This is a genomic window from Polymorphobacter megasporae (genome assembly GCF_018982885.2).
Taxonomy (GTDB): domain Bacteria; phylum Pseudomonadota; class Alphaproteobacteria; order Sphingomonadales; family Sphingomonadaceae; genus Polymorphobacter_B; species Polymorphobacter_B megasporae.
On the sequence record NZ_CP081849.1, the window covers coordinates 804,290 to 861,960 of the forward strand.

The 57,671-nt window shown below is 62.7% G+C and carries 44 protein-coding genes and 5 pseudogenes (1 of these 49 cut by a window edge); 24 read left to right on the forward strand and 25 right to left on the reverse strand.

From position 1 onward, the window contains the following. Nucleotides 1-97: 97 nt before the first annotated feature. Nucleotides 98-703 (forward strand): NAD(P)H:quinone oxidoreductase, encoded by a 606-nt coding sequence (wrbA, locus tag KTC28_RS21925; protein WP_216711241.1) that lies wholly within the window; start codon nt 98-100, stop codon nt 701-703. 112 nt (nt 704-815) lie between these two features. Continuing rightward, the gene (locus tag KTC28_RS21930) at nt 816-1,184 is read left to right on the forward strand and encodes a nuclear transport factor 2 family protein (RefSeq protein WP_223132380.1); all 369 of its coding nucleotides are present in this window, start codon (nt 816-818) and stop codon (nt 1,182-1,184) included. Between the two features lie 149 nt (nt 1,185-1,333). On the opposite strand, the gene KTC28_RS21935 is transcribed toward KTC28_RS21930, so the two are convergent. Then, nucleotides 1,334-4,480, reverse strand: a complete 3,147-nt coding sequence (locus KTC28_RS21935; protein WP_216711243.1) for a TonB-dependent receptor — start codon at nt 4,478-4,480, stop codon at nt 1,334-1,336. Nucleotides 4,481-5,697: 1,217 nt separating this feature from the next. Here KTC28_RS21935 and KTC28_RS21940 point away from each other — a divergent pair. Continuing rightward, the gene (locus KTC28_RS21940; protein WP_255602553.1) at nt 5,698-6,360 is read left to right on the forward strand and encodes a PEPxxWA-CTERM sorting domain-containing protein; all 663 of its coding nucleotides are present in this window, start codon (nt 5,698-5,700) and stop codon (nt 6,358-6,360) included. A gap of 947 nt (nt 6,361-7,307) precedes the next feature. Here KTC28_RS21940 and tnpC read toward each other — a convergent pair. From tnpC to KTC28_RS21960, 4 genes are all read right to left on the reverse strand, one after another. After that, complete coding sequence (gene tnpC, locus KTC28_RS21945; RefSeq protein ID WP_216711668.1) at nt 7,308-8,948, reverse strand: IS66 family transposase; 1,641 nt, start codon at nt 8,946-8,948, stop codon at nt 7,308-7,310. Between the two features lie 71 nt (nt 8,949-9,019). Then, nucleotides 9,020-9,367 carry an IS66 family insertion sequence element accessory protein TnpB gene (gene tnpB / locus KTC28_RS21950; RefSeq protein ID WP_216711667.1) on the reverse strand — a complete coding sequence of 116 codons (348 nt, stop codon included), beginning with the start codon at nt 9,365-9,367 and terminating at the stop codon, nt 9,020-9,022. Then, nucleotides 9,364-9,717 (reverse strand): IS66-like element accessory protein TnpA, encoded by a 354-nt coding sequence (gene tnpA / locus KTC28_RS21955; RefSeq protein ID WP_216711666.1) that lies wholly within the window; start codon nt 9,715-9,717, stop codon nt 9,364-9,366. The genes tnpB and tnpA overlap by 4 nt, the downstream gene beginning before the upstream one ends. 513 nt (nt 9,718-10,230) lie before the next feature. After that, nucleotides 10,231-10,839: an Npun_F0296 family exosortase-dependent surface protein gene (locus tag KTC28_RS21960; protein WP_223132338.1), complete on the reverse strand. Its 609-nt coding sequence runs from the start codon at nt 10,837-10,839 to the stop codon at nt 10,231-10,233. A gap of 322 nt (nt 10,840-11,161) precedes the next feature. Between KTC28_RS21960 and KTC28_RS21965 the strand changes: the two genes are divergently transcribed. From KTC28_RS21965 to KTC28_RS21985, 5 genes are all read left to right on the forward strand, one after another. After that, nucleotides 11,162-11,758 carry a PEPxxWA-CTERM sorting domain-containing protein gene (locus KTC28_RS21965; RefSeq protein WP_216711175.1) on the forward strand — a complete coding sequence of 199 codons (597 nt, stop codon included), beginning with the start codon at nt 11,162-11,164 and terminating at the stop codon, nt 11,756-11,758. 328 nt (nt 11,759-12,086) lie between these two features. Then, entirely contained in the window at nt 12,087-13,235 is a 1,149-nt protein-coding gene (locus tag KTC28_RS21970; protein ID WP_216711176.1) for a hypothetical protein, read from the forward strand. A 3-nt stretch (nt 13,236-13,238) separates the two neighbouring features. Beyond that, nucleotides 13,239-15,446, forward strand: a complete 2,208-nt coding sequence (locus KTC28_RS21975; protein ID WP_216711177.1) for a hypothetical protein — start codon at nt 13,239-13,241, stop codon at nt 15,444-15,446. An 81-nt stretch (nt 15,447-15,527) separates the two neighbouring features. Beyond that, a complete protein-coding gene (locus KTC28_RS21980; RefSeq protein ID WP_216711178.1) occupies nt 15,528-16,196 on the forward strand; it encodes a hypothetical protein in 669 nt (222 codons plus the stop codon). Between the two features lie 64 nt (nt 16,197-16,260). Beyond that, nucleotides 16,261-16,860, forward strand: a complete 600-nt coding sequence (locus KTC28_RS21985; protein ID WP_216711179.1) for a hypothetical protein — start codon at nt 16,261-16,263, stop codon at nt 16,858-16,860. Between the two features lie 273 nt (nt 16,861-17,133). On the opposite strand, the gene KTC28_RS21990 is transcribed toward KTC28_RS21985, so the two are convergent. The 6 genes from KTC28_RS21990 to KTC28_RS22015 all read right to left on the reverse strand — a co-directional run bounded on the left by KTC28_RS21990 (nt 17,134) and on the right by KTC28_RS22015 (nt 28,932). After that, nucleotides 17,134-19,047 (reverse strand): DUF7380 domain-containing protein, encoded by a 1,914-nt coding sequence (locus tag KTC28_RS21990; protein WP_216711180.1) that lies wholly within the window; start codon nt 19,045-19,047, stop codon nt 17,134-17,136. Between the two features lie 81 nt (nt 19,048-19,128). Beyond that, nucleotides 19,129-19,404 (reverse strand): hypothetical protein, encoded by a 276-nt coding sequence (locus tag KTC28_RS21995; protein ID WP_216711181.1) that lies wholly within the window; start codon nt 19,402-19,404, stop codon nt 19,129-19,131. A gap of 167 nt (nt 19,405-19,571) precedes the next feature. Then, complete coding sequence (locus KTC28_RS22000) at nt 19,572-24,779, reverse strand: NACHT domain-containing protein (protein WP_223132339.1); 5,208 nt, start codon at nt 24,777-24,779, stop codon at nt 19,572-19,574. A 540-nt stretch (nt 24,780-25,319) separates the two neighbouring features. Further along, nucleotides 25,320-26,345: an IS110 family RNA-guided transposase gene (locus tag KTC28_RS22005; protein WP_216711183.1), complete on the reverse strand. Its 1,026-nt coding sequence runs from the start codon at nt 26,343-26,345 to the stop codon at nt 25,320-25,322. A gap of 212 nt (nt 26,346-26,557) precedes the next feature. Then, nucleotides 26,558-27,778 carry a site-specific integrase gene (locus KTC28_RS22010; RefSeq protein WP_216711184.1) on the reverse strand — a complete coding sequence of 407 codons (1,221 nt, stop codon included), beginning with the start codon at nt 27,776-27,778 and terminating at the stop codon, nt 26,558-26,560. After that, nucleotides 27,775-28,932, reverse strand: coding sequence for a site-specific integrase (locus tag KTC28_RS22015; protein ID WP_255602554.1), 1,158 nt, complete (start codon nt 28,930-28,932; stop codon nt 27,775-27,777). The genes KTC28_RS22010 and KTC28_RS22015 overlap by 4 nt, the downstream gene beginning before the upstream one ends. 877 nt (nt 28,933-29,809) lie before the next feature. Between KTC28_RS22015 and KTC28_RS22020 the strand changes: the two genes are divergently transcribed. The 6 genes and pseudogenes from KTC28_RS22020 to KTC28_RS23110 all read left to right on the forward strand — a co-directional run bounded on the left by KTC28_RS22020 (nt 29,810) and on the right by KTC28_RS23110 (nt 35,015). Next, on the forward strand, nt 29,810-30,655 hold the full coding sequence (locus KTC28_RS22020) for a hypothetical protein (RefSeq protein ID WP_216711186.1): 846 nt from the start codon (nt 29,810-29,812) through the stop codon (nt 30,653-30,655). Beyond that, entirely contained in the window at nt 30,655-32,496 is a 1,842-nt protein-coding gene (locus KTC28_RS22025) for a KGGVGR-motif variant AAA ATPase (protein WP_216711206.1), read from the forward strand. The genes KTC28_RS22020 and KTC28_RS22025 overlap by 1 nt, the downstream gene beginning before the upstream one ends. Nucleotides 32,497-33,172: 676 nt before the next feature. After that, nucleotides 33,173-33,400 (forward strand): annotated as a pseudogene (locus KTC28_RS23100) (hypothetical protein); the annotation flags it as partial. A 24-nt stretch (nt 33,401-33,424) separates the two neighbouring features. Beyond that, nucleotides 33,425-33,769 carry a helix-turn-helix domain-containing protein gene (locus tag KTC28_RS22030; protein WP_216711187.1) on the forward strand — a complete coding sequence of 115 codons (345 nt, stop codon included), beginning with the start codon at nt 33,425-33,427 and terminating at the stop codon, nt 33,767-33,769. A gap of 5 nt (nt 33,770-33,774) precedes the next feature. Then, complete coding sequence (locus KTC28_RS23105) at nt 33,775-34,437, forward strand: hypothetical protein (RefSeq protein ID WP_255602659.1); 663 nt, start codon at nt 33,775-33,777, stop codon at nt 34,435-34,437. Next, a complete protein-coding gene (locus KTC28_RS23110) occupies nt 34,335-35,015 on the forward strand; it encodes a type II toxin-antitoxin system HipA family toxin (protein WP_255602655.1) in 681 nt (226 codons plus the stop codon). Before KTC28_RS23105 ends, KTC28_RS23110 begins: the two co-directional genes overlap by 103 nt. Before the next feature lie 143 nt (nt 35,016-35,158). Here the strand turns inward: KTC28_RS23110 and KTC28_RS22040 are convergent, their stop codons facing one another. The 6 genes and pseudogenes from KTC28_RS22040 to KTC28_RS23400 form a co-directional block, all read right to left on the reverse strand. Beyond that, the gene (locus KTC28_RS22040) at nt 35,159-36,373 is read right to left on the reverse strand and encodes a type II toxin-antitoxin system HipA family toxin (protein ID WP_216711188.1); all 1,215 of its coding nucleotides are present in this window, start codon (nt 36,371-36,373) and stop codon (nt 35,159-35,161) included. Further along, nucleotides 36,370-36,660, reverse strand: a complete 291-nt coding sequence (locus tag KTC28_RS22045; protein ID WP_216711189.1) for a helix-turn-helix domain-containing protein — start codon at nt 36,658-36,660, stop codon at nt 36,370-36,372. Before KTC28_RS22045 ends, KTC28_RS22040 begins: the two co-directional genes overlap by 4 nt. Nucleotides 36,661-37,412: 752 nt before the next feature. Beyond that, nucleotides 37,413-37,613: a hypothetical protein gene (locus tag KTC28_RS22050; protein WP_216711190.1), complete on the reverse strand. Its 201-nt coding sequence runs from the start codon at nt 37,611-37,613 to the stop codon at nt 37,413-37,415. 357 nt (nt 37,614-37,970) lie between these two features. After that, nucleotides 37,971-38,324: a single-stranded DNA-binding protein gene (locus tag KTC28_RS22055; protein WP_216711191.1), complete on the reverse strand. Its 354-nt coding sequence runs from the start codon at nt 38,322-38,324 to the stop codon at nt 37,971-37,973. Between the two features lie 918 nt (nt 38,325-39,242). Continuing rightward, the gene (locus tag KTC28_RS22060; RefSeq protein WP_216711192.1) at nt 39,243-39,677 is read right to left on the reverse strand and encodes a single-stranded DNA-binding protein; all 435 of its coding nucleotides are present in this window, start codon (nt 39,675-39,677) and stop codon (nt 39,243-39,245) included. A 703-nt stretch (nt 39,678-40,380) separates the two neighbouring features. Beyond that, a pseudogene (locus KTC28_RS23400) lies at nt 40,381-40,680 on the reverse strand (recombinase family protein); the annotation flags it as partial. 371 nt (nt 40,681-41,051) lie between these two features. Here KTC28_RS23400 and KTC28_RS22070 point away from each other — a divergent pair. After that, nucleotides 41,052-41,966: a bifunctional helix-turn-helix transcriptional regulator/GNAT family N-acetyltransferase gene (locus KTC28_RS22070; RefSeq protein WP_216711194.1), complete on the forward strand. Its 915-nt coding sequence runs from the start codon at nt 41,052-41,054 to the stop codon at nt 41,964-41,966. Nucleotides 41,967-41,999: 33 nt separating this feature from the next. On the opposite strand, the gene KTC28_RS22075 is transcribed toward KTC28_RS22070, so the two are convergent. Then, nucleotides 42,000-43,199, reverse strand: a complete 1,200-nt coding sequence (locus KTC28_RS22075; RefSeq protein WP_216711195.1) for an ATP-binding protein — start codon at nt 43,197-43,199, stop codon at nt 42,000-42,002. Between the two features lie 254 nt (nt 43,200-43,453). On the opposite strand from KTC28_RS22075, the gene KTC28_RS22080 reads away from it, so the two are divergent. From KTC28_RS22080 to KTC28_RS22090, 3 genes are read left to right on the forward strand one after another with little or no spacing between them, the layout of a single operon-like run. Further along, a complete protein-coding gene (locus KTC28_RS22080; protein ID WP_216711196.1) occupies nt 43,454-43,939 on the forward strand; it encodes a DUF2442 domain-containing protein in 486 nt (161 codons plus the stop codon). 54 nt (nt 43,940-43,993) lie between these two features. Further along, nucleotides 43,994-44,782 (forward strand): YdcF family protein, encoded by a 789-nt coding sequence (locus tag KTC28_RS22085; RefSeq protein ID WP_216711197.1) that lies wholly within the window; start codon nt 43,994-43,996, stop codon nt 44,780-44,782. Between the two features lie 55 nt (nt 44,783-44,837). Beyond that, entirely contained in the window at nt 44,838-45,029 is a 192-nt protein-coding gene (locus KTC28_RS22090; protein ID WP_216711198.1) for a hypothetical protein, read from the forward strand. Between the two features lie 64 nt (nt 45,030-45,093). On the opposite strand, the gene KTC28_RS23405 is transcribed toward KTC28_RS22090, so the two are convergent. Both KTC28_RS23405 and KTC28_RS23410 read right to left on the reverse strand, forming a co-directional pair. Beyond that, nucleotides 45,094-45,477: a hypothetical protein gene (locus KTC28_RS23405; RefSeq protein ID WP_219773894.1), complete on the reverse strand. Its 384-nt coding sequence runs from the start codon at nt 45,475-45,477 to the stop codon at nt 45,094-45,096. A gap of 33 nt (nt 45,478-45,510) precedes the next feature. Next, nucleotides 45,511-45,720: a DUF5818 domain-containing protein gene (locus KTC28_RS23410; protein ID WP_369426595.1), complete on the reverse strand. Its 210-nt coding sequence runs from the start codon at nt 45,718-45,720 to the stop codon at nt 45,511-45,513. Between the two features lie 80 nt (nt 45,721-45,800). On the opposite strand from KTC28_RS23410, the gene KTC28_RS23415 reads away from it, so the two are divergent. From KTC28_RS23415 to KTC28_RS23535, 3 genes and pseudogenes are all read left to right on the forward strand, one after another. Then, entirely contained in the window at nt 45,801-46,316 is a 516-nt protein-coding gene (locus tag KTC28_RS23415; protein ID WP_369426596.1) for an SOS response-associated peptidase, read from the forward strand. 753 nt (nt 46,317-47,069) lie between these two features. Further along, a complete protein-coding gene (locus KTC28_RS22110) occupies nt 47,070-49,301 on the forward strand; it encodes a catalase (protein ID WP_216711200.1) in 2,232 nt (743 codons plus the stop codon). A 457-nt stretch (nt 49,302-49,758) separates the two neighbouring features. After that, a pseudogene (locus tag KTC28_RS23535) lies at nt 49,759-49,860 on the forward strand (PEPxxWA-CTERM sorting domain-containing protein); the annotation flags it as partial. 211 nt (nt 49,861-50,071) lie between these two features. Here the strand turns inward: KTC28_RS23535 and KTC28_RS22120 are convergent. Both KTC28_RS22120 and KTC28_RS22125 read right to left on the reverse strand, forming a co-directional pair. Continuing rightward, nucleotides 50,072-51,355, reverse strand: a complete 1,284-nt coding sequence (locus KTC28_RS22120; RefSeq protein WP_216711201.1) for a Gfo/Idh/MocA family protein — start codon at nt 51,353-51,355, stop codon at nt 50,072-50,074. Between the two features lie 145 nt (nt 51,356-51,500). Beyond that, nucleotides 51,501-51,707, reverse strand: coding sequence for a hypothetical protein (locus KTC28_RS22125; protein ID WP_216711202.1), 207 nt, complete (start codon nt 51,705-51,707; stop codon nt 51,501-51,503). 787 nt (nt 51,708-52,494) lie between these two features. Between KTC28_RS22125 and KTC28_RS22130 the strand changes: the two are divergent. Beyond that, nucleotides 52,495-53,643: pseudogene (locus KTC28_RS22130) on the forward strand (AAA family ATPase). Between the two features lie 473 nt (nt 53,644-54,116). On the opposite strand, the gene KTC28_RS22135 reads toward KTC28_RS22130, so the two are convergent. Next, nucleotides 54,117-54,446, reverse strand: a complete 330-nt coding sequence (locus KTC28_RS22135; protein WP_216711203.1) for a hypothetical protein — start codon at nt 54,444-54,446, stop codon at nt 54,117-54,119. On the opposite strand from KTC28_RS22135, the gene KTC28_RS22140 reads away from it, so the two are divergent. Together KTC28_RS22140 and KTC28_RS22145 are read left to right on the forward strand one after the other, a co-directional pair. Next, a complete protein-coding gene (locus KTC28_RS22140) occupies nt 54,423-55,139 on the forward strand; it encodes a glycosyltransferase (RefSeq protein ID WP_216711204.1) in 717 nt (238 codons plus the stop codon). The genes KTC28_RS22135 and KTC28_RS22140 overlap by 24 nt on opposite strands. A gap of 199 nt (nt 55,140-55,338) precedes the next feature. Next, nucleotides 55,339-56,093 (forward strand): IS5 family transposase gene (locus KTC28_RS22145; protein ID WP_219774167.1). Its coding sequence is split into 2 segments (ribosomal slippage): nt 55,339-55,672 and nt 55,672-56,093, totalling 756 coding nucleotides; the frame shifts between segments, so codons are not numbered across the junction. Nucleotides 56,094-56,156: 63 nt separating this feature from the next. Here KTC28_RS22145 and KTC28_RS22150 read toward each other — a convergent pair. Then, nucleotides 56,157-57,343 (reverse strand): annotated as a pseudogene (locus tag KTC28_RS22150) (DUF2252 family protein). A 19-nt stretch (nt 57,344-57,362) separates the two neighbouring features. Then, nucleotides 57,363-57,671: the 3' portion of a nucleoside deaminase gene (locus tag KTC28_RS22155; protein WP_216711617.1), read on the reverse strand. 201 nt of this gene lie beyond the right edge of the window; the window shows 309 of its 510 coding nt (coding positions 202-510); its start codon lies off the right edge, out of view — the gene reads right to left on this strand; it ends in the stop codon at nt 57,363-57,365.

Below are 57,671 nucleotides of genomic sequence, written 5' to 3' on the forward strand. Positions count from 1 at the left end.
CCAGTACCAATAGAAGTTCAATCCTACCATCATCGCCGCAATAAATCGATCGCGCCGCGGCAAGCAAGTTCTGCGACGGTTTTAATGGAGAGAGACAATGGCAAGAATACTGGTGCTCTATTACTCATCCTACGGACACATCGAGACAATGGCGGCCGCAGTTGCAGACGGTGCACGCTCCGCCGGCGGTCAAGTCGACCTCCGCCGGGTGCCCGAAACGGTGCCGGAGACGATTGCCGCAGCTGCACATTTCAAACTCGATCAGGCCGCCCCGCTCGCCAGCATCGATGAACTCGCGAACTATGACGCGATCATCATCGGTGCGCCGACCCGTTTCGGCCGCCTACCGGGACAACTTGCGGCGTTCCTCGATCAGGCTGGCGGCCTGTGGGCGAGCGGCGCGCTGAACGGCAAGGTCGGCGGTGCGTTTACTTCGAGCGCATCGCAGCATGGCGGCAACGAGGTTACGCTTTTCTCCATTCTGACCAATCTGCTGCACTTCGGTATGGTCATCGTCGGACTGCCGTACAGTCACGGCGGGCAGATGACGCTCGAGGAGATCGTCGGCGGTTCACCTTACGGCGCGACAACGATCGCTGGTGGCACGGGCGAGCGTCAACCGAGTGAGATCGAATTGGCTGGCGCCCGTCATCAGGGGGCGCTGATCGCCAAATATGCCGCAAAACTTACAGTGCCGGACTGACGGGCACGGCGACCACTTCGGGCGCAGGGGCTGTGCTGGGCACCTCGGCACTCCACGCAAAAACGACAGTGCCGATCCGATCCGCCAGACCTCTAATCAGGAGTGGAATATGATGTCCAACAATGTCCCGAACCTATTGCGGAGGAATCTCCACGAGGTATTTGGCGAGAACGATTCGAAAAAGCGCTGGGCAGCGATTGAAGAGATTTATTCGGAGGACATCGTCTTCCACGCACCCAATGGGATTTTTCGGGGCCGCAGCGTGATCGAGCGCGTTGCCGGCGAGATACGGGCCAAGCAGCCAGACTTTCGCTACGTGGAATCCGGCCCTGCCGAGGACCTCGCCGACACCGCGGGCCGCGTTTCGTGGGTGTCCGGACGGCCGGACGAAGCGCCATCTTATGCCGGAACGGATTTCATATTGGCTGCTGACGGCAAGATCACTGCAATCTACCTCTTTTTCGATCGTTTGCCTGCTTGAGCGCTAGGCTCAGGGCCTATTAAATCGCTCGCGGGGACGATGATCGGTTGATTCAATGTCGACGCTGAGGGGGCGTTGCCATGAGCGATCTGATCTGGTTGTCGGAGGCGCAGATGCGTCGGATCGAGCCGCATCAATGAGTCCTGAGCCTAGAAGTGCGTAGAAACGGTCAAATTAATCCGACGCCGCCTTGGATCGCCATAGTAACTGTAGCCGGCTGTTGCTGGATTGATGACACTGGGAGGAGAATGATCGAAAATATTCTCTATGCCTAATCTAAACTCGATGGGCTCGGAAATCTCCAAATAACGCGGTGACGCCAATTTCAACGATGCCTCAAGGTCGATATAAACCTGAGCAGGTATCGTCGGGGATCCCTGGTATGTCACGATCGTGACGTTGCTGCGGCTGAGGTTCGGATTTGACGATGCGACATTGTAACGGCCAAGATATTGCGCCGTTGCGCCCAGCGCCCAACTCTTCGTCTCCCAATTCAACCCGGCGTATCCACGCCACTCGAGCGGGCCGTCGCGCGACCCGACGGTATTAATGGTCGACGTGTCCTGCGCCAGTTGTCGTTTCAAGACCGGTTGCCACGTCGTCTTGGCCGTGATGCTAACGGTCCCGACGCGCGCCGGCAGCCTCCAGTCAAACTGAAGATCGACGGCCTCCACCAGCGTTCTGCCGCCATTCAAAGCGGTCGTGTCGATCCGCGTAATGGTGCCACCGCTAAAGCCCTGCGCCGCGTCGGCGGCTGTCAAAAGGGCGCGAACTATTCGCGCCGGGTAGGACGCCTCGTGAGCCACGAAGTAAGCTGGATCGTAGGCGTGAACGAAGCTGATCTCATTCGTCTTGCGAATTTGAGTGAGATCGATCGAAAGGCGGGGTCCGGTGTCAAACGGATCGACGACCAGCCCCAATGAAATTGTCCGCGCACGCTCAGGGGCCAACTGCGCCGAGCCGCCGGACACCTCGTCGAACGCGCCTTCGCTGCCAATCGCCCTCCCGCCGCGCTTCGGATCTCCGAGCCCCAACGCTGCGTAATCGAAGTTGTTAAGCCTCGAGGCGATCTGGTCGACACTTGGTGGCAAGTTACCAATGGCGAAGCTTCCGCGTAACATCACCCTAGAGATCGGGAAGAAGCGCAAGCCGGCCGTATAGAGAAGGGTCTGCGCCCGCGCGGTTATCCTGGCGTCGAGGGGTTGCGTGTCGAAGGTGAAATCTGCCGGGATGGTCGTTCTAAATTTGTCGTAGCGCAGCGCCAATTGCAGTTCGAAGCCGCGGAAAACCGAATTGGTCGTGCTGGCGATGAGCGGCGCGCGTAGTTCGCCATATCCCGACATGACCCGCTGCCTAATGTCGGGGCTGGGATTGGCGACCGTCAGGGCTGCTGAAGTAAAGGTGGTCACACTCTGCGCGACGCTCTCCGTCCTCGTTTCGCCGAGCAAGGTGAGTGTTAATGGGCCCCCCGCCAGATGAAATGCAGGCCCGGCCAAGCGGATGGTCGCATCGGTGGAGCGGTTGGTGCGCGCTGAACGCAGGGTTGTGGCGGTGAGCGAGGCCGGCAGCTCGGCGAAGAAGGCAGGCCAATTTCCGAGCGGATCGAGTGCAGGCTGGCCGTCAGCTCCTGGCTCGCCACTGGCCAGCGCGTCGGCAAAGTTGAAGCTTTGTCCAACCGACCGGACTGTTAAAGCGACATGCGACGAAGCCCAACTGCCTTCAGCCGATGCGCGCCAACTGAACGGTAGTTGCGCGATAAGCCCCGCGGTAATTCGCACGCTCTCGATGGCGTTCGCTGCGACCGCTGGCACAACCGGCAATGGATAGGTGACGATGATGCTTTCCGCAAAGGGGTTATTGGGCGCGTTGGCGGCAATCGGCTCCGACACCGAGCTTACGGGCTCAATCGCCGTACCTTCATCGTGAAGGTACAGCGCGTCGACAAAACCTTCGAAGATTGGACCAAAGCTATGTCGGACACTCAAAATGCCCGATGTTGTCGACGGTCGGGTTAATATGTCGCCGCGCGCACCGCTATTGTCGTTGGCAAGGTTCGTAGCAACCTTGCCGGCGTTCGCGACGAGTGTCGCCGCACGATCGGCCGGGGTCCCCGACGTGTTTAGCGGCAGGAAGGTAACTTGTGCGCCGAGACTCGCCCCACCGAGTCCGGCGTCAAGCGTCAGCTTGGCCTGCTCGCCAGTGCCGTCAGCGCTAAACACGTTGATCGCATTGCCGACGGGGCGAAGCGACAAATACGAAGCGGCATTATTCCGGAATGCCATCGCGCGTGCCGCTGCCTGATAGTTGCGGTCGCCAGTCAGAAGGTCACCGCTTTCGGTGTGGCTGACGAACAGCATGACATCGGTCCGGCCATTATCAGGCGTAAACCCGATACGACCCTCGACGCGCAGCCGCGGGGCATCGCCACGAGCGGTAATCCCGCCGGTCACGTTGAGTTCTGCACCGCGATAATCGTGACGCAGAACGACGTTGACGACTCCTCCAGTTGCGCCGGGGCCATAGATGCCGCCGGCGGTCGACGACAACGTCTCGATCCGTTCGATTGCGCCCACGGGTATGGCGTTGACGTCCGGTTGCGCCAAAGCGTTGGATGCTGATGGCAGGCCAGGCAAGCGTCTGCCGTCGACGAGAACTAGCGTTTGATTGGCACCGAGACCGCGCAGGTTGATCTCTGATCGCGGTGATGCGGCGTTCGTCGTTGGATCCTGCATTGCCGAGAGGTTTTGCGTATTTTGAGGCAGCCTCGCTCGCAAAACATCGTCGACGTTATCCTCGTGCGCGGAAACGATCTCGCGGACGGTGATCACGTCATACGGTTGGATATCGTTTGCGGTCCGCCGAATGTCGGCGTTTCCGGTCCTGCGCCCGACGACCAGAATTTCGGCGATAGCACCATCACTTTGGGCAGCGAGCGTTTCGGCTGCAGGTACGAGGACGTATACGTTGTCCTCGGTCAGGCGAACACCGATCCCCGTCCCTGTCAACATCCGGGCCAAGGCCGAGCCGATCGTGAGGCGACCGTGTACTGCCGAGGCTGTCAATCCGGATAGAGTGGCTTCATCGAACAGAACCTCACATCCAGTCTCCTTTGCCAGCTTCGCCAAAGCAATGGGAAGAGCAATACGACCAATATCGATCCTGGTTTTAAAATCGGACAATTTGCCGAGGGTCGGCGTTCCCGCCAATAGCATGGTAAGAGCCACAACTGTTGTCGTAAATCGATGCACACGCGCCCCGACTCGCTTGTGATATTGAGCATTGCTATCAGGTTGCATAGCGGGCGTCACGCTGGGTTGCAGTTACAAAATAGCCGAAAAGTGCGACCAGCGGGTGCATAGTGATTAGACCACGGCGAGCACGCTGTCGCTTGAGGGGTGTTATTCGCGGCGACTAAACCCGACCCCAATGCCGACACAGCTCATTCCTCGTATCGGTGACGTCATCCGGCCAAGGGTCGACGCACATCGCCAATAACTGACGCGCACTGCTCGCTCAAAAAGTAGATATTCGCGCTAATAGGTGAGTCCTCGCCAACAGTTATAGGTTGCAAGACCAATGTCGGACATCGAGCACTCCACGTCCGCTCCCCGAACTCAGCCGCGGTCAAGTTCCGATTTCGGCATGTTTGGGGCCGGAAGCTGCCCGGCAGGTTTCGGGCATCGAATGCGGCAAAGCGGACTTTCATCCATGCACCGTAGTGCGCCGGCAAGACCCACCTCCGGACATTCCGACGTGCCGTCGCACTTTCAGAAAGCAGACGTTTGTTCAGCGGGCTGCATTGAACATCCAAGCCGCCGCCTAAATTAACGCGCAAGGCCGTAATGAGGAGGTCTGCTCAGGACTAGTGGCGAGGATTTGCAGTCGGTATTGTAGGCGACTCGATATGGCTTCGCCCAGCAGCGCCCCATTGCGATTAAAAACGAACTATTAATACGGTCAGAGGCGCGAGCTTTCGGCGAGGCGAGCAGCCGCGACGTCAAACGCTACCCGATTCTTGACGAGGAAAGCCCAAGTCGCCTGTTATCGGCTATCGTCCACCCCGCGAGTTTATCTCTGCTCAACTCGAGAGAAACTGTCAGGCCTATCGGGGCACCAGCACCGCCTCATCGAGCGGCGCAGCTGCCCCGCCGGGCGGACGAAATCGATTGGGCCGCCCTAAGCTGGTGCCAGCACGCGGCGGAGCGGCGATCCCGGCCATGGCGCGCTCGTGATTGGTACTGCACTCGGACTCCGCGATTACCGAGAAGACGTGGACGATCCACCCCCGACTGGACCTCCCGGAGGGTTTAAACGATCGGGATAGTGTCGGTTTTTCTTACACTTTAGGTTCGTCAAACGCTTAAATCGTTAATCATTGCGTGGTCGGTCAGCTACTTAAGCGCAGTACTGATATTGGCACAAGGTTTGCATAATGGTTAATGCGCGGGTGGTCAGCTGAGCTTCAGTCGACAAGGCCGTGGCGTCTGGCTCACCGAATAAGGGGATATACTCGATGAAAGCTGTCCTACTTGCTGCTGTTTCGCTCATTTCCACGTCGGCCCTTGCAGGTCCTGGCGTTATCACCGCGCCTGTGTCGGCGACGATCGATGTCGGCGGTCCTGGCGAAGGCTCGATCGCCGATACTTACAATGAGAATGGTCTCTTGAGTAGTTATGTACCTGGCGTAACGAATTTCGACGCATATATCGCGACCGATCCGATGCACAGTCTAGCCTTCGCTGGCAACGAGTGGTTCAGCAATTATGGCTCGACGACAGCGCAGGTCACCTATGATCTCGGCTCGGTCAAATCGATCAATGCACTCGCGCTATGGAACGAGGAAACGTCGGGCATAGGCACGCTCGCGCTGACGGGTTCGGCCGACGGCGTCACGTTCAACGCCATTGGTACATATATGCCGATCGACAATCCGTTGGCCAACTATCCGGCGCAGGTCTTCAGCTTCGCCAAGACCAGCGTTGAGTTCGTCCGATTTGGAATGAGCGACTGCCCGCAGCCGAACCCAGGCTCGTACCCCTCGTGCGCGATCGGTGAAGTCGCCTTCCGCACAGCCAGTGGTACGGTTCCCGAACCTGCCGCATGGACGCTGATGATCGCCGGCTTCGGGCTCGTCGGGGCGGCGTTGCGCCGCCGGGCGCCTATCGTCGCCGCCTGACCCTTCCGCTTCACTATACCACAGCCCCGTCAGAGCGATCTGGCGGGGCTTTCGTAATGAGAACAACCGGCTTGCACCCGGCCGTTGCGCTCCTGTGGCTGACACTGCACCGTCCATCTCTCGGATCATTGCAGGCCCTCTGACTTCTTCTCGATTATGCAACCAATCCAAAATGATTACTCAACGCGTTAAGACCGATATGAGCCAAGATGCCGTAAATGATCTAGGCTATGGACCACTTGGATAAGTCGATATGCCGCTCTGGCCCTGCGGGATTATCTCGCCCAAAGAATAGTTAACGGTTCAAGCCCCCCGCACGGACCGCCAGAGCCGCCGCGTAAGCATCCCCGCCCGCGTGGCGGCTCGTCATTAACCTTTAAATAACCTTGTCTGCAAGTACGCCGTATCCTAACCAACCGCTAATTATCAGGGTTGGCAACATGATGCTTGAGAATCGCTTCAACTATCATGTTCAACGTGCAGCGGCACATCTTGGAGATGTCGACACTGCGACGTCATACGAGGCGCGAAATACTCACCGGGAACTATCGAAGTGGCATATGTCTGCGGCGCTCACTGAAGGCGTCGGTTTTGTTCCCACTTGTGCGATTGGATCGCAACAGATCCTCGCAACGAGGAGCCTGATGCCGGCCGGGTGAAAGGAGATGATAATTCGATCAACTCAAGATTGAGTAGTGCGCTGCAACCTTACCGACTGGCCGGCGCACGCGGACGTTCGAGAAAGGTGGAACCTACCCGTACAAGGTGGCTGAGCGATACCCGTATACCGTGCTCGCAAACCACTTCGTCGCCATCGAGCCTCCGGATCGCGATAAATGTTCCCTTCGCGCGCAGGATGCACAACTGCGCTCCTTCCTGCCGATCTTGCACAAGGCACGCTTTAAATGTACGCATCCGGTGAGGGCCGCAGGCTCGCTGCTGCATGCTCAGGCGGCTTGAGCGATCGGAACGTTTGAGGTGTCGGATCGCCAGTTCCACGGGAGCAGTTCGGCGAGGCGCTGCTGTGGGAGTTCGGCGATGCGGCCGAGGACATCGGCGAGCCACGCCTGCGGATCGATATCGTTGAGCTTTGCGGTGACGATGAGCGAGTACATGAACGCAGCGCGCTGTCCGCCGCGGTCGGAGCCGGCGAACAGCCACGACTTCCTGCCGAGGGCGACACCGCGCAGGGCTCGTTCGGCGGCATTGTTGGTCAGGCAGATCCGTCCATCGGCAAGGAACCGGGTGAACGCGGGCCAGTCCTTGAGCATGTAGTTGATCGCCACCGCGACCGGATTATGCCGGGCAAGCGTCGCACGTTGCTGGCGCAGCCAGTGTTCGAGCTCGGTTACGATGGGCGTGACGAGTTCCTGACGCACGGCGAGCCGCTCTTCGGCGGTCTTGCCGCAGATCGCGCGTTCGATGTCGAAGATACGGTCGATCCGCGCCACCGCCTCGAGCGCCAATGGCGAGATCACCGGGGCAATGTCGGGCTTGCGCTTCACCTGGGTGGCGACGTCGGCGAGAACGAAGAACTTGCGCCGTGCGTGTGCCCAGCACAGCGCGCGGGCGACCTGCCCGGCGGAGCGGCCCGGCTTGAACAGCGCGTTGTACCCGGCATAGGCATCGGCCTGCAGGATGCCGTTATAGTGGGCCAGATGATCACGCGGATGCTCACCGCGCCGGTCGCGCGAGTAGTGGAACAGCGCCGCCGGCGGGGCCGGGCCGCCGAACGGCCGGTCGTCGCGGACGTAAGTCCAGATGCGGCCGATATCGGTCTTGACCTTAGCCAGCACGGGCACCGTGGTATCGTCGCCGTGCAGGCGCTCGGCGGCGAGGACGTGGGCCTCGATCAACCGATACAGTGGTTTAAGCGCGGCGGTGCAGGCGCCGACCTGGTCGGCCAGCGTCGACAGGCTGAGATCGACACCTTCATGCGCATAACGGTCGCGTTGCCGGTTTAACGGCTGGTGCTGCCCGAACTTCTCGAACAGGAGCATCGCCAGCATGCTCGCGCCGAACAGGCCTCGCGGGGTGACGTGGAACGGAGCCGGCGGCTGGCTGACGCGCTCGCAGGCCCGGCAGGCGAAGCGCTCGCGCACCGTCTGGATGACCTTCCACTGGCGCGGGATTACCTCGAGGGTCTCGGTGACATCCTCGCCGAGCTTCGACAGGCGGTTCGAACCGCAGCCGGCGCAGCAGGGAGGGCTCGGGATCACGACGCGCTCGCGCGGCAGGTGCGCGGGCAGCGGTTGCCGCGACGGCCGGGCGCGGACGAACGCGGTGACGGTCGTGGTCTTCGCTGCAGCATGAGCGGCGGCGGCTTCGTCGGCAGCGGCGGTTGCCTCGGCCTCCTCGAAGGCCAGCTCCATCTGGTCGATCAATCGCCGACTGCGCTCCGAACGCTGGCCGAACCGGTCGCGCTTGAGCATCGCGATCTGGAGCGCCTGAAGGGCGATGCGGGCCTCAAGGTCGGAGTTGATCGCGCGAGCGTTGGCGGCGTCGGCCCGGGCGACGGCGGCATCGCTTCGTGCCTCGTCAAGCGCCTGTCGGAGCGCAATAATATCGGCGGGAGACAACGCTTCCATCGCCCCCACAACATAGCAAAATCGCGAGGAACCGTGAAGCGTTTTGGCGTCGTCTGGCTTGGGAAAAGACCCTATCCCGCAGCGCTTGGCCGCCATGTATGCTGCGGGTTGCGCCAGTCGATGCCCTCCAACATGCACGCCATCTGCGACGCCGAGATCGCGACGACACCGTCGGTCGCGGAAGGCCAGACGAAGCGACCGCGGTCGAGCCGCTTCGCATAAAGCGACGTGCCGAGGCCGTCGTGCCACAGGATCTTCACTAGGCCACCGGTGCGTCCGCGGAAGATGTACAGGTCGCCCGCGTGCGGGTCGCGGCGCAGCCCCTGCTGCACCTGCAGCGCCAGCCCGTGCATGCCTTTACGCATATCGGTGTGACCGGTTGCGAGCCAGATCCGGACGCCGCCCGGGACCGGGATCACCGCGCCAGCGACCGCAGGACCGCCGTCACCAGCTTTGCCGGCGCGTCCGCTGCGATCCGCACGACAGAGCCACCGACCTCGACCAGCATCGCCGGCGGCGGTGATGATGCTGGCGCGACATCGCGGGCGTCGGCGCTGACAACGACCGGCGCAAAGCCCGCGCCCGCGTGGCCAGTGCCGTACAGGTCGCGACGCCACCGATAGATCTGGCTCGGTCGAACATCCGCGACCCGCGCCACCTCAGCGACAATCGCGTCGGGCGCAAACGCCGCATCGATCAAGGCCCGCTTCTGCTCGTCGCTCCACCGGCGACGACGCTCGACACCCGAATATACCGTGACCTGGCCCATCGCACCGTCGCTAACACTGGTGCAAACACCGTCGCTTGCACCAGTGCTACGTCACCGCAGCCGCCAAATCACTCAAGGCGGCCCTCACCGGAGGCGTACCTTTAAATTCGGCTTCGGTCATTATGTATTGCCCGATTTGGCGGTCCCAGCAGGTCGAGTGGAACAGCCCGCCGACGCGCCGGGTCTCCGCCGGTTGATTATACAGGCTCGCGGCCTCGCACGTTTCTAGCACGTGAACCTCGATGTTCGCCGCCTTAAGCGCAGTAATCTCTTTAAGGTAGTTCGAAGCCTCTAACGCGACTTCAACCCGCAAAATCGGATGGCGCAGTTCGCTAGGGGAAGGAGCGAAATCAGTTGTTGGCGGGGTCGTCTACGACGACGATCATGGCGCCCTCGAGGCGCGCTGCTCAGCGACTTCAACATCTGCTCGACCACCCCGCGCCTATCAACGTCTGCGGGCGTAAGCGCGCAAGCAGTACGGTTGCGACCCAGCTGGATCGCAACCGTATATGTTCAGGCAGCGACGACAAACGCGTGCCGACGGCGCACCGATGCGCCAACCAGCCCAAAGCCGACAGCTAAGAGAGCCCATGTCGCTGGTTCGGGCACCGCAGCAGCGACATTATCGAGTTCGAACGCGTTCTGCGACGAGCTGAACTGGACCGTGTCGACCTTGGCACCGTCGAAGCTGAAGAACACCCGCCGATTGTTCAGGGGATTCCCCTGACTACCATCCGCCGGAGCCGGAGGGACCTGGCTGCCGGTGAACGATCCGACCTCGGTGCCGCCAGAGAAGAATTTCACCGTATTATAGTTGTCGATCGATCCCCAATAGAAGCTCAATGTCTTCACAGCGGGCGAGATCGCCAACGAGGCGACCTGACCAGCGAGGACTGCCAGATACTGCGTCGAATCGCCGAGTGGCGCAGCATATTGACTCGAGACGGAGCCGGTCGCGAGTGTATACGATCCGGTCAATCCAGCAGCAGAGTTAAAATCCGCGATAATATGCTGGTTAGCAGCCGGGCCCATGTCAGGACCATTGGTCGATGAAACCAGGGTCATGGCATTGGCGCTGCCGGCGAAGACGAGCAGTGCGGTGGTGGCGAGATATTTACGCATGACACACCCTTTTTCAAATGGCGGGGATGATACCCCACGTTTGACCGAGCAAGCTTCGTGCCAGATCTTAAGGCGTTGTTAAGGCTGCCAAGGTTTTAATGATCACACAATAAGTGTAAAGAATCCCGACATATTTTACACAGTTTGCGGCCTAGTAGATCTTCGATGGCGACAAGTGTTCAGCTGCTCTTGTGATCTTTTGATAGAGCGGCTTCGGAACATGGCGAGTCTATTATTAATGGATCCTAACCCTTCGGGCGTAGCGGACAGTCGCAAAATGGGCGGATTGTGCGGCGGCGGGGAAACATAAAGGAAGTCGCATATGAGCCGTTTGATCCTCCTCATCGCTATCGCCGCGATGCCTGCTGCCGCCACCGCCGCCACAATCGATTTCAATTCGGCACCGCAAAATATGCTGTTTGGCCCGACCTACTCGGAGAAAGGCTTTACGCTCACCGGCACAGGATTTGAGTTTCCGCAGTCGGACGGCTGGGCATATAGCACCTACGCCAACGACGGTACGCTCACCTTCAATTACAAAGGGCCTACCTACACCTTGACCAAGGATAGCGGCGGCACCTTCAATTTTACTTCGCTCGATCTCGGCAACGTTAACAATGACATTTTCGGCGGCACTCTACGAATTGCCTTTGACGGCGGCACGCCTACCGCGCTCGCAATCCCGATGACAGGCGCTTTGCAGACCTTCACATTCGGCATGGCCGCTGTCACCAGCGTTGCCTTCAGCTTTTTACCCGGTGAGACTGCTAACAATACGCTCAATAGCTATGCACGCATCGACAATTTGGTCGTCGGAGGTGCAGTGCCGGAGCCGGCATCGTGGGCGATGATGATCGCCGGCTTCGGTGGCATCGGCACGGTTATGCGTCGTCGCGCGACGAAGGTCGTTCTCGCCTAATTTGCAATCTGAGGTCTGAATGCTGTGCCGCGGTTTCCCACCGGAACCGCGGCATTCGCGTATTCGCTACAGCGACGGGCACCGACGCGTGAGTTAGCTATAATAGCGATCTAAGACACTAAAGCTTTGTGCCAAGATGCCCTGTAACGTTTCACATGTGGCCCGGCCGTTTGATGGGGCCGTTAGGTGACTGGCCGCTGTCGGGCACGTCGTCGTCGTGAGCTGCCCTTCATTCAAGTTGCTTGGCGCAGTCGATGGCGCGCTATCATCCGACCAGCCCGATCCATTGCTTGTAGGTGAACCTTGCTGGTGCCACGAAGGGTAAGAGATGCAACTTTCAAGCTTCATGACGGTCTCCGCAGCCGAAGACTTTCTCCGCCACATTTATGCAGGCACGGTCGGAAAGCTGCAGATCCCGACGCGCGCGAGGCACCACGCCGCCGGCGGAGAGGCCGCATTCGTGCAGGCCGTCTCGACTTGGGCAAACGAGGCGAATCCGGCGGAGTTAGTGAGCTACGCCGAGGGCCCGGTCGACGAGGTGCAAATCGAACGGTTGGTCAGCAGGCTCCACGGCCTGGTTGGCATCCTGGTCGCGGACACGATCTCGAGCATCCGGGGCCCCGATCTCACCGAGGTTCTCCGGAAGGCCGCGCTCGAACGCCTCTCGCTCCTTCAGTCCGCGACGCCAGAGGACGGCTCCAGGGGGCCGCAGCTGGAAATCGTCTGCTTCGACCACCTCGCGAAAAGCCATCCGAGATCCTTCTACGCGCCGAGCGAACAAGGCGTGCTCCAGGTCCGGAGGCTACCCGCCTTCAACCTTTTCGCGGCGGAGGTGCTGAAAGAATTGGTCCCGACGGCGCTCTCCCGAGGGATACCGGAAGGCTTCACCTCGGCCCTGGGCGGTGCGCTGCACGAGCTGTTCCGCAACACTGAGGAGCATGGCCGCGTGAACGATCGCGGGGACGTACCGACAAAGTCGGTGCGGGGCTTCCATGCCCGTCGCCACTCAATCACGCCGAAGATGCTGCCGGCGCTTGCAGCCGAGGCCAAGCCGTTCTCCGATTACTTCTCGCGGCTGCGCCCCGCGCGGGCGGGCAACCGCGACATCCAGTTGATCGAACTCTCGGTGTTCGACACCGGGCCCGGCATGGCCGCCAGTCTCTCGGCGCGGCCGCTCACGTCGATCGATCGGAACGAGGAGCTCCTGCTAGTCCGGCGGTGCTTCGGCAAGAATGTCTCCCGGAAGTCGATCTCCTCGGCGGGCCTCGGCCTGCCGACCGTGATCGACCTTCTGCGCGAGCGAAACGGCTTCCTGAGGCTCAGGACCGGCAGGCTGTCGCTATTCAGCGACCTCGGTCTCGAGGAGCAGCGCGCGTTCGGTGAGCTTCCCGAGCTCCGCGACTGGGCGGACCCGGGCGGCCGCATCGCGCCCATCGCCGGCACTCTCTTCACGCTGCTCTTTCCCCTGGGAGCCTAGGCCTTGCGCCCGTTCTACTCGCTTCGCCTTGAAAGACCGACGAAGACCCACGCAATCGACACGTTCGTGGTCTTCCTTGCCGCCGACGCGCTTCCCGCAGACACCTTCGTGGCACTGATCGACGACGAGGTCGAACGCAATCTAGTGCCAGACGATGTCGTGGTCGTCGTCCGAGAGCCCAGCCGGGCCTCTACGATCGCGGCTATCAAGAACCATCGCGATCTAAGGCGTCTCCGCCACCGGCTCGCCCCGCACGCGACCGTCACCGTCATCGGCTTTGACCGAAAGGGTGCGGAGGCCGGCCGCGAGGTCGCGATCGGCGACGGAGTGGAGAGCGGGATCACGCTGGAGGAGATCGGAAGGCGATCCGCCACGGCGATCTTCCTCAATCACGGCGGCTTCGTCGAGGCCAACGCCAGCTATCACTTCCGTAATCCTTCGGGGCGGCACACCGATCGTTTCATGCGCCTGTCCAACCTGCTGGTGCGCCACGCGGAGATCTCGATCATCGCGATGGCGCTGCTGCCGCTCATCCCGGACGACGTGGTGCAGGCACACGTCGACACGCCTTCCATGTTCGCGCTCGTCTCGGCCGTGAACGAGCATCTCGGCGTGCTCCAGCCGGGACGCCGGCCTTTGCGGTGCGACAGCTTCCGGTCCTATCTCGGCGTTGCGACCTACGACTTCAGCGGAAGCGAGACCGCCGTTGTCCTCATCTCGGCGACATCGAGCGGCAGTCTTGGATCCATCGTAGAGGGCCGCAAGGTCGATCGATCCCGGATCGCGCATGTCCTCTACCTCGGAGCCTCCTCGCCGCGCTTTCCGTCGGCGGTCGATCTCTCATTCGATAAAATGCTGAACCCGCTCGGCATCGCGGAGGCGCGCGAGACGTACCGCGAGCCTAACTGCGCCCTCTGCGACGCGGGATCGATCGCTGTCGAGTTGCGCGGGGACCAGTTCGATCTCAGCGGCCCCGAATTCGAGCCGATTACGCTCAACAAGAAGGATGCGCCCGACCGCCTCGCGCCTACCATGGATAGACTCGCCGGATCCGGGGCGTTCGGCGTGTCGCTTGCGACGGGCGCGACGGCCCGGCAGTACATCGTCGACGCAGATCGGCTTTGGCGCGCGCCAGAGTTCGCAAAGCGCCTCGACTATTTCGCGAAGACCCACGTACCCTCAAGCACGCGTGAGTGCATCGTCCTGAATGGCGACTCGATGCCGTTCGCTAAGGACTTGCTCGAAAAAGCGGGCGTAGCTCCCGTATTCGTCGAACGCTCCGGCATCGACGACCTCGACCGGAGCGACGCTAAGGACGGCGTGCCGCTGAACGGCTCACCCATCGTGATAGCCGCCGCGGTGATCGAGAGCGGGAGGGCGCTGCTCGATATCAGCCGCGACCTCCGGAAGGTCCGACCGAACTCCCCGCAGATTTACGTGGTCGGCTTGGTTAAGTCGGCCAGCGCGGGCGGGCGACAGCATCTAGAGAGAACGCTCGTTCAAACCCAAGAGCCGAGCCCGCACAGGTTCGCCGCAATCGAGGAGTTGGTTCTGCCGTCGGCCGGAACCCCGAACGCATGGCGGGCCGAGCTCGCCTTCCTCGACGACGCGGTCGTGCGTGGCGCCACACTCTCAACGCCCCTTGCTGCTCGGCAGGCCCTGCTCCGAAGGACCTCAGCGCCCCTAACGGACGACTTGTTCGTCGCCTGCGGATCCACCCCGCTTGTGCTACAACCGGGCTTCGTTTTCTGGTCACCGGAGCTGCCCGAGAGGACCACAGCAAAGCCGACGCAGGCGGACGTCTTCTATACGATCAGCAACGTCCTCCAGAAGCTCCGCACCACGGCACTGAAGCCCGGCGCGCGGGCGCTGCGAGCGAACTGGTTCCAGCAGACCTTGCTCGATCCATCGAATCTCGGCCGGTTCAACGACGGCGTCATACAGGCGAGCCTGCTCCGCGCTGCCCGGCCCACCGAGATCGACTTCTCGGGCGACGCCGGCGCGCGGCTCGACGCAGTGCGGATCGTGGGTCGCATCATCGACGGCGCCCACCGTCCGCGCGGCGAGGCCGCCGTGGAGGCGCTTATCGCCCTTGGCAGCGGGCGCCTCCGCCTTCCGACCGGAAAGCTGTCCGAGATCTTGGCCGTCAACCCGACGCACCCCCCGCTCGTCGCCGAGCTCGTCCAGCTCTGCCGCGCTAGGCTCTTTTGAATTCCGGGCCTAGTCCCGCGCATTTACCTCAGAAATGCACTGCAGCAGGAACGTTATCGTAGGTAGCAGGGAGTAGTTTTGGTGCTGGAGCATGATGAACTCGTACGAAATGTGATCGCTGACATGATCCGATCAGCGGCCGACAACACATTGACCAAGCAGCTTCGCCGGGGTGCGCAGGAGGCAGCGATTTCGGCTCGGATCGCCGAGCGGATCGAGGCGACGATGCAAAATCTCCAAATCAATGGCTATTTGGTCGAAGTGGTGTCGGCTGATATCCCGGACCGCGGTCCCGGCACTCTCGAGAAGCGGACCGGCGTCGACCTATTCCTGGCGATTCGAGTCCGTAGCGAGGACGACGTAATGAACATCTCCAAGGGTATACTGATCCAGGCCAAGTCGGAGGGCGATGGCGGCCGCGCAGCTGAGCGCGACCGATTGCTCGGTCAATGCAGAAAGATGTCCGACCGCTCCACCAAGGGAGCCTATGTGTGGGTGTACGGTAGTGCAGGCGTGCGAAGTGTGCCAGCGACCGAGGTGCTGCGTTTTCCGAATTCCCGCGTCGAGGCGCTGTCTTCGCGCAACGTCGCCGAGCAGTTTAGAGACATATTGGACTGCGTCGCGGGCGACGAGAAGTTGGCGAACGATCAGATATTCGAGAGCGCCGAAGCGCTTGGCGCGTGGATTCAGGACTATGGCGCCAAGGCCGGGGTAGCGATCGACGTCACCGGCCCGCCCATTTTCTTGTGATATCAGACGGCCCAATTTCAAGGTCCGGGGCGGCCGCTGGACGCCCCGACGAGGATTCAATCGCATGCCGATGGAAGACGATGAGCCGACCCAGGAAACATATTTCGACGTTTTCGGGCCGTTCGAACTTGACCGGGGGTGCATCATCAAAGGTTCGGTGCAGGCCGACCTATGGGAAAAGCTGGCAAAGCATCCAAAAGCTCACGCGGGGTCACTGAAGATCAAGCTTCCTCAGGCGATCGGCTGCTATCTGTTCGCGCTCCAGCGTGGTGATCGGACGCCGGTCCCCTGGTATGTCGGCATGACCGTCGCGACGGGCGGCTTCAAGGCGGAAGCGTTTCAGCCGCACAAACTCGAAATCTATCGCCAGGTGCTTAAGGATTGCCCGCGTGGTGGCAGGCCTGTGATGTTCTTCCTTCCCCTTGTGTTACGCGGCGCTCGCTATCGCTTCGGAAAGGGACGCTCGAAGAGGCCCACCATCCTATGGCTTGAGCGCATGCTGATGGGTTTCGCCTACTGGCAGAACGAAAATCTCGCCAACAAGCGCGACACCAAACTGCTGCGGAACGTCACTGTCCGTGGAATCCTTGGCAAGGCGCCGCCCGGACGGACCAAGACCGACGTCGAGGTCGCTTGGCGCACGCTCTACGGCGACTATGAATGACCCGACGCATCGTATCATAGCGCGAACTGCTGATCATCGCCGGCGCCGCTGCGTGGCTGATCAACGGCTTCTTCCAATCCGCACGGCAGGTTTCGTCGGGACCAGACGTGTATCGACGCAAATATGAAGAGCCGGTTCTGGTCGTTCGCCGACTTTCCGATCACGGACGGCGGCAAGGTCGTTCGGCCATTGCCCCAAAGCGAAGTTTGGCGGCGCGTCCGCGAGCGTCGAGCCGACCCGACCTGATACTGTGCGGCCAAATTGCTGACGGGTTCAAATCTCGCCGCTCGGCGTCATTGCAGCGATCGCAGGCGCAACATGGCTGTCCCAATGTCGCAGGAGCGGCGAGACCGTCAGCAGATAGACCATCCAGCAAGCGGAAACCGCTTCGTCGGAGAAGAAGGCATTCCAGCCCATCTTGCCGTGCGCTAACTGGTGCCGAAGCGCTGGGCCGGGCCTGAAATTCAGCAGCGCATCGAGTTCCCACACCATGTCGACACCGAGGATCGCTTCGAGGTCTGCCTGACAATATCCCAGCAGGATATTGAGCGGCCGATCGCCTTCGATGCCGTCTTCTTCCATCTTCGCTGAGTCCCGCCCCGACATCTGGAGGATATGGCGCAGCGAGTTCTCGATCTGCGGCAAGAGCAGATGCCCGGCGGTCGCATAGTCGCCCTGCCACAGTCGCGCGAAGCCAACTGAGAAGATGTGATGGTGCCCCGCGGGGATGAAGCTGCTTATCTGGACGATCGGCAGCATATGCTGTTCGTTGATCGAAAACCGTTCCAGCACCGCCCGGCGGGCAGGCTCGATATTGCCGTGAACCCTGAAGCGGCGAACGATCGACATGTGGCGGATACCGTGTTCCTTGTACCAAGCTTCGCTCGGCTGATCGTCGAAGTCGAGCGATGGCCCGCGCGCCACTTCGCGCCCCTCATGGTCAGCGTAACTAGTCGCGAACAGGTTCGAGAGCGGAAAGTCCTTGGCCTGCTGGAGCACCAGCGCCTTCAACTTCTCGACATCGTCGGGCTTGGAGAAGCCGACCATTGACCGCAGCGCGTCGGTCAGGCCCAGCGCATTGAACTGTGCGTAGGTCTGGTCGCGGACCTCTTCGATCCCGTCGAGCTTGAAGGGGATGCCTGAGAATTCGTCGAGCGCCTTATCCTGCAACTCGCGCAAGCGCCGGCGCATCTCATCGACGCGATCCTTGGCATCGCCGCGCGCACGGAATTCGCGCAGCGCCTGCTTGACCCAATGCGCCTTCGCAGAACTCGACGGCACGGTGTCAGCCATGGCGAGCGTCCGTTCAATCGACCTGATCGCAGCGTCGCGGCTGGCATCTTCATCGCCTGCGCGGTCATAGGCGTCGGCTGCGAGGTTCCAGCATTCCTTGACCGCCATGTCATAGTCTTCCGGTAGGGCCGTGGACGCGAGACTGGCGGCGGTCTCCGCGACCTCCTCGGCAGGGATCAGCTTGTGCTGGAGGACACGCCGCCCTAGCTGGGCGAGCGGGAAATAGGCCCGTTCGGCAACGGCATTGTCGAAAGCGAGGCGCAAGGTTTCGGCGATCGGTTCGACCAGCGTTCCCCGCTTGGCGATACGGGCATTGATCATGAAACTGCGTTCGAGCGGCTTCACGCAGTCCATGGCCCGCGTGCCGATGTCGGGAAATTCCAGCGCGGCACTGCCATCGGCGATGCGGCGCGCGATTTCGCAATAGGCATCGACCGCCGTGCGCCCGGCGCGGCGCACGCCGGTCTCATAGGCGATGTCCGCAAAACGCGCGCGCAGCGTCGGATGGACGATGTTGGGCGCGAGATCGGCGAGGATTTCGCTCTGATTACCCCGGAAGTCATGCGGGATCGCGGTGCGCCGCGTCCCGTTCTGCCACTGCAAACCGAAGGGATCGCCTTCGCTTTCGACACGAAGATGCAGACCCACTAGCGCCAAGACAAGGCGGTAGACGCGTTCGGCTCGCACGTCACCACTATCGGCCGCGTCCTTGACCTTCGACCAAAGCAGATCGACCAGCGCATGCCGATCTAGACGGGCCATGCTACCAGTCAGCGCATTCAGATCGACAGACACAAAATCGTCAGCCGTCACCTCTTCATAAAGCGGCTGCGGTTCAGAGGGCTGCCCAGCGTCCTCGTCATTTTTGCCGAGAACTGCAACGTCGTCGCTCATCTGGGATGCCCCAAGTCTTTGTCCCAATCTCTAGCCATAGATAGCAATGGTGCGGCTCGGTGCAACGCCACGCGCACCTGGTTACATCGCGGCGACGCCAATCTGTTTGGCACCAGGAACCGCGTCAATTGGGCTGGCGCCAGAAGCTGGGTCCATCTCGTATTTTAAAAGCCGCTTTTGTTCTTCGGTCTCGGTCTCGGCGAGAACGAGGTGTTTATGCGCTGGCTGCTGATCGAGCGGGCGCGCTACTTCCGCAAATTCCCGAAACGTACGCACCCCGCCTGGTACATCTATACCCTTGACAAGAAGGACGATCGCGAGGACGCGAAAGCTCTTCTTCCTCGAAGGCATCGGCATCACCTGTTTGCAAGTTGGTTATGCCGCCATCTACGAAAATGCCGCCTGGGGACGTTGAGAACGAGTATCGAAGGGCCGGGAAAGAGGGGAAAGGCCTTCCCCTGCGGTCGAGCCCGGTCTCGCCCTACCCCTTCTGCGAGGGATGCCCCGCAACGCCCCCTATCGGCTCAGGCTTGCGATATCTGGCCGATCGTTTGCTGGGCCGTCCCCGCGCCAGCGGCCGCCTCGACCCGCAGCTCAAGATCGTGCGCCTCGGCAACGCCGACCCCGACAAGCTGCCCCAGCACCCTGTCGATGCGGGTGCGCGAGGGATGCGTCGGCGCGAGCAACGACGGGTCCTCGATTGTCGCAGCCTCGAACCAATGAACGACCTTACGGCCGATCCCGGTACTGATCCACAAGCCGGCGCCTTGGGTCCGTCCGAACCACGCCTCGGCGGCCTCCAGCAAGAAATCGAGATGTCGCGCGCGCGGCGCGACCAGGAGCAGGTTCATCGTGCACAAGGCGACAAAGGTAGTCGGGCCTCCCGCTAGCATCGGGCGCATCACGTCCAGCATCGGATCAACCCGATCGAACAACGCGACCGGTAAATAGCTGTGCGTCCCGTTGAGCGGATCATGGGTGTTGAGTAGCATCTTGGCGATAATGCCACCGCTCTCCATGTCGATCCGCGCGCTCGCCGGATCACCGGCATGCGTCCAGCGGTTGAGCGTCGTCACGCGCGCCACCAGCCGGGCGCGTACCGCAGCCGGCCGATCGGCGGACCGTTGCGGATCGTTGAAGTACAGCGCGTCGACCGCGTGCATGATTTTCTGCGCGACGTCACCAAACGGCTCGTCTGGCAGCTCGGCCACCAAGGTCATGTCGCAATCGAATGCCGAATCCGACTCATCGATCAGACGCTCGGCAAACAGCGCAGAATAGTGCACATTCCAGTCATGCGGGTCGCGGTCGATCTCGATATCGACCGGCAAGCCATGTCCGTTCATGCGCGCCGTCCAAGCAGCATAGGCATCAATCACATCCCGGCGCCACGGCACCGTATCTTTTGGTGCGGTCTGGATCATGCACAGCCACTGCGCAGCCGCCCGGCTGTCGACATGGATGATCGAGGCCGGCTCGGCGACGGCGGTCTCCGCCGCGTCGTCAGCGTCGAATTCCTCCGGTGTCACTGGACTGGGCACTCGAATCCGCGAGCCGCGGCGCAGATGCGGGCGTTCGTCGGGCCATTCCGGCCAGGACGGCTCATCGGCCCCTTCGAGCCAGGCGATCTCTGCCGTCACCGCCGCGTCAATCGCTGCGGCCCGCGCCTCGCCAAATTGCGCCTGTTCGACGGCATCCTCTTCCTCATAGCTTTCCCAGCGCCACGTCATGCTCGCGAGCGCGGCGCGCATGGCCATCTTGAACAGTCTTGGATCGGTGCCCAGAACCCGCTCCAGTCCTGTCGAAAAGGCCACCGCTGCAGCGCGGTCCTTTCGCGTCGCGAGCCGCACCAGCGCGTCGCGATCCGCGCTGCCGCTCTTGCGCGCCCAAAGATGGATCAGCGCGAGGGTCGCGATCGCTGGCCGGTTGAAGCGGAGCGTGTCCTGTGATCCGCCACCCCGGTCCGACTTCTCCTGCAGCGCGATGTCGATGACGTGCCGGACCCAAGCTTCATGCGTTTCCAGCAACGCATCGTCCCCGTCGCGGGCGACCAGCAAGGCGGTGGTGATCAGCCGGGTCGAGCGCGATTTAAGCGAATCCGTATCGCTGTCATCCGGCACGCCGCCCTCGGCATAGGCGACGGCCTCGCGCGCCGTTGCGCAGGTCGCGTACTGTCCAGCGCCGTCGATCGCGAGACTGATGCGCGATTCGATCTCGGTCGATCGCACGAAGTCAACGCGCTTCGATTCCATCGCTATCAGATGGGCGGCTTCGTCCGGTGGCGACTGATAGGCCAGCTTGCCGTCGCCCGCATCGGTCCAGTTGGACCGCTGCAGCATGTTGTTCGCAAAGCGTGCGATGAAGCGCGTGTCGCTCCACTTAGAATACGCCTCGTACGGCTCCAGCTGCGCGACGGCTGTACCTAGCTGCCCGCGCAAGCGGTTTGCGACGGTATCGTCGCCCAAATAATAGGGGACGATGTCGAACAGCGAGGCACCTCGCGACAGCCGCGCCTTCAGGTCAGCGAGCCGAACGGTGCCTGCGGGCTCGTTGCCAATCGTCAGCCGGTCAAGTGAGCCCATTTGGTCGTGCGATTGACGGATACGGTCCGTTGCCAGCAGCTCGGGATCGGCGATGAACGGCGCGAGCGCGTCGCGCCCTACGCCGAAATGCGATAGGAACACGTCGATCGCGACCAGCAGATAGGCGGCGCAGCTGCCCTCAGGCCCGAGGACATCGGCCAGCACCGCGTCGACGGGCGCGCCGTCGTCCAATCGTTTCTGGCTCCAGGCCTCGAGCGCCTTCAGGCCGGACGCGGCCGAATATTCATGGCTCTGGTCGCGCGACCAGAAATAGGTGTTGCGCCAGGGAAATAAGCGTGGCGCACCGCCGACCTCGACCGTGAACCCATCGTCGCCGGGTTCGCGCCCGTCGCTGTTGAACGCGACGACCGCCGCCACCAGCATGCGGATCAGCTTCAGCCCTTCCGCCGGGTCAGCCTCGAGCAGGTCGAGAAATGGCGGCTGCGCGGGTGACGCCGGCAAATAATCGCTATCAGCAAAGGTGAACGCGCGCTCCATCGACCGATCGCGGCGGCGAGGCCGCTCGCGTTTCTCGATCAGGCTCGTCAGGATCAGTGAGGCGAGCTCGGCCGGTGCAACCGGGGCGATCACCTTCGAGAAAGGGCGGAGCTCCTTGACCTTATAACTGTCCCGTTCCCCGCTGATCGCGGTCAAATAGGCTTTCAGCTCATCCGGGGCGAACTCACCAAGGAGGAGCGCCATCAGCCGAAGCTTGTCGACCGCGGCGCGACGCGCGTCCATGAACGATCGGAACAGGCTGCGCTCGCCGGGTATCGTGACCGTGGCATCGCGCACGTCGAGTTGCCGCAGCCAGCCGAACAGCAACACCGCCGTTGGTTGGGCAAGCGGGCGCACGACCTTGAGGAAGTAGAGCTGGACCTGAACGAGGTCGGCCACCGCCCCGATCGCCGCAATCGGAATCTCGGCAGAATGGGCAAGGACCCATCGCAGGACGAGGGTTGCCGAGCCGGTGATGTCGGTGCGGAACGAGCGTGGAAGATCGACCTTCGTTCCGTCTGGCTGGACCATCAGGTCGGTCGTCGCCACAGTCTCGACCGCCACGATCGTCGTGATTAGCTCGACCAGCAGCGCAGCGTCGTCGGCCAGCAGGGCCGCGCTGCCTTTGCCCAAAAGCTCGAACCCGGCCTCCGACCGAACGGCGGCGAGCAGCGCCTGACGCCGCCACGAACCATGTGCGCCATGCGGCGACAATCGCGTGAGCAGGTCGATCCAACCGGCGCAATCCGCCCCGCCCTCCAGCGTCAGGCGAGCAGCGAACTCGATCCCGCGTGCGATGCTCGCCGACACCGGCAGGCTCAGATCGAGCGCGGCAACCCGCTCAAGATCCTCAGCGAGATAATTGCCGATCGCCCAGTCGCGTAGCACGTCATGATAAAAGGCGAGCTGGTCGCGTCTGACCTCGCGCAACGACTGCGCGCTGAGCAAATGCGACCGCGCCGTCGAATCAACGCGGACCTCGATGCCGGTGGTTTCTAACAAAGCACGGTCCGCAAGTTCGGCGAGGAGTCGCTGCGCCGCCCGCACATCGCCTGACGCGGCCCCATCGGCGCTCGTCCACCAGAGACGGGCGAGCGCGGCCTCGGTCCGAATCTTCGTCGCGCTCGGGATCTTCAGGAGCCGGGACAGGCGGTAAAGATTACGCGCCAAGGGGGCGGCTGGATGGGCGGGGTCGAGTAGCACGCGAAGTGCAGGTGCCTGATTAACGAGGATCGCCACCTCGTCGTCGGACAGCGCCCCCACCTGAACCGGATGGACACCGCCGAAGGACGACACAATCTGGTCATCGAGCCAAGGCTCGACGTCCGTACTTCCGGCGGTGCGGGTCGTAGCGATCACTGAAAAGCCAGGGATCGCGCTCGCCGCCCGCAACAGCTCACTGATCGTGCGCTGCCGTCCGGTGTCATCGAACATGTCGATGCCATCGATGAACAATACCGCGCCGCCGCTTGCGGCAAGGTCGGTCAGGAAGTCCCTCGCCGTGCCCGGAATGCCCAGAGTATTGGCAAAGGAGAGCCATCCGCCACCAGGCGTCGCATCGCGGTCGAGCACGATGATCGGTGCCAGGCGCGAGACACGTTCGGCGACGTGCCGCAACACCCAGGACTTGCCAACGCCGGTATCGCCGCGGACCTCGATATAGCGATGCGCTTCCGACGCTTCGTCGAGGGCGGCGACCGCCTCCAGGCGCGGCAGGGTGACGCCCGCGACGCTGGTGCCGATATGCGCGAGCGTGTTGGTCGCCATCTCCGCGAGCCTGACGCGCGCTGGACCGTAGTCACGGTCTCCATCGAGGCGAAACCCAGCTTCGGCCAGATTGGCCTTCAGCGCAGACCCGTCAATCTCGCCCCCGGTGGTGCCGGTCTTGATCGACAGATCGACGAGACGGCTCCACAGCGCGTCCGCACGGGCGAGATCGTCTGCGGCGAGCGCTTGGCGGGCGAGCGCCTGCCCATAGAGGCGGGCAACCGGCGCGCTCGCTTCGAAATCGAATTCGAGGATTAGCATCCGCCGCAGCCGCAGCCAGATAACCTCGTCTTCATCGGCGATGCCGCCGGCGATCAGGTTGGCGCGCGTCGTCGCGACGAAATCGCGCATGTCCTGATTGGCTACGCCCTTGGCAGCGATCCGGTCGAAGAATTCTGCCGCCGTCGTCGCCGTCCGCGCCCATTTTAGCACGTCCTGATAGGCGCCCGATATCTTGCGGCTTGTACGCTGGGTCGCGATTCCGAGCAGATGCCGCTCCACCGGGACGTTCTTGACCATGCTTGCCGCAATCTGCAGCGCGACGTCCTTGTAGACGGCGTCGCCGGGCGAGAATGTGATGTCGCGCTTCGACTGAATCTCGAGGATGAAATCGCCGGCAATCCCAACGCCGTTGATGACGAGATCGTCAAGCGTGAAGCCTTGCTCAACCCCCTGGAACCGCACACTCACGATGCGCGCCTCGGGCAGCCCCGGCGCGCGGTTGCCACTCAGCAGCGCTAGAAGATACAGCGCGCCGAGCTCGCCCTCGAGATACGCGCCCGCTGCCCCGCGCGATGCCGGGCTGGATCCATGTTCGACTGTCTCTGGCGTCCCCTCTGTTCTCATCGATACGATGTGAGAACGATCGTGCGCGGGTTCAAGCAAAGGAGGGTCATTCAGCAGTCTATTGGGTCCGGCATGTATCTACAAACCCCGTGCACCAGCGGGTCGTCTCCCGGCGGTTTTCCCCGCAGTTCGGCATGAAGTTCAAACGCATGGAAATTCACGTTTACCAAGCGCGATCACGTGAACTTTGCGATCCGGCACATCGGGCCCCCTGACGGTAGTGAACGGACGACCGCTTCCGGGCTCGTGCATCGGGCCACTGAATGGTCGTGATTGGGCGCGAAGCCACCGCGACGGGAAATCTGAAGGAACGACCGTGTGTGGACGCCCCGATGGATGCAAGAGGTTTTTTGAGGGCATGGTTGCGCGGGTTCAGGTGCTTCCGTGTGTCCGGCCTTTTGATGCAGCCATCATCACGGCTGCTGGCCTGTATGGAGATCGCGGATCGGGTCCAGACCGCTTTTGCGCGCTCGAGGCGCTCGGACAGTTCACTGGTTTTCCCGACCCCGTCTACTGACCGTTGCGCCATACCTCTCTACTGACCTTACCTTGCGTCCCTGACGCCTCGAGCCGTGGCGGCTACACCGCCGCGGCCGGAGCTCTGTAGGATCCGCCGTGCGCCATTAGCGCCCAGACGATCCTCGCCATCTTGTTGGCCAACGCAACGGTGACCAGCATGCGCGGCTTGCGCGCCAGCATGCCGGCCAGCCAGGCACTGGCCTTGTCGGGATTGCGCGCCGCGACCTTGGTCGCCGAGCTCGCGCCGAGGATCAGCAGCCGTCGCAGACTGCGCTCGCCCATCTTGGTTGTTCGTCCGAGCCGTTCCTTGCCGCCGCTGGAGTGCTGCCTCGGGACGAGGCCCAGCCAGGCGGCAAAGTCGCGGCCGCGACGGAAGGTGCTCGCCGCCGGAGCCAACGCCACCAGTGCGGTCGCGATGACTGGACCGACGCCAGGTATGGTCATCAAACGTTGCGCCACCGGGTCTGCCTTTGCCCGGGCCGCGATCTCGCGGTCGAGGAGAGCGATCTGCGCCTGTAGTGCTTGCAGGCTCTGTGCGATGACGACCAGCACCGGCCGCGCTTCGGCCGGGATGTCGGATGCAGGATCGCCGACAATCTCGACCAGCTTGCCAACGTGTCCGACACCTTGGCGCACGACATAGCCGAACTCGGTGAGATGCCCGCGCAAGGCGTTGATCAGCTGGGTGCGCTGGCGCACGAGAATGTCGCGCGTGCGGAACACCACGGCCGAGGCCTGCTGCGCCGCGCTCTTGCCCCGGACGAAGCGCATCGTCGGGCGCTGCGCCGCTTCGCAGATCGCCTCCGCGTCGGCCATGTCGTTCTTCTGCCGCTTCACGAACGGCTTCACATACGCCGGCGGGATGAGCCGGGTGTCGTGGCCCAGGGTGGCGATCTCGCGGGCCCAATAGTGCGCGCTCGCGCACGCCTCCATCGCCACCACGCACCGCGGCAACGTCGCGAAGAACCCCAACACCTGATCCCGCCGTAGCTTCTTACGAATCAACACGGCACCGCCCGAATCCGAGCCGTGAACCTGGAAAACCGACTTGGCCAGATCGATGCCGACTGTGCTAACCTCGCTCACGGACGCCTCCTTCAGTGGTGATGAACACCTCCACTCTGGCACATTGATGCCGTCAGGGGGCGTCCACCCCATCGCTTTTGGGCAGATCGGCAGCGATCTTGTGCGGCCGAAAATGGGCGCGTAGCTGCCGTTGCCGCCTTATCAGCGAACGATTGCTTTCGCTCGCTACGAGCCAGAAAGCGGCCGTTCCACCTTCCCACTTAAAGACGACACTATCGCACATCCTTCCCGCTCATCATCGCTTCAATAGCATCTCCGACCTTCTGCGACGCACCGATCAGGTGGGTATCATCGAGATGAGCATATCGTGCGGTCGACTTCACCGAAGCATGACCGAGCAGCTTGCCGATCATCGGCAGCGCCTCTTCGGTCATTGCGGCATGGCTGGCGAAAGTGTGCCGCAGGTCGTGGATTCGAACGCCACGAAGGCTGGCGGCATTGCGGACTCTTCTCCAACGAAAGTCGAGCATACCGGGAGTGATGCGATTTCCTGCAGGGGTAGTGAACATCCACGCCGGCTCCATCTTCCTCGATCGCGGCAGAGTGTCGATCAGCGCTCGGGCATCGTCGCCGAGCCAGACGATACGACCGCCTTTCTTGCCGTCGCGAAGACGGAGCCGGTTGCCCCGTACGTCAGGCCACTGTAGGTCGAGGATCTCGCTCTTTCGGCAACCGGTCAGCGTCAGCAGAATGATTGCGGCAGCAGCGCGCTCGTCGGTTCCATATCCGTTGGCGCGGACTGTGCCGAGCGCCGCTCCAAGCCGCTCGAGCTCGGGCACCGACAGAAAGCGCTCGCACTTGCGCCGCTTATTCCAGCGGATGCCCTGCAACGGGTTGCTGCCTTCCGCGCGGTAACCCCACGCCTCGGCCTTGACCATCATCGTGTTGAGGATGGTCATGCACTGGTTCGCCCCGCCCGGCCCGCTGATGCGGGTCGTCTCCGCGAACCAGCGCGCGACGTCGGCCCCGGTGATGGCATCGATCGTCAGACCCTCGAATGCGTCGTCGATATAGAGACGCCGGTAAACATCATAGGCCCGGCGGGTCGTCGGCTTCCATCGTGGGCTGGCTTTGGCCCAATACTCGTCGAGGAACCGCCGAAACGTCGGCGCCTGGCGCTCGCGCTTGCGCGTCGATGCCGGGTTGTTGCCGACCATCGCGTGCGCAAGCACGCGTCTGGCGACAAGCACTGCCTGCGCCTCGGACAGCACCGCTGCCGAGCCGATCGTGACCGTCCGGGACTGACCAGCCATGCGCGTCTGAGCGACGTATATCTTCCGTCCTGAGGCATAGTGACGAAGCCCGATACCGAACAGGTTGGGGAACCATTCGGTCCGCCGCGGGCGACCGCGCGGCGGCGCTTCGCGGTCGATCGTGACGCCAATATCAGCAAGCGAGTCCGCGACGACTTGCTCGATCGTCAGCGCGTTCATGGCCGCAGCCCGAGGTGTTTGGCAAGCCCGCCGCAGACCCGCTCGGCAGCCTCGGCAATCGCTTCGTCGGCGAGGTGCGCGTAGCGCGCCGTCGTCTCGGGGAGAGCATGCGCGAGCAGCTTGCCGAGGCTCGCAAACGGGACCCGCGCGCGGGTAATTGCCGCAGATGCAAAGCTGTGACGGAGGTCGTGGAGGCGGACGTCGGGAAGTGCCGCCCGACGTCGCGCTGCGGCCCAATATCGCTCGACGTTGCGCGGCTTGCGCCGGGTTTTCATCGGGAAGATCAGCGCGCCGAGATCACGCGAGATTGCGGGACGAAGCGCAGCCAGAACGGCCTCGGCCTGCTCATTCAAATAGACGATCTTCGCACCCGTTTTACTGTCGTCGAGCATCAGCCGCGAGGGCTGAACCATGCGCCATTTGAGCGCCTCGATCTCGCCCGATCGCGCGCCCGTGAAGATCAACAGCCGGACGATTGCGACGTCGAGCAAATGGTCGCTTTCGTCCGCCTCGAGCACACGCGCGAGGCGGAAATATTCGATCGGCGACAGGAAGCGTTCGGGCAGTTCGCGTTTGTATCGCGCTATGCCGCGACACGGGTTCGAACCCTTAGGCCGGTAGCCGAGAAGCTCGGCATATTTGAACATGACTGACAGCACCGGGACCGCGCGATTAAACACGCCCGAGCGAGATTCGGCGAAGCAGTCGCGCCAGCGAACGATATCGCTCTTGGCGATCTCGGCGAGGTTCATCGCGCCGAAGAACGGCACCAGTTCGCGATGGATCGCGCCAGCCGATGTCTTCTGCGTCGAGGGTTTCCAGTGCCGGTGGTAGTCGCGCCAGAACTCGGCAACGAACGCCTCGAACGTTGGCACTTTCGGTACCTTGGCGCGCATGGGCAAACCGTCCAACGCGGCCTTAGCCAGTAGCTGTTTCGCCTGTGCCCGCGCCTCCGGCGCCTCGAGATTTTCGGTTTTGCCGAGGGTCACCCGGCGAGCCTCGCCACGGCTTCTAAACTTGACGATCCAGTTCCCGCCGACCCCGCTCTGCTTACGCAACCGGAGGCCAAACCCGACTAGCTCGTCGTCCCACAACACGCGGTCGCCCGACGCCGACCGGTAGCGCCGGCGGGCGACGGTGCCCGTCAGATGCACGTGGCTGGCATCTTTCGTCGCTACGGGTACCAAATAGCCAGCGCGGGCTTCATCCGGCGGTGGGCAAGCCATTGACGGGTCATCGCTTTCGGGGACCGCATGGCCTGAACGAGACACCGACTTCCCCTCCACTCGCACGAGTCGTGGCATTGATTATACTCGATTATTTCTCCAAATGCTGCGGTACGCTGCGTAGGGTGTGGTGATCCTAAACACCCAATTCGACTGCGCACAACCGCGGCCGTGATACCGGGTAAGGGATTGATTTTCAATAGGGTCGCGGAAGCCGGCGGGTGTCTGACGCCAATTATCTGGCCTAGTTGGGCCGAGTTTGTACATAATCCATTCTATCTTGGAAGCACATAGGTAGCAGTTTCGGGGTTCCACGGTGGGGCAGAGGCATAAGGGGTCGGTGATGTCGCGGCGATTTCTTTGCCGAAATAAGCCGGAACATGCCGGTGTCGTAGCGCTATCTACGCTTACAATGCCAACTGACATCATGCCTGTCCCGTCGACGGGTGCGTTAAGAGCCGTGCGGTGGGGGTCCGGCACCGAGCGCGAAGACGTGAGGGAACCCCGAAAAACCGGGGTGGTGCGGGCAGCGCGTCCCCCGGCCCCGCGGCACGCGGAGAGCCGGAGACGACGGGCAACACGGCCCGGGCGTCAGGGTTGCTGGGCCTCTGCCGTGCGGCCTAGGAAAGCCCATCAAGACGGGTCAGGCGCGGGAGCGGGTAGGGATGCCCGCGCACGCAATAATTCGAAGCGCCGCGACTTCCTGTTGACAAATGTCAACGATACTATATGTGGGCTGCATGGCGAGACCCGCGCACCCTAACAAGGAAATCGAGGCCGTCGTCGCCGAGGCGGAGAGCAACGGATGGCGCGTAGTCATCTCGAAAGGACATTCCTGGGCGAAACTCTACTGCCCATTTGCGGAACGTATGGGCTGCATTGTGCCCGTGTGGAGCACGCCCAAAAACGCGGGCAATTTTGCGAAGATGCTGCGGAAGACGGTGGCGAAGTGCGGCCATCAGGAAAATTGAGAAAGGGATTTGCCATGAACAGCTACGAATTCACGATCGTCGCTACCGGCCTCCCCATCGACGGCGACGAGTGGGCGGACCGCTTCTACGAGGCTGGCTGCGATGACGCGCTCGTTGCGCTGCAGCGCGGACTCTTCGTCCTCGACTTCGACCGCGAGGCCAACACGCTTACCGAAGCGGTCGAGAGCGCGTGCGCCGACATCCGCCGCGCTAGCGCCACCATCGTCCGCATAGAGCCGGACCCCCTCGTCAGCGCCAGCGACATCGCCGAGCGCGCTGAGATCACCCGCCAGGCGGTCTCACTCTACGTGAACGGTGAGCGCGGCGAGGGCTTCCCCACGCCCATCGCTTGCGTCAGCGGCTCACGGCCGCTCTGGAAGTGGAGCGAGGTCGCTGTCTGGCTGCACGCCGCCGGCAAGATCGACCAGTCCGTTGTCGAGATGGCGCAGCTGTTCGACCGCCTGAACGTTGAGGGGCATTCTGCCCGTCAGCCGGTAGGTGCTGACGCGCCGATGTCGGCACGCACACCCGCGCGATCCGAATATGTGACGGCGAAATTCTACACGCGCCGGAAGATCGACAAGCCAAAGCTCCGCGTCGAGCAGGCTCGCGGACCAGCTCGCCACCGCCAAGGCTTCGACCTTCGGCGACCCCTTTTAGCCCAACTAACGGTGCAGTGATGTACGTCACCACTTTCTATTCCTATAAGGGCGGCGTCGGGCGCACGATGGCGCTCGCCAACGTCGCGGCCCTGCTCGCCCAAGCGGGAAAGCGCGTCCTCATCGTGGACTTCGACTTGGAAGCGCCAGGTGTCCCAAGCTACGGGCCGCTGAACTGCGCGCGCGGCCGTCCCGGAATTGTCGATTACGTCCACCACTATCTGGATACCACCGAGTCCCCGGACGCGTCCGAGTATATCGTGAAGTGCCCGCTTGACGAGGAGCACGCGGTCTGGGTCATGCCCGCGGGTGATAATACGCAGGCGTCCTACTCGGATCGGTTCGCGAGCATCGACTGGGGCTTTCTCTATGAGCACCAGCACGGCTACGACATGCTCGAGGATCTTAGGCGGCAGTGGGGCGTGCACGAGGCCGGCTTCGACTACGTCCTGATCGATAGCCGCACCGGTAACACCGACATTGGCGGCATCTGCACTAGACAGCTCCCAGATGCGGTCGTGGCGATGTTCGTGCCAACCGAGCAGAACATCGACGGCCTCATCCCGATCATTGACCAGATCCGTCAGGAGACGATCGAGCAGGACCGCAGGATCGAGCTGATCTTCTGCCCATCGAACATTCCCGACCTGTTCGACGAGGACGACATCCTGGGCAAGGCGCTCAAGAGCGCAGCAAGCCGGCTGGGCTACGGCAACCCAGCCGAGCTCGAGCCGCCGGTGACGCAGGTCCACCACTGGTCCAACATGGAGCTGCTGGGGCAGCCCCTGATGGTCCTGAACCGAGCCCAGTCCAAGCTCGCCAAGGAATACGGCGAGCTTAAGACGGCCATCATCGAGCAAAACCCGGTCGATCGCGAAGGTGCGGTGGCTGCCCTTAAGCGAATGCCCCAGATCTACGAGGCGGCACGCAAGGCCACAAAGGGACAGGCGGCCACCAAGGTGATCGAGCGCGCAAGCGAGATCGCGCGGCTCCACGACGGCGACGGCGAGATCGCCATCATGGCAGCGGGCGTCTTCTCAGCGGCTGGCGAGTACGAGCAGGAGGAGCGCAGCCTCTCCAACGTAATCCGTGCGGGCATGAAGACCGAGCGAGCGCGCATGCTGCGCGCGATCGCCCGGATCAACCTCAACAAGAAGGAAGAGGCCCTAGAGGACCTGAAGGCGGTCCTTTCGTCACCGAACGGGACCGTCTTCGAGTTCAGACCCGCGTCCCAGCTGCTTCGTGCGATAGCCGACGATCCCGTCGAGGACGCGCTCGCCATCTTCCAGCGGCCCGAGACGAGGCTCAGGTCGAAGATCGTTCTCTCGCACCTCCTCATGCAGGATCGAGGCAATCACGCCCTCGTCGCCAATGAGCTTCTAGCCGCATCGCGTCAGGGCGAGATTTCCTCCGAGTTGGAGGAGGACGTCACCAACGCGCTTATGCTCGCGCTGATAGGCGCAGGCCGCTTCAGCGAGGCGGTGGAGATCAGCAACCGAGAGGACGGGGAGGAGAACGTCGCGGCGCAGTTCAATCTCGCGATCGCCGAATGGGGTGCTACGGGAGCCGTGCCGACCGACCGCTTCGCGGCACTCGACGGGCGGCTCTCGGCGGACGACGATGGTGACCAGAACTTCCACCAGTGCATCGCACTGGTCCGGAGTATTGTGGGGCGGACCGACGACGCCCTTCAGGAGCTAACGCGCGCGGAGGAGCGCATAACGCCGAGCGGGAACACCTTCAGCTGCTGGACCTTTACCCACCGGTCGGGAGAGGAGTTCCTTGAGGACCTGAGGGAGATGCGGGAGATGTTGCAGAATGGGAAAATTCCCAAGCCGCCGTTTCTCGACCATCGCGATTGACGACGATTGCCGTTGCACCCATCATCAATCTTTCCTACAATCCGTATTGACCGAAACCAACGGCTTCAAACCAACGGCTTCACTGACGGTTAATTGATCTCGTGATAGCCTAAGCCAAGATGGGAGACTGAACATGGTACATGACTCCGGTGCGGACGCCTGACAGCCGCGACAGCGTTCAAGTTCAACAACCCGGCGAGCGATCGCCGGGTTTTCTTTGAGATAGCTCAAGCCCCACCCCTCTCCGGCAGCCGTTCACTCGCGCGGCGCGACCTCTTGAGACAGTTCGACCCCGTACTGCTTATCAAGCCCGCGGCGACCTGACCTGCGCATTGAACATCAGCGCGGGCACTATAAGAACAAATTGGCACCCGTTTCCCTACATAGTTAGGGTCGCAGACATCAGTTAAGGCGTCCTTGTACGCGCTTGGTCTGTTTCTGATATAACTAAGCAGTGCAACTCTCGAAGGTGCAGGTTTGGTCCAAGCCACTCGAACGACCAAGCTTTCTATTAGTCTGACAGTGCGCAACCTATCCATATCAGCGCGCGTTACTATTACCCCACTCAAGGCCGATAACTGCCTTATCAAGAAAGTAGGGTAAAAATGCTTCTGTTTTTGGCTGGCATAGTCGAACAGCTTGACCTAGCTGTAGAGCATATCGACAAGGGCGACGCGCGGCGGCGGCGGGGTACGACCCGGCGCTGTTCGGCGGCCATTCGCTACGCGTCGAATTTCTCACCGAGGCGGCGCGGCAGGGCGCGAGCGTCTTCAAGATGCGCGAGGTCAGCCGGCATAAGTCGATGGAGGTGCTGGCGGACTATGTCCGCAGCCACGAGCACTTCCGTGACCATGCAGGTGAGAAGCTCTATAGGGCAATAACGGCTATGGCCGTTGTCGCGTAAAATTAAGTGGGCCATACCCGGTATATGCCGCGTTCCTCCGCCACCTCGGCGCTTCCTGCCGCCGCTGTGCAGGGTCTGCAGGCGCTCGGCCGCGATCTGGCGATCGCGCGCAAGCGGCGGCGACTGACCCAGGCACTGCTCGCCGAGCGGATGCTGGTCAACGTCGAGACGGTTCAGCGCCTCGAGCGCGGCGATCCGACGGTATCGCTCGGCATTGTCGCCTCGGCGCTGTTCGTCTTTGGACTCGGGCGTAGGCTCGCCAGCCTTGCCGCGCCGTCGACCGACGGCGTTGGCGAGGCCGAGGCGATCCGCGCCCTTCCCCGCCGCGTCCGCCGCCCCGCCGCCGCCGATATTGATCTCGATTTCTGACGCCGATGCTTGAGCAGACCAGCTTCGTATTCATGCACCTGCCCAACGGCCCCGTCCCCGCAGGGCGGCTACGCATGGTCACTGACGGTCGCAACAGCTATGCCGCGTTCGCTTATGGCACCCGCTACCTCTGCCGGGCCGACGCCGTCGCAGTCGACCCCGAGGTCTTGCCGCTCGAAGGACCGACGGGCGAGATCCTGACGGGCGAAGGCTTCGACCTGTTCAACGGCATCCGCGACGCCGCGCCCGATAGCTGGGGCCGATTTCTGATGCGCAAGGCCGCAGCCGGGCGCGAACTATCCGAGTTCGACCATCTCGTCGCCTCGGGCGAGCACCGCGTCGGCGCCTTGGCATTCGGGCCACCCCCGAGCGGCCTGAACCGACGGTCCTTGGTGCGACCTCCGCCGACGATCGCCCGATCGACCTTGCAGCCCTTGCCCGAGCCGCAGGCGATGCCGCGACCGGCGAAATTGCCGATGCGGCCTTACGTGCGCTTCTCGCCGCAGGCTCGTCGCTTGGCGGCGCGCGTCCGAAGGCGGCCGTGGTTGAGAATGGCAGCGGGTGGCTGGCGAAGTTTTCGGCGCCGTCGGACAGTTATGACATTTCGCGCGCCGAACACGCCGCGATGTCGCTGGCCAGAGCGTGCGGCCTCGACGTGCCCGACCTAGACCTGCGCCTCGTTGGCGGCCGTGCGGTTTACCTCATCAAGCGATTTGACCGCGCCGGCAGCAACCGCCTGCCGTTTGTCTCGGCGCTGACACTGCTTGCGGCGCACGAGATCGCCGCCGGCGAGTATTCATATGCAGATGTTGCCGCCCAGCTGCGCAAGCACGGCTCGGCCCCGGCTCGCGACCTGCGCGAGTTGTTCCGCCGAATGGTGTTCAATGTCCTCGTCGGCAACAGCGACGACCATCTGCGCAACCATGGCGTGATCTACGATGGCAAGGGCTGGCATCTGTCGCCGCTTTACGACGTCGTCCCAACGCCGCAGCTGGGTACCGACCGGTACCTCGTTCTGGCGCTCGGCAGCGGGGGCAAGCGCGCGACGCTCGCCAATGCACTGTCGGGCCATGCTGCTTTCGGACTGCCCTTTGAACAGGCGGCGCACGAGATTGAGCGGCTGCGGCGGCAGGTGGCGGCGGAGTGGCCGAGCGCCCTTGCAGCCAGCGGACTGAGCAGCGAGGATCGCACCCGGCTTGCGCGGTGCTTCGCCGCGAGCGGCGATGATGGCTGGATGAGCGATTAAGGTCTAGGCGATTCCGCGTTAACGGATCGCCCCTTTGCGCTGCGTCGTTCGACTCAAGACGGTGTGTTCGTCGGCGACTTCGGTTGAAAATCGGCGTGGGTGGATCACCTCAAGCCCCGAAAGCAGCCATGCCGCTTTCACTCCTATTTCGTAGCGATTGCTGCCGTTATCTCTGCGATGCGAGCTGAAGTCATGCCGACCGCCGCGGCCAGCTTCGGCCACTGATCGATCGCTGCGGCTACTTCCTCGAAAGTCGTCTCTAACCGCTTTGCCGGCAGTCCTGCCGACGCACCTTCGGTCAACAAATGCTCCCTGGTAGGTCTGCGGCCCTCACCGCCAACCGCGAGGTAATGCTCGCCGCCTGGACCGGACGAGACCGTCAGGTCGAACGCCGGTGCCAACCGCCATTCGCCGCTGGCGTTCATCAGGAACGCGTGATTGCGGGCATGGTCATCGCGGTTATGCGCGATGACGTTGAATGCCATCCGGCGGAACGCAGCTTCGACCTCGCGGACGTCGCGGGTAAGATACTGTGTAGCGCGAAGGTATTCTCGGTAGCTCACCGACGCGCTGTCCGGATCGGCCTCGAGGAGCCCCGCCAATGAGTGCAGGTGAAGAGGGCCGTCGGCATCCCGGTCGAACCGCCGGCTGGCGAAGTGTCCGGGCGCTGTGCGCGACGGCAGCAGCCGCCAGGGTGCAACCTCGATGCCGGCAGCGCTGGCCATCGCATTATACGCCGCCTCGAGTGCGCCGATGTCTTCGGGATCGCCGGGTGCGCGGAACTTAACGAGCCACGGATCGAGCCCTGGGGCATGCGACGTAGCGAGGCTGGCGTCGTCCTTTCCGAGCCAGACCTGCGCCTTGGGCCGGGCGCCGCCGGCGCTGCCACCGAGACGCTGGAGCGCCCCAAGCATGTCCGATGGCTCGCCAGCGATCACGGCCAGAGCCTCGGCCTGAAGGCGGTCTAGGTCGGGCATCGGCAGATCGTCGTCGGCCATGTTGTCGGCGGGCACGAAGCGCAGCGCGCCAAACCCGCGTTCTCCGACCAGCGCCAAGCGATCGAGTGGCGTAAGTGCCCCTGGATCGCGTCCAACGCTGCGGAGGCGGCGGTCGAGCAGCAGCCGCCCGTAGCTCTCGGGGAGGCTGTCGGCGAACACGCCGAACAATCCGGCGAACGGCTCACGCGGTGCTGTCTGGACGCTGGTCTTCAGCGGCAGGCGAAGCGGTGAAATTGGCAGCCCCGCGGCAAGGAACTCAGGCGTATACTCGAACAACGCCCGCCGATCGCGCCAGGCAAGGCGACCGACCTTCAGTCGGCGCGAGCCGATATCGAGACGAACGTCGAGCAGCGCGGTCACGAGCGCCGACCCCGCCGACGCGGTTTGCTGGAGGTGACTAATTCGTCGAGGTTCGCCGCCGGCGGCGGCACGAACAAGGTCGCTATGTCGGCGTCGCGCCCGAGTGCCTGCGCCAGTCGGATCAGGCTCTCAAGCGCGATCTGCCCCGTCGTCTCGAACCGCCGCAGCGAGGCGAGCGTCACGCCGGAGCGCGCAGCAAGCCCGGCTTGGGTCAGATCGGCATCGAGCCGAACCGACCGAAGCCGGGCCGCCACCCCATCAGCAAGCTCTTGGACAGTCTCAAGCATGCTGACATCTTAGCAGTTATCGGACGATTTGGCACTCTGCTGCTGTTATTTTGGCAGTTGTTGAGATTGCAGTGTTGGCGCCTTTCACGAGATGGATGCGCCAGTCGCTATCGTACGCCTTGATCGTCCCTGGCTTTCAACGAAGCACGCCGACACGCCGATAGAGGTCGGCGAACGCCGTACACATCGGTGCGCCAGCGCGTTGCGCTTGTGGGCCAGTGGAATCGCGCCGGACCTTCGCCTCAAGGATGAGAAATGCGCCGCGCCGCGTGCTTGATGATCGGTGACCACCGCCCGATTGCCGAGACTGCACTTGCGCACCACCCCCTTGATCCGGGCGCAGACGATCCACGTCTGCCGCCGCTAGGTAGGCATCGCAGCCCGAACCCTAGAAGCGTCATGTCCCACTCGACAGGTCTTGCCCGATCAGCGGGACCAGCTCGCGATCAGCGAACTGCGGGCCGCTGGCACGCTTGCGTCTTTCGATGCCGGGCCTCGCGGGTGCAAGACCGTTCACTGGGCGTCTCCCTTGGCGACGAACCCGGTGGCGCGAGCAAGGTGAGTCGATACACGGCCCACCGCCTCCCGGACGCTGTTATCGCCGGACATCGCATCTCGGTCCTGATGGGTTGCGGAGCATCCTCGGTTGTTTTGCACTGTAGCGAGCCGGACAATATCACCCGTGCGGTAAGTTGGGCGGTCGGCGAAGCCGTTTCAGGCGAGCCAAAAAGGGCCGCACTTGCCTTGCTGGCTCACGCCTGCGCGTAGGTCTCCCGGCGCTTACGGCTGAGCATCGCGTGCCAGGCGGCGTCCTCGACGGCGTCGTCGCGGCCATCGCGGCGCAGCTGCTGGACCCGGTCGAAGCTAAGTTCGACGAGGTCATCATAGGAGATGTTGTCGTAGTCGACATTGGCAATCGCTGTGTTGGCCCTGATGAACATCATATCCTCCATCTAAATCGCCTCGTCATCGAAGCGGCGGTAGAGAGGACGGGCGCGGTCGCTCGGTCAGGAACCGCGTGAGCGGCCGCGGCAAGCGGCGGTAGGGGCAACGATTTTGTCGGCCGCGAGCGTCAGCGAAGACGGGCCGGCAAAATGGTGGGACCCTGCCGTTCTCGACGGAGCGAGAGCCGCACCCGTCAGACTACCGCCCAGTTGAGAGAGAGAGCGTCGCGACCCCGACCAGGGGTCGCGTCGACATCGTGGCGCACAGCGCTGCGGCGGTCGGGGCCTCGCGGCCAGATCCGCGCCACAGCCCGGCTGCGAGCACGACCAAACCCCGGCGGGCGAACCCGCCGGGGTCGGTGTCGATCAGCCCTCCTGACCGTTGTCGGCGGCGCCCGGAGACTTGGTGAGGAAGTCGACCGTCTCGGCGATGAGCTCGACACCGTAGCGCTCGGCACCGTCCTTGTCGGTCCACTTGGTGTAGTGGAGGCGGCCCTGGACCGAGACCTTCGCGCCCTTGCGGACGTATTTGCCGACGTTGGCGCCGAGGCCGTTGAAGCAGGTGACCTTGTGCCACTCGGTTTCCTTCTTGGCCTCGCCGCCGGCGGTGTTCCAGCGGCGCTCGGTGGCGACCGAGATCTGGGTGACATTGCCGCTCTGGGTGGCGCGGGTGATGGGGTCTGCGCCGACGTTGCCGACGATTACGACGATGTTGGTCATGATGGTTTCTCCTGAGCTTCACTATCGCGGGCCTGCCCCGTCGATGGCTCCGTTAAGAGCCGTGCGGTGGTGGCCCGGCACCGAGCGCGCAGACGCGAGGGGAACTCCGATTGCAGGGTCTTGGTGCGGGCCGCCTGTCCCCCGGCCCCGCGTTAGCGGAGAGCCGGAGAGGACAGGCAACACGGCCCTGCGATCGGGGTTGCTGGGCTACCGCTGTCGCGGCTTAGGAAGGCCATTGAGTACGGGTCAGGCCTCCGAGCGAAGCGCCCCCGTGAGAGACCGGTGGCCCACTCGCCAAGTTGTCGGCAGCGTCGGTCCAGGCCCCTGCCCTGCTCGACCGTGGCAGCGTCACCGCCGTCGGTTGCCCTGCGTCCGATTCCGCCGTCGGCGAGGCCATAGCGGAACGCGGCACAGGCCTCCCGTCAACGCCGACGGCACGCTTGAGCACTCGTCGCCGATGGCGGGAGCGGAGGCCCATGCCGCCTCGCCAGCGTCGTCCGCAGGACGGCCCCCACGTCGGTGTCGGCGATCGCCGGTTTGACGCACACCGGACCCTGGTCGCCGCGCAAGAGGCAGCGGCTCGGCACCGGATCCCCCGCGGATCGTTCGCCGGGTCGCGCGCAGCCCTTGCGCATCGAGCGCGGCGTGTTGCGACAGGGATCGTGATCTGAAGGACCGAGACGCCTTTGGGCGGCTCGGTGCAGCGCAGCCGTATAGTCATCGTCCAGCGCCATGGGGTCAGGGCGCTGAAGGGCGCTGATATTATGGTCATTATCATGCCCGTCGATCGCTGGGTGCACGACTGCGATCGATCAGACGGTGCTTCGAAGACGATGACGGGCGGGATGGAGATGAGCTACGCCTCCGGGTGAGACCAAGAAGGTCCCGGCGGGCATTAGCCCGCCGGGCAGAACCGACTCAGAACGGCACGTCGTCGTCCAGATCGTCGAGGCCACCAGTCGTTGCGGGCGTGCGCGCCGGCGTCTCGGTGCGGGTCTCGCGCTTGGGCGCATCGCCGGCCTTGGATGCGGGCGTGAGGAACTCGACGCTGTCGGCGAGGATCTCGACGCCGTACTTCGTTGCGCCGTCGGTGCCGGTCCAGCTCGTATAGTGGAGGCGGCCCTGGATCGAGACCTTCGAGCCCTTGCGGACGTACTTGGCGACGTTGGTGCCGAGGCCGTTGAAGCAGGTGACGCGGTGCCACTCGGTCTGCTCCTTGATCTCGCCGGTATTCTTGTCAGTCCACTTGGTCGAGGTGGCGATCGACAGCGAGGTGACGGTGCCGCCGGACTGGATGCTGCGGCTGATCGGGTCGGCGCCGGCGTTGCCGATGATGATGACGAGGTTGGTCATGGTGATTCTCCTGAGCTTCGGCCCACGGGATCGTCCCGTCGACGGGCTCCGTTAAGAGCCGTGCGGCGGTGGTCCGGCACCAAGCGCGCAGACGCGCGGGGAACCCCGATTTCAGGGGCGGTGCGGGCAGCCCGTCCCCCGGCTCCGCGTGAGCGGAGAGCCGGAGAGGACCGGCAACACGGCCCTGACAATCGGGGTTGCCGGGCCACCGCTGTCGCGGCTTAGGAAAGCCCAGTGAGACGGGGCGAGGTCGAGGTCGATCGCCCGCAGTGAGAACCGGTGCGTTACGCAGTCATCACGGCGTTGCCGCGCTCCCCGGGCGTTGTGCCAGAGTCGGCAACGATCACTGCTACAGCCGCCCTCCCTGGTGGAGTGCACGACCAGAGATCGAGGTGTCCGAGCGGCGACGTCCTAGATGACCTCGGCCAGCATCAACGCCGCTCGGTCGGGCGCGAGGCGGCGGTAGATAGCCTGGCGGCTCACGCCGAGCAGGGTGGCAATTTCGGTCACAATCGGTGGCAGATCCACCTTGATTGAGCGTCGTGCCTGCTTCCGTCGGGCCGGCGATATCGCGGGCTGCCCGAAGCGGGTGCAAGCGCGCTGTGCAGCGGCGATCCCGGCGATCGTGCACTCGTGATTGGTGCCGCGCTCGTACTCGCGCGATCGCGGAGAAGACGTGGACGATCAGCGTGCCGCTGGCCGACGTCGTGTCGATCATCGTCTCGTTGAGCGAGCGGAACCTGATGCCGCGCTTCTGAAGATTGGTCATGACGTTAACAAGGTCAGCGATCGAGCGACCGAGCCGGTCGAGCTTCCAGACGAGGAGAACGTCCTCGCCGGGACGGACGAACGAGATCGCCTTTTCAAGATCGGGCCTGGCGAGGGCGGCATCACCGACACCGTGGTCGACGAAAATGCGATCGCAGCCGGCGGCAGCGAGCGCATCGAGCTGGAGCTGCGGTTGTTGGTAGGCAGTTGAGCCCCGGGCGTAACTAACAAGCACGTGAACCCGTTACTATGATCGTGTCGGTCGGAGCACATCTGTCGGTGTCCGAAACGCAACGCTGCTACGTTGGAACCGCGCAGGGTATGTAACGGCATCCACTTCGGGGCGTCGGGCCGCATATGCAGCGCAAGCGACGGTAATACCCAGTTTCAGGTCTGATGGTATGCCGAGGACCTCATGAGAAGATGCACGTCGTTTGCCTATGCTAGTCGGATCGCCTCCTTCCAGCCGGAACTCGCCATTGGGAACGGTGACCCGCATTTCCATTCAACCATCCCCTGCCAGAACGGACCGCCCCCTTCCGAGCGTCGCTGTGATCAGGATCATGGTAGTTGACTCCGTCAACAGTGTCGTCCGATAAGGCAGGAATGGACACCGCGATCGAGGCCATCCGAACCTTCAACCGCTTCTTCACCCGGCACGTGGGTGCCATTGATGCGCGCTTCCTGGATACCGACGCGAACCTGCCAGAAGCGCGCTTGCTGTTTGAGATCGCCCGGCAAGAGCCGGTTCAGGCGAACGCGTTGCAGGCCGCACTCGGCGTTGATCGTGGGTATCTCAGCCGCATGATCGCCCGCTTCGAGGATCGGGGGTGGATCATGCGTAACCGAATTGAAGCCGATGCGCGCACGCGCCCGATCCATCTTACTGCGGTAGGACGCGCAGCTTTCGATCAGATCGACCAGCGGCAGCGTTCCGCGGTCGCCCACGACCTGAACCGTCTTAGTGCCGTGGAACAGGATGATCTGGTGCAGGCGCTGACCAGGGCACGGCTGCTACTCGACACGAACGCTCGTATTGAGTGCGTCATTCGAGCGGCCGGCGTTGGAGAGGTCAGTCAGGTCGCGGCGCGACAATCGATCCTGTATGCCGCGAGCCACGGCTGGGGGCGTGCGCTAGAAACGCTGGAGGCCGAGACGACGGCCACGTTCCTGCGCCGCTTCAAGCCTGATCGGGAACAGTGTTGGGTGGCTGATCTCGCCGGGGTAATGGCCGGTGCGGTCTTCCTCACCGACGAAGGGAATGGCGTCGCCCGTCTCCGCCTGCTGCATGTCGAACCATTCGCTCGCCGGCGGGGCATCGGCGATGCGTTGGTACGCGGGTGTGTCGGGTTTGCGCGCGAAAAGAGATACGACCAGATCGCCCTGTGGACACACACCGTGTTGGACGCGGCCCGCCGCATCTATGCGCATCACGGTTTCGAATGCATCGCCACGGAAGTCCATCACGAGTTCGGAGAGCCAGTGCAGGGGGAGACGTGGCGGTTGATTCTGGCGGGATAGATGCGCACCGCTTCCGAACTCGGCTTCGCGCACCTATTCCCCCTGCCCCGCCCCGGGATCTCCGACCGGCATCGCCCTGCGCATGAACGCGCCGAACATCGGCACGGTGAACGCCGTCTCGCCGTATCCCGGCGTGTAGATCATCCCCTTGGCGATCAATGACGCGCGTACGGGACCAAAGCTCGAAGGCTTCCGGCCAATATGATCGGCAATGGCGGTTGAATTAAAGGGCCCCTCCCCGAGCTCGGCCATGCCGCGCAGATAGCGCTTTTCTGACGGTGTCAGCCGGTCGAAACGGACACGGAAAAAACTGTCGTCGAGTGCGGCGATCGCGGTCGGGTGAGCAAGGTCAACGTCTGCTGCCGTAATCGGGCAAGCGTCGGCCGCGTCCCAACATTGTTTTCCCCACTCCTGCAGGAAATAGGGATAGCCTTCGGTGACGGCGAGGATCTTCGCGACCGCGTCCGGCTCGATGGCACATTCCTCGGCCTCGATCGGGTGGACAATGGCGGACGTCGCGGCGGCGTCCCCGAGCGGACCGATGCTGGTGAACAGAAACAGCCGCTCGGCATACGACTTTGCCTTGCCCATTTGCCCGGCCAGTTGCGGGAGGCCAGCGGCGACCAGCGTGATCGGGCGATCATTTTGGCGCGCGCGGTGAAGCGCCGTAATCAAGGCCGCCAGGTCGCGTTCGGGCACATATTGCAGTTCGTCGATGAACAGCACGAGCGCGGTCTGGCGCTCCCCTGCCGCGGCCCCGGCAAGGTCAATCAAATCGATCAGATCGGCTTCGAGATCGCCGTTGTCGGCGACCCCTATCTCGCCAAGGTCGAGCGATGCCTCCAATTCACCGTAGCTCAGCTTGAATGCCTTCACGAACCGGGCGAGCGCTCCCAGGCCCCGCTTGGCCAACGTCATAGCCGCCTGCCCGCGATCGAGCTTCAGCATGGCGGTGCGGAGTGCCGGGACCAGCATGGCAGGCAGCGACTGGCCCTCTGGTGCCTCGATCGGCACGCTCAAGATACCCTCGCCTTCCGCTGCCCGGCGCATCGCGTTGAGCAACACCGTCTTGCCTACTCCCCGCAAGCCGAGCAGAATCATGCTCTGCGCATGACGGCCGCTTTTGATGCGGTCGAGCGCGACGGCGACGGTTTCGAGGACGTCCTCGCGGCCGGCAAGTTCGGGCGGTCGGCTGCCCGCGCCAGGCGAGAAGGGATTGCGGCGTGGGTCCATTCTAGGCTGTTTATACGGTTCTAGTTGGTTCGCATAGAACGATGTAAATCATCTATATTTTGCTATGCCTCAATCAGGCTAATGTGAATGCGCGAAGTCTTCCGATGACGGCGGGCGACGGCGACACGACGCGCGAATTCGATCCGTACCGTGTCGTTGGCGGCGTCGCTGCGAACATTGGTTGACCCTCAGGCGTCGGTGCGGTGCGAGTATGGCGCTCATTCCGATCAACGAAGCTTGCACGAGTTGAACGATTGAATGTCACCGACACCGCACGCACCATCATCTCCGAGCCAGTGATCGGCCCTGCAACACTGCATCTCGCTTCGTCGGATGGGACCGAAACAGAGCTTATTACGGTCGACACGCTCAATGACCGCGCCTTTGCCGCGCTGCGCGACCCGACCGAGTTCGCCGAGGTGGAGATCGGCGATTGGAGCTACAGTCTTGCTTGGCCGTTGGAAGTTGAGCTCGGCGGAGATCCACTTTGGCGCGACACGCTCTTGGCGACGGGAGATGGCGCCGAGCGAGCGTTTCTCGAATGGCGAATGCGACCCGCCCTGTCATTATCCAAGGCGGCCGAGGCACTCGGCGTGTCGCGTCAAATGGCGGCCTCTTATTCGAACGGTGAGAAGACGTGCCGAAGCCCAATCCTGCGCGCTTGCCGGGGGTGGGATGTCGGACATGGGCTTTATCAAGCCGCGTCGTCGCTTCCAAAGCCAAATGCTCACGCGTATTGAATGCGGCGGGATATCGCCGAGCCGCAGACGGATAGACATGGGTATTCCCGCAGCATGACCTATGGCTTCTTTGAAATTTCCAAGATCGGCTGGGTGCTGGTTGCGCCTGAAACGATGCTCTTCCTTCCATTCGCCGTCGCCCTCTGGTCGGTGTTCGCTCATCGCCGCCGCTTAGCGCTGTACGCGCTCGCGTTAGGATTTGGCCTCGTGCTCGCGGTCGGCATTTTCCCGCTCGGCGATTTATTGCTCGTGCCGATGGAAGGCAGATATCCGGCCAATCCGCCGCTGCAGGAGGTTGATGCAATCATCATACTGGGCGGCGGGGGTAACCCGGCGGTAGCCGCGCGGTGGGGGACATCCGGGATCGGTGACGCCGGCGATCGATATCTGGCAGGCGGGGCTTTGGCCCGTCGCTTTCCAACATCGGTGATCTATTTCACCGGCGGGTCCGGGGACCTGATCGGCGACAGGATGAGCGAAGCAACCGTTGCCCCTCAGCTCCTGGAAGCGACAGGCGTCGATCGGGCGCGGGTGCATCTGGAAGGCGGATCGCGATCGACGGCAGAAAATGCTCAGCGTTTGCGCGAAAGCGCTGCGCTTCAATCAGCGCGTCACATCGTTCTTGTGACCAGTGCCTTTCACATGCCCCGTGCCATGCTCGCATTTTGTGCGGCTGGCTGGCATGGCTTAGTCCCGTATCCGGCAGATTTCCGATCAACGACATTTGGCAATGGGATCGGCTGGAGCTTCGCGCATCATTTACAGATGCTGGATATAGCGGCGAAGGAGTGGGTCGGCCTTTTCGCGTATCGACTTACCGGACGCGCCGCCCAGTCTTGCTAAATCCAAGCGCAGACTCCAACGTGGTCCGACAGTAGCCGGACAACTGGAGGGTAAAATGCCAATCGCTCGCGCGCTTATGGTTCTCATCGTTGTTTCGGCCGCCGGATCGCTGTCGGCGGCACCCTGCAAGGATGCCAAGGGCAAATTCATCAAGTGCCCGCCTGTCGCCGCAGCCCCCGCCGCCCGGTGCCGCAACGCCAAGGGTGCGTTCGCCAAGTGCGGTTCCCCCGGCGCCAAGCCCGCGTAAAGCCGATCCCGACATATCGGGTCGTCGACCAGCGATCTAAAACGCTGCCCTATATACCTATGGCTTAACTCCGCGCCCGTTCGACCAGTCTTTTCCGCTCGCGCTCGCTGGCACTATTCCAGGCCTCGATCGATACGCCGGGTGGCGGCGGGTGAAGGCCAGGACGCAACGCGGCCGCAACAGGCGTGAGATGACCCCCGCGCTTCTCTTGCTGCCGACGAACCGAGCGTTCGTAGAAGTCCGGCGACAGCATCAAGCGCTTCGAGCCGCACTGCGAGCAGCGGAACCGACGATGCGCCTCTCGCCAATCGGTCGGCCAACCGCGGCGGCGAAACAGCGCCAGGATTCGGCCGATTGCGACCACGACGTCGTGACGGCACTCGCCACACTTGATGCGGAGATCCGCCTTGCCCATCAACTGCGTGAGATCGTGAAGCGGCCCGGCCATAGACGGAACATAAACAGAACGGGCCGTGAGTCGCTAGTCCGGCAGGGTGATCATATCAACCTCGAGAAGGTCGACCCCCGCGCGCGGGCCGGTGACGACAACCTGTTTCGAGACAAGCCAGGTGGCGGCGTGAGGATCCGTAATGTCGAGACGCCAGCGGCCTCCGCTGTCTGTATCAAGCGCGAAGCCATGCCTCGTAGCGACGAGACGTCCCTTGAGGCTATGATGCGTCGAGCACGGCATCCGCTGGGTATAAACTATTCGGTAACCAATGTTGTCAGGAGGTCGTGGGGAATGTGTGGCCGTTTCCGTAATCTGCAGACATGGTCCAACTTGTACGGGGATCTGCAGCGTTTCCTCGGCCCGGTCACCCAAGCGGCGGTCAACCTCGAGCCCCGCGAGCAGGTGCGTCCGACACAGACCGCGCCGATCGTTCGAATGATCGATGGCGCGGTTGGCGTTACGAACGCGCGCTGGTGGCTCGTGCCCTGGTTTCACGAGGGCACGCTCAAGGATTGGAAGGCGACGAATTCAACGCCCGGGCCGAGACCGTCGCGACCTCGCGGGCGTACCGCGACAGCTTCAAGCGAAGGCGTTGCCTGATGCCGGCAGACGGCTGGTACGAATGGATGGGGCCGCACGACGACGACGATAAGCGCAAGCAGCCGTGGCTGTTCGCTCCGAAAGACGGTGCGCCGATCATGCTCGCGGGTATCTGGGACCGATGCGAGACGATCGATCAGGGATCGATTGAGAGCTTTTCGATCGTGACGCAACCCGCTGGTGCCCCCCTGAACGGCTACCATGATCGCGCTCCTGCCGTGCTGTTCGGTGATTAATGGGCGCGCTGGCTCGATCTGGATGCCGATGTCGCGGATCTGCTCGGGCCGGAAAGCCGCGATCGGTTCGACGTGGTGAGGTGTGCAATTAGATAGTTAACGCCCCTCCCGAGCCGGCGCGCGTTCGCCCACCGCAGATAGCGAAATCTTTCTTTGAGCGTGGGCGGCAGCAACTGGCAGCCGTACCGCGGTGAAGTGGCTAGCGGGTTGTGCTTGCAGCCAGCAAGTTGCGGCCGATCTCGACTACGGGAACGCAGCAAGCTTCGTCACCATGTGCCGCAAGGCATTCGGCACCCCTCCGGCTCGCGACATGATCGGGCGCCATGCTGGCGACCCTGAACCTCATCGCATGCGAGTAGAACTGAAAAAATCGGTCAACGAAGAGGCGTCGGGTGCCACCATCGAAAGTATGCACTTCGTTGCAGTTTTAATAGCACACCCTGTGTACCAGGGTAGCATCGCAAGTCCGTCGCCCAGAATGGAAGAGATGCCGATGACGGGCTGGGATGGTCACGATCGGGCGTACGCGAAACAACTTAGATTATCAGTCCGACGCATGGTGGTTCGTTCACGTTCGGGGGCGTTTCATGAGCGGCGTGAATTGGGTGCGTAGCGATCAGAGGCTTAACAGCGCACCCGAAGATTTCAACGCCGTAGGCGTAATAGTTGCTTGCTATCGCAACACGAATTGGTGAACTCGGCTCGATACCGCGCCGGGTCGTGTCGGCAAACTCGCATAGCGAAGGATCGAAGATGGCAGTCAAGATCAAGTCCCAGCCGGCAAAGATCAAGAAACCGGCAGCAGCGCCCGCCCAACCGCACGCCGCAGCTGACAAGGGTTCGACGGCGACGAGCGCACCCCAGCGCCGCGCCAAAGCAAAAGGCACACCGACTTACCCTGCGGTTGGATCGCTGCCAGCGGCAGAGTTTGCGCGAGGCACCGGTGGCGAATTGCATCAGGTCGCCGCCAAGGGCCAGCCTGTGCTGACGACCAATACCGGCACACCGATCAGCGACGATCACAATAGCCTCAAGGCCGGTCCGCGCGGGCCGATCCTAATCGAGGATTTCGTCCTTCGTGAGAAGATCCATCATTTCGATCACGAACGCATCCCTGAGCGCGTCGTACACGCGCGCGGCCTTGCCGCGCACGGACAATTCGAGCTGACCGACAGTCTTGCCGACGTTACCACCGCAAAGATCTTGACTGAAGTTGGGGTCAGAACGCCGGTGTTCACCCGCTTCTCGACCGTTGCGGGAAACCGTGGTTCAGCCGACGTCGCGCGCGATGTCCGCGGCTTCGCGGTCAAGATGTATACTACAGAAGGCAACTGGGACATTGTCGGCAATAATATCCCGGTCTTCTTCATCCAGGATGCGATCAAGTTTCCCGACCTGATCCATGCCGTCAAGGAAGAGCCAGATCGTGGCTTTCCGCAGGCGCAGTCGGCCCATGACACGTTTTGGGACTGGATCGCTTGCACGCCCGAGGCGATGCACATGGTTATGTGGCAGATGTCCGATCGGACAATCCCGCGTTCGGTGCGAATGATGCAGGGCTTCGGCGTCCACAGCTTCCGGCTGATCGCCGCCGACGGCGCGGTGACGTTCGTCAAATTTCATTGGCTTCCGGTGCTCGGCATGCAGTCGGTCGTGTGGGACGAGGCCCTCAAACTCAACGGGGCCGACCCCGACTATCATCGCCGCGACTTGTACACCTCGATCAACGACGGCGAGCATCCGGCGTGGGATCTCGCAGTCCAGCTGTTCGACGAGGAACGGGCCGCGACATTCGACTTTGACCACCTCGATTCGACCAAGCTGATCCCCGAAGAAGTCGTGCCACTGCGCGTGATCGGGCGAATGACGCTCGACCGTAATCCCGATAATGTGTTCAGCGAGACCGAACAGGTCGCGTTCTGCACCGAGAATGTCGTGCCCGGAATCGGTTTTTCGGACGACCCGCTGCTCCATGGTCGCAGCTTCTCGTATCTGGATACGCAGCTGAGCCGCCTTGGCTCGGTCAACTTCACTCAGATACCGATCAACGCGCCGCGTTGCCCTTTCGGGAACATGCAGCGCGACGGCCACATGAACGTGCGGCCACAGGGCACCCGCGTCGCCTATACGCCGAGCCTGATCGACCCGTCGGGCCCACGCGAGGATCCGGTCGGCGGGTTCCGCAGCGCGCCGGCCGCCGATGTTGGGCCGAAGGTGCGCGAGCGCTCGGCGACCTTTGCCGACCATTATAGCCAAGCGCGCCAGTTCTTCTTCAGCCAGACCGAGCCCGAACAGAATCACATCGTCGCCGCGCTGATCTTCGAGCTCTCGAAGGTCGAGTTGCCGATCATCCGTTCGACCATGCTCGGCCACCTCGCAGTGATCGACGTGACGCTTGGCGAGCGTGTCGCCACCGGGCTCAACCATAAGGCAAAGATTGTCCCGGCGGTTCCGGCGGTCGAGCCGCGCACCGACCTTCCGCCGAGCTCTAAGCTCAGCATCCTTGCTAGCGGCCCGCCGACGCTCGTCGGGCGGCTCGTCGGCATGCTCGTTACCGATGGCGCCGCGTCGGCAACCGTCGGTGCGCTGATTACAGCGACCAAAGCGGCCGGGGCATCGCCAAAGATCATTTGCCCGCGCGTTGGCGGCGTCACCCTCGACGATGGGACGCTGCTTAAGGGAGATTTCCAGCTCGCTGGCGGCCCGTCGGTGCTGTTCGATACCGTCGCGGTCGTGACCTCGGCCGATGGCACGACGAAATTGCTTAACGAGGCTGCGGCCGTTGCCTGGGTCCATGACGCGTTCGCTCATCTCAAGGTGATTGCCTCGACGGCCGATGCCGAGCCGCTGCTAATCGCGGCAGGTGTGATACCAGACGCCGGCATCGTGAAGCTCGCTGGCGCTGCCGATGCGGCAGCGTTCACCGCGCTCGCCGGCGAAGGCCGGATATGGGCACGCGAGCCAATGGTGCGGACTATCTACTGACGTTGGTTCCTCTCTCCCTGCCGGCCGATAAAGCGGCTGGCATGAAATTCTCTATTAGATCGGACTACCGCGGTTGCATTTAGACGCTGCAACCGCGGGTGTTCGGTGTTAGCGTCAATAAGACGAACTGATGTTTTCAAGGACCGGGGAACCTCGTTGTTAGGACGGAACAACTCCAGTACTTCAAAATGGATTATAGTAGCTAAAACACAAAAATTACATTAGCGGGGGAAATTATCCGATCGTCGAGATCCTCAATGGCGCTTTGGCCGGTGTCGGCAACATCTTCATCAACGCCGCGGGCTACAGCCTCGACGCCGATCCGATCGCCGATGCCTTCGGCGGCTTCGATCTCGGCAGCGGCAATGGCGGCTTTGACTTTTTCCTCGGGAAATCGATTGGCGGCGATCCGTTCGCGAAGACCCTCGCGGTCGGTAACTTCGACGCTTCGTCGGCGGTGACCGCTGCGGTGCCCGAACCGTCGACATGGGCGCTGATGATCGGCGGCTTCGGCCTTGCCGGCGGGGCATTACGCCGTAGAACCTACGTCGTACCGTAATAGAGTGCGGGCTGACGAATCATTGGCCGCTTGTGCCACCCGTCTAAATCAGCCCGCCTCGCCAGTTTCGTTTGCTCTTTTCACTTCCGGCATGCCGGAAGTGCCCAACCTTTGGCGGAAGCGTCTGGATAGGTAGCAGCGATCCCTGACGACTATCAGGCTTCGCGCGTCGCCATCGCGTCTCGCTGCAACGTATTGCGCACCCTTTGGATCAGTCCGCCGCCTCCGGTTCGGCGCCACGGAATGCATCGCGCTTGACGATGCGTTCGAGCTTTACCGGACGCCCCTCCCGCGCCGAAGCATAGATCGCCTCTATGATCACTTGATCCTGCAATCCCTCCTCGCCGGGCGTGCGCGGCGTCCGGCCGCTGCGGATGCACTGGGCGAAGTGATCGATCTCGAGGGCGAACTGATTTTGCGCCGGGATGGTCAACTCGGCATTATGCTCCTTGCCGTCGACGAGCTGCGCGACGCGCAGGCGCTGGCCCTCATAGGCAAAGGCGTTTTCCATCTCGAGCCACGCCGACGTCCCCATCAGCTTCAGGCGCTGCAACCGATGCGTGCCGTAGCTCGTCAGGCAGTTTGCGATGACGCCCGACGGGAAGCGTAGTGTGAAGCTGACATTGTCCTCGACTTCGGCAAAGCGCGGGTCGCCCGCAGGGCTCCAGATCGTCGCCGACACCTCGGACGGCTCCTCGCCGAGAATGGCACGCGCCGTGTTGAGGCAATAGAGCCCGACGTCGGGAAGCGAGCCGCCTCCGGCCAACGCGCGTTTCTGTCGCCACTGTGCGGGATCGCCCTGGTTCTGATTGTTGATCATGTCCATCAGCACGACATCGCCAAGCTTGCCGCCACGAGCCTGCTTGATCGCTTCCCGTGCATGCGGCTGGTATTGCATGCGGTAGGCGATCATCAGGCGGACCTTGGCGCTCGCGGTAGCGGCGATCATGTCGCGGCACTCGTGCGCGGTCGTCGCCATCGGCTTTTCGCAAAGCACGTTCTTTCCAGCCTTTGCCGCGGCGAGCACATCTCGATGGTGCAGCGCATTCGGGGTTACAACGTACACCGCCTCGACCGCCGAATTGCTCGAGATGCGCGCAAAATCATCATAGCCGTAACAGCAGTCGGCCGGGATCCCATATTGCGCGGCGATGGCCCGGAGCTTGTCGGGGGTGCCGCTGACCAGCGCGGCAAGCCGGCCGTGCTTGGCCTGCGCAAAGGCGGGCAATATTTGTTCGAGCGCCAGTTTGCCGAGCCCGACGACGGCAAAGCCGACGCGCTTGTCACGAGGATCCGGGTTGGGCGGCTGTTGCGGCTGGCTGTCGCTGGGATCGCTGCTCGGCGGAAATTGGACTTTGCCGTCGCTTATCACGCCGGTGTCTACCGCTGGTGGGCGGGGTGTTGCGGCATTGGCGCTCGCAGCCCACCCGAGGCCGACGGCGCCAGCCGTCATCATCACGGTCCTGCGATTGGGCAAATCCACATCCTTGGACATCAGCATTTCTCCAGCGTTGTCGAAGAAATGCATCGGCTCCACGGTGGTTGCGCGGTTTTAGGACTGCGACAGTCTGGGTCGGATCGCGCGCGCAGGAAGCTGCGTAGGATGCGTGGCTGCAGGCCGCTCTGGCCGCAGCGCTCGCTCACTCTTTTTTGATGACGGCGTCGGCCTTCTTGTCGATCTTGCCCTCTTCGGCTTTAGAAATTCGCCCAGCCTTCTTGGCCTGGCTCGCCCGCGCCTTGGCATTCTTGGCGTGAGCGGCGTCCTCGATCGGATAAGCGCGCTTGTCGGGTTCGGCGAATTTGCTCGCCGGGAGCTTGTCGCGATCGGCTTCGGATAGCTTTGCCATAGTCAGAGTCCTCCGATGGCAGAAACGCCGCAAGCCTTGTGCGGTTCAGAAGTCGAGCTCGACACGGCCTGCCAACACCAGCGCGTTGCGCACCGCGATTGTTGCTGCCGGATGGCGACGTATTGCGTATCGGGGGCAGGGTCACGCCACGTGCCGCATGCGCGCCGTAATTGAGTTCATAGACAGTCGTACGCCGGGAGCTGTCGCCGGTCATTCTCAAGGCTGGCGTCGAGGGTAAGCTGACGCTCCATATAAGCATCGGCGGCGACATCGCGACGTCGGTCGACCTGTTCTACAACAACCTGTGGGTCGACAAGAGTTTATGGCATCAAGGCGACAATTCTCGCGGGCAGGGTTTCGGCGTTCGTCGAGGTCGACCTAATCTTCTACACTGAAAAATATACGGTCGACATCATCAGCTTCGACGGCATCGACAAGAGCATTCCATTTCAAAGCCGGCGCTAGGACAACATCCATGTGCTGATCCCGTCGATGATCGTAGCGAAACCCTATTGGCCGTGAGCTAAAGGCGACGACGCGGGCGTCGCGCCGACGACATCCGCGTCAGATTTGCGTTTCAAAAGTAGCCCCTCCGGTTTCCCAGTATGCGTGGCAATTGAGGTAGTTGGACCGGATGTTTGCAGGAACAGGACCGATTGCTGCCTGTCCGCTCTCGGGATTTAAAGCGGCAAGACGGCCATTCCAATCCCTAGCCTAACGCCGTCTGAGAACGCGATTGCGGACATCTTCTATGGATGGTCGTGCTTGCAGCCTATAATGTGGCGACATGATCACCTGCCTTGCTGTTGCCGGTTATCGCTCGCTCCGCAACGTGACGCTTGAGCTGGGGTCGCTGAACATTGTCACAGGCGCAAACGGCAGTGGTAAATCGAGCTTGTATCGAGCCCTGCGCCTGCTGTCCGATGTTGCCCTGGGCCGCGCGATCGCGTCGCTGGCGGCAGAGGGCGGGCTGGCATCGACGCTCTGGGCTGGCCCGGAGCGCATCAGTCGCGAGATGAGAGCCGGCACGATGCCGGTCCAAGGGACCGTTCGCGCCGGACCAGTCAGCCTAAGACTCGGGTTCGCGTCCGACGATTTTGGTTATGCGATTGATCTTGGCCTGCCGATCCCATCCACGACCCGCTTCAGCTATGACCCCGAGATCAAGCTCGAGGCGGTCTGAACCGGGCCCACACTGGGACGTTCAAACCTTTTTGCCGAACGTCGAGGCAAACGTGTCCGGGTTCGCACTGGCAAGACCGGCGAGTGGCGCGAAGTCGTCAGGGATATTTCGGCTGTCGACAGCATGATCGCGCAGTGCGCCGACACGGCGGATGGCCTGGAGCTCCTGATCTTGCGCGAGCGGATGCGCGCCTGGCGCTTCTACGATGATCTGCGCACCGATCGTGAAGCGCCGTCGCGGCGGCCGCAGGTCGGAACCTTTACCCCAGTACTCGCCGGCGACGGCTCGGACATCGGCGCCGCTGTTCAGACAATCATCGAGATCGGCGACGCTGAGGCACTGCGTAATGCGATCGCAGACGCGTTCGACAGTGCCAAGATAAGTGTCGGCGATCGCTTCGAAGTCGAGATGCGACAGCACGGGCTGCTCCGACCCCTCAGCGCTCCAGAGCTGTCGGACGGCACTCTGCGCTACATCCTCCTCGCAGCCGCCCTGCTCTCGCCGCGACCGCCGGAGCTGATGATCCTCAACGAGCCCGAGGCCAGCCTTCACCCCGACCTGCTCGCCCCCCTGGCTCGCCTGCTCGTCCTGGCTTCGACGCGGTGTCAGATCATCGTCGTATCGCACGCGCAGAAGCTGGTGTCCGCGCTGATGGACTTTGGCGACGCCACCCAGATCGAGCTTCAAAAGAACATGGGCGAGACAACGGTCGTCGATGCCAGTGCACCAGTGTGGAAATGGCCCTCGCGCTGAGGCCGTTCCCACTGGGTCAAGCATGAGGCCGGATGCTGGGCGGCAGCTCCCGGCAACCCACCGCGAAACATCCGCCGTTCGGATGCGGCCAGAACTGCCCCGTACGATCCGTGGATCGCTATTGAATTTAACGGCAATACGCCAATGTAATCGACATCTGTGGAGGATGCTGATGACCCCTGACGCGCGCCATCGCTTGTGAAAAGCTGACTGCTTGGAAAGACTATGCGACAGCGAGCGGCCCCTCGCGGCGGCAATGATCCGTCTCGGCACGGTGTAAATAACGATATCTGCAAGGGCATCGGGCAAACTCATATTTAAGGCCCGTCGGCACGGGTAGAGTGCCGCTTTGCTTTGAGAGGCCGCGCTGACGAAGCTTACGCTCGACATTTCAGCTCTCGACGAAACTTGAGTGGGGGCAGTTCGTTTCGCACTCGATGTGGCTCGCTCGCACTAGTATGGCTCTGCCCCGTCTAACTGTCGGGACGACATGTGCCGTTGCCGTGGGTGTTCCGGCCCGCGACGAGGTCGCCCATATCATCCCCTGCCTGGCCGCCCTCGATCGTGCGGCTGAGCAGGTGCCTGCGCCTGTGACGATCGTCGTCGGTGCCAACAACTGCGCCGACGATACGGCGGTCGTGGCGCGCGCATTTGCGGCCCGATGGGCGCGGATCGAAGTCGAAGAGATTGCCTTGCCCGTTGATCGCGCACACGCTGGCGGCGCGCGTCGGCACGTCATGGACCGGGCCGCCGAACGCGCCGGTATCGGTGGCGTCGTGATGACCACCGACGCCGACAGCCACGTCGACGTCGACTGGATTGCTGCAAACCTTAGCGAGATAGCAATTGGTGCCGATGCGGTCGCGGGCGTGATCGCGTTCGATGCGGCGGCGCGGGAGGCGCTGCCTAACCTCGATCACCGCGCGGATGAGTGGCAGCTGGCGGCGCTGCATGCCCGGCTTGAAGATTTGCTCGACCCGCGTGCGCACGACCCTTGGCCGCGCCACATATGGGCTTGGGGCGCGAGCCTGGCGATGACTGTCGAAACCTATCGGGCGGTTGGCGGTGTGCCGCTGATCGCGCTTGCCGAGGACCGCGCTCTCGCCGATGCTATCGAGCGCGCCGGATTTCGCCTGCGTCATAGCCATGCGCCGGTGGTATTCACGTCGCCGCGGCTGACAGGCCGCGCGCCTGGCGGTTTCGCCGATCTGATTGCCAGTCATGCCGCCAACGCCTCGCCTTGTGACTTCGCGCTCGAGCCAACGCGAGTTTTAGTACAACGTTTGATCCTCCGTGCGCGGCTCCGACGCGAGATGAACGGCGATTTTCCGGCGTATTGGGCGACTGTCGAGGCGACGTCCTTGCGGTTGCGTCGGCAACGGCTACGACCCGCCCTTCTCGCTCAAGAGGTCCGGTTGGCAGAGAGGCTGATCGTTTCGCTGAAATGCCGCGAAAACCGTCGACACGATCGTCGTGCCGACGGTGTTACCGCGTGACCTGTGTCTCAACGCTGCAGTGATCGTCGGCACAATCGCGCTCCAACGGCGCGCGTACCTGTCCTCGCGCGGTAGGCCGTATTCGATCGCCGACGCAGCGGCAACACAGCCACGCTGGTGGACTAGGCTCAGGACCTATTAAAGTGCTTGCGGAGACGGTGATCGGTTGATTCAATGGCGGCGCTGAGGAGGCGTCGTGATGAGTGATTTGATCTGGTTGTCGGCGGCACAGATGCGTCGGATCGAGCCGCACTTTCCCCTGTCGCATGGGGTGCCGCGCGTTGACGACCGGCGAGTGATCAGCGGGATCATCTTCGTGATCAGGAACGGGCTGCGCTGGCGCGATGCGCCCAAGGACTACGGTCCGCACAAGACGATCTACAACCGCTTCATCCGCTGGAGCCGGCTGGGTGTGTTCAACCGTATCTTTGCAGCGCTGGCGGCAAAAGGCGGCAAGCCCGACCAGTTGATGATCGATGCGACCCACCTGAAGGCACACCGAACCGCCGCGAGCCTCCTCAAAAAGGGGCTCTTCCCCGATGTATCGGACGCACCAAAGGCGGCCTGAACTCCAAGCTGCACGCGGTCTGCGACGGCCAGGGCCGACCGCTGGTCATGCTCCTCACCGAGGGGCAGACCAGCGACTACAAGGGCGCAGCGCTGATGCTCGACGCCCTGCCCAAAGCGAGGGCCATGCTCGGTGACCGCGGCTATGACGCCGACTGGTTCCGCGCCGCCCTGATCGCCAAGGGCATCACACCCTGCATCCCATCGAAGGCCAACCGCAAAACCCCGATCCCGCATGACCGAACTCTCTACCGGCAACGTCACCGCATCGAGAACATGTTCGGCAGGCTCAAGGACTGGCGGCGTATCCACACCCGCTATGACCGCTGCGCGCACGCCTTCTTCTCGGCCATCGCGCTCGCCGCGACCGTCATCTTCTGGCTGTGATCAATGAGTCCTGAGCCTAGGAGCTTTCTAATACAGGCGATCAAAGGTGCCGCGAGGACAAATCTAAGCTGCAAGTAGCGCTCTTCGACAATGTTCAAGATAAGCAGACTCATGGATGCCGACAAGGTCGACGACACTCGACCAGAGCCATGTCGGCGCGTCGAGACTTTGGATCTTTGCCGCGTGAGCTCGGCGGCCCATTCGGTCCGTTGATGGTTGTCGAGCTGCCGCCCGTGCGCGCGCCCAACGACCGACGCCAGCGACCTTGCGACCGCCTGCGCCTCGTCTGCGGTGAGCTCATCAAGTTCGGTCTTCAGGTCTTGCGGCATCAGTTCGCGGATGACGACGGCCGTACTGCCGAGCCGTCCGGCACCCATACGCTCGCCGAGGTGCGGCGACAGCGCCCGGGCTCCGGTAACGACACGCATCGCGTTATCGCGAGGCATCTCAGTGTGCGGATCACGCGGCGCAGCAGCCTTGGTGGCTTCCTTGATGTCGAGCAGCGCCGGCGACCCATCCGGTCTAAGCCGGGCGATCACTGCATAGCGCAGGCGGCCGAGCGAACTGCAGCCCTTCATCCAGTATGCGGCATCGAGCAGTTCGAGCGCTGTTTCATCGTTGCCACCGGCATTAGATCGCCATTGACGAGCGACGGTGTCGGAAGCGAGCAGGTCGCTCAGCAGACGGCGTTCTTCTTTGGTAATCGGCCAATACGTAGAACCGAGCGGAATGACGGGCCGGATATCCCCGATGCGCTCTTCCGCCAGGTGCTTCCACCGCCGTCGTCCAGCAACCCGCAGCAGCTTGCGGATCGGAGCCGCGTGATCGTCGTCGTTGGCACCGTCACGACCTGCCAGTCCCTCGACATAGCCGACAATGATCGCCTCGATCATTCGCGCGGTTGTTGCGCCGGGGAGGTCGAACCCGCGGGCCGCAGCAGCGAGCGACAGCGCAAGTCGAATAATGTCGTGGGCTGGGTTGCCGATAACGGTCTGATCGAGATCACGGATCTGGATCTCGACCTTGCCCTTCGCATCGGCGAGCGGTCCCAGATTGCCGAGATGGCAGTCGCCGCAGATCCAGATCGACGGCCCCGTGGGCACCTTGCCGTCACTCTCCGCCAGCCATTCGTAGAACTTGACCGTGCTGCCGCGCACGTAGGCGTGCTGAGACCGCGCCATTTTTAAAGTTCGGGTTTGCCCCAAAACCTCTGCGCGGTCGGCAACGGCGACTAATTCGCGCTTTGACATCGATTATGCGTTTCCACGATCAAAGATTTGCCTGCTCATCGGTGTCGAGATCGGCGTCCGGCGGGTAGTAGAGTTGGGCGCACTCGGCGCGGAGAACGCCGCCCTCAACGGACAGGTCGTCGCGATAGGCGTGGGTTACAAAGTCGAGCGTATCGATGCCGCGCGCCTCGAAGTACATCTTGTGAACGTCGTCGCGACCCGCACCGTAAACGATGCGTTCGACCTTTGCCCAGATCGACGCCATGGTGCACATCCCGCACGGCTGCAGCGTTGAGTATAGCGTCGCCCCCCGCATCTCGCCGCCGACGTTATGTTGTGTTGTGACCGC

Bases quoted from the DNA above. Each gene is read 5' to 3' on its own strand.
- wrbA (WP_216711241.1), top strand. From the start codon at position 98: ATGGCAAGAATACTGGTGCTCTATTACTCATCCTACGGACACATCGAG.
- KTC28_RS21930 (WP_223132380.1), top strand. From the start codon at position 816: ATGTCCAACAATGTCCCGAACCTATTGCGGAGGAATCTCCACGAGGTA.
- KTC28_RS21935 (WP_216711243.1), bottom strand. From the start codon at position 4,480: ATGCAACCTGATAGCAATGCTCAATATCACAAGCGAGTCGGGGCGCGT.
- KTC28_RS21940 (WP_255602553.1), top strand. From the start codon at position 5,698: ATGAAAGCTGTCCTACTTGCTGCTGTTTCGCTCATTTCCACGTCGGCC.
- tnpC (WP_216711668.1), bottom strand. From the start codon at position 8,948: ATGGAAGCGTTGTCTCCCGCCGATATTATTGCGCTCCGACAGGCGCTT.
- tnpA (WP_216711666.1), bottom strand. From the start codon at position 9,717: ATGGGCCAGGTCACGGTATATTCGGGTGTCGAGCGTCGTCGCCGGTGG.
- KTC28_RS21960 (WP_223132338.1), bottom strand. From the start codon at position 10,839: ATGCGTAAATATCTCGCCACCACCGCACTGCTCGTCTTCGCCGGCAGC.
- KTC28_RS21965 (WP_216711175.1), top strand. From the start codon at position 11,162: ATGAGCCGTTTGATCCTCCTCATCGCTATCGCCGCGATGCCTGCTGCC.
- KTC28_RS21970 (WP_216711176.1), top strand. From the start codon at position 12,087: ATGCAACTTTCAAGCTTCATGACGGTCTCCGCAGCCGAAGACTTTCTC.
- KTC28_RS21985 (WP_216711179.1), top strand. From the start codon at position 16,261: ATGCCGATGGAAGACGATGAGCCGACCCAGGAAACATATTTCGACGTT.
- KTC28_RS21990 (WP_216711180.1), bottom strand. From the start codon at position 19,047: ATGAGCGACGACGTTGCAGTTCTCGGCAAAAATGACGAGGACGCTGGG.
- KTC28_RS21995 (WP_216711181.1), bottom strand. From the start codon at position 19,404: ATGCCGATGCCTTCGAGGAAGAAGAGCTTTCGCGTCCTCGCGATCGTC.
- KTC28_RS22010 (WP_216711184.1), bottom strand. From the start codon at position 27,778: ATGAACGCGCTGACGATCGAGCAAGTCGTCGCGGACTCGCTTGCTGAT.
- KTC28_RS22020 (WP_216711186.1), top strand. From the start codon at position 29,810: ATGGCGCGTAGTCATCTCGAAAGGACATTCCTGGGCGAAACTCTACTG.
- KTC28_RS22025 (WP_216711206.1), top strand. From the start codon at position 30,655: ATGTACGTCACCACTTTCTATTCCTATAAGGGCGGCGTCGGGCGCACG.
- KTC28_RS22030 (WP_216711187.1), top strand. From the start codon at position 33,425: ATGCCGCGTTCCTCCGCCACCTCGGCGCTTCCTGCCGCCGCTGTGCAG.
- KTC28_RS23105 (WP_255602659.1), top strand. From the start codon at position 33,775: ATGCTTGAGCAGACCAGCTTCGTATTCATGCACCTGCCCAACGGCCCC.
- KTC28_RS22045 (WP_216711189.1), bottom strand. From the start codon at position 36,660: ATGCTTGAGACTGTCCAAGAGCTTGCTGATGGGGTGGCGGCCCGGCTT.
- KTC28_RS22050 (WP_216711190.1), bottom strand. From the start codon at position 37,613: ATGGAGGATATGATGTTCATCAGGGCCAACACAGCGATTGCCAATGTC.
- KTC28_RS22055 (WP_216711191.1), bottom strand. From the start codon at position 38,324: ATGACCAACATCGTCGTAATCGTCGGCAACGTCGGCGCAGACCCCATC.
- KTC28_RS22060 (WP_216711192.1), bottom strand. From the start codon at position 39,677: ATGACCAACCTCGTCATCATCATCGGCAACGCCGGCGCCGACCCGATC.
- KTC28_RS22070 (WP_216711194.1), top strand. From the start codon at position 41,052: ATGGACACCGCGATCGAGGCCATCCGAACCTTCAACCGCTTCTTCACC.
- KTC28_RS22075 (WP_216711195.1), bottom strand. From the start codon at position 43,199: ATGGACCCACGCCGCAATCCCTTCTCGCCTGGCGCGGGCAGCCGACCG.
- KTC28_RS22085 (WP_216711197.1), top strand. From the start codon at position 43,994: ATGACCTATGGCTTCTTTGAAATTTCCAAGATCGGCTGGGTGCTGGTT.
- KTC28_RS22090 (WP_216711198.1), top strand. From the start codon at position 44,838: ATGCCAATCGCTCGCGCGCTTATGGTTCTCATCGTTGTTTCGGCCGCC.
- KTC28_RS23405 (WP_219773894.1), bottom strand. From the start codon at position 45,477: ATGGCCGGGCCGCTTCACGATCTCACGCAGTTGATGGGCAAGGCGGAT.
- KTC28_RS23410 (WP_369426595.1), bottom strand. From the start codon at position 45,720: ATGCCGTGCTCGACGCATCATAGCCTCAAGGGACGTCTCGTCGCTACG.
- KTC28_RS23415 (WP_369426596.1), top strand. From the start codon at position 45,801: ATGGTCCAACTTGTACGGGGATCTGCAGCGTTTCCTCGGCCCGGTCAC.
- KTC28_RS22110 (WP_216711200.1), top strand. From the start codon at position 47,070: ATGGCAGTCAAGATCAAGTCCCAGCCGGCAAAGATCAAGAAACCGGCA.
- KTC28_RS22120 (WP_216711201.1), bottom strand. From the start codon at position 51,355: ATGTCCAAGGATGTGGATTTGCCCAATCGCAGGACCGTGATGATGACG.
- KTC28_RS22125 (WP_216711202.1), bottom strand. From the start codon at position 51,707: ATGGCAAAGCTATCCGAAGCCGATCGCGACAAGCTCCCGGCGAGCAAA.
- KTC28_RS22140 (WP_216711204.1), top strand. From the start codon at position 54,423: ATGACCACCGACGCCGACAGCCACGTCGACGTCGACTGGATTGCTGCA.